Consider the following 55,233-nt stretch of genomic DNA (forward strand, 5'->3'; position numbering starts at 1 on the left):
GGCCCGGTGAGCGAGGTGTTCCGGCGCTTTCACGACGCGGTGGAACGCGACCACAGGGTGACACGGCGGGTGGAGGACTATGCGGGCGCGCTCGGCTACAGCCCGCGCACCCTGTCCCGCGCGACGCTGGCCGTCACCGGTGTGAGCGCCAAGAAGTTCATCGACGAACGAGTGCTTCTGGAGGCCAAACGCCTCCTGCAGCACAGCGGCCTCCCGGCGAAGGAGATCGCCGGGAGGCTGGGTTTCACGGACGCGAGCGACTTCACGAAGTTCTTCCGCCTGCGGACGGGTACGACCCCTGCCGCGTTCCGCTCCCAGGCATGGGGGCAGGTGTCGGTCGGCTCCGCCTGACGGACAAAGCGGTCCGGGGGCTTCGACGGCTAGCGCGGTGGGGTCGAGGGGGTCGGGCAGGGGGACGAGGTCTGTGGCAGCCCCGCCCCCCGCTGAGGCGTCACACCAGGTCGGCGAGCCGGTCCACCTGGTGCGGGTCGAGGCCGTAGCAGTAGAGCGTGACCTCATCGGCGCCCAGATCGGCGAAGCGGGCGATCGCGTCGCGGATCTCGGCCGGGGTGGTGATCAGTCCGGCGACCATGCGGCCGGGCATGCCGGTGAAGGCGTAGTACGCGTGCATGTTCGTCCGGGCGTCCTGGACCACCTCGTCCGGGCCGAGCGCGACGTTGACCTGCGCGACGTTGCGCGGTTCGCCGTCGCGGCCGTACTCCTTCCAGCATGTGCGGGCGGTGCCGAACAGACCACCTGCCCAGGCAGGCGGCGCGGCGGCGAGGAAGCCGTCGCCCCAGCGTCCGACGCGTTCGATCGCGGCGGGCTCGAAGCCGCCGAAGAGCACCTCGGGACCGCCCGGCCTGGCGGGCGCGGGGCCGATCGGACCGATGTCGTCGCCGTACGGTTCGCCGGACCACAGGCGGCGCATGACCGCCATCTGCTCGTCGAGGCGCCGGCCTCGGATGCGCATGTCGATGCCGGTGACCTGATGGTCGTCGTCACGGCCGCCGACGCCAAGGCCGAGTACCAGCCGGCCGCCGGACATCTGGTCCAGGGTGGCGGCCTGCTTGGCGAGGAGAGCGGTGTCGCGCAGGGGCGCGAGCAGCACCTCGGGGTTGTCGTAGACGAGCCGGTCGAGCAGGGCGGTTTGCGTTCGCATGGCCGTCCACAAGGCGACTCGCCGTCAGCGGTGGATGTCCGCGCCGGGGCCCAGGGGCAGGCCGAGTCCGTAGAAGAGGCCGAGGACCGCGAGCCAGGCGATCAGGAACGGGACCACGAACACCGAAAGCCGGGAAAGGACCGTGCCGAGCTGTGCCTCGGGTTCGTAGCGGCGCAGGATGGTCAGCATCAGGAAGACGTACGGATTGAGCGGCGTGATCATCTGGGTCGCGGAGTCACCGATGCGGAACGCCGCCTGGGTGACGGCCGGTTCCATGCCGATGAGCATGAACGCCGGGACGAAGACCGGTGCCACCAGGGACCACAGGGCGGAGCCCGAGGTGACGAACAGGTTCAGGACGCAGACCAGGAGGACGAACAGGACCAGGCCGGTGAAGCCGGTCAGGCCCGCGGACTCCAGGAGGTTCGCGCCGTTCACCGCGAGCAGAGTGCCTACATTGGACCAGTCGAAGACGCCGATGACCTGGGAGATCACCAGGATCAGCACGATGTAGCCGGACATTCCGGTGATCGACTCGGCCATCATGCGGGGTGCGTCGTCGGCGCGCTTGAGCGTGCCGACGGTGCGGCCGTAGACGACACCGGCCAGGACGAACGCGACGAACAGCAGCGGCACGATGCCGTTGAGGACCGGCGACGGGACCAGCGCGCCGCCCTCGCCGCGCAGCGGGGAGCCCGGCAACAGCCAGCAGGTGACCACGACCGCCGCGTAGAGCAGGACGGCGAGGCCGGAGCGCAACAGGCCCGTGCGCTGCCGGGCGGTGACGGTGACCGTGACGGCGGGGTGTGCGGTGCTCCCCTCCGCCGTCTCCTCGCCCTCGCCGTGTGGCCCGCCCTCAGCCGCCGGGTCCGGCTGGGGCAGCCGGGGTTCGAGGACACGCGAGATCAGGAAGCCGCCGATCAGGGCGAGGATGCAGCTGGCCGCGGAGGTGTAGAAGTAGTTGATGAGGATGTGCGTGGGGGCACTCTCGCCGCCAGGGACGACCGCGGCGGCCTGTTGCGTGATGCCGGTGTAGAGCGCGTCGAGCGCGCCGATGGAGAAGCCGGCCGCGTAGCCCGCGCAGACGCAGGCGAATCCGCCGATGAGGCCCGCGATCGGGTTGCGGCCCGCGTTCTTGAAGGCGAGTGCGGCCAGCGGCGGGATCACCAGGATCGCGACGTCGCTCATCAGGTGCGCCTGGCAGGACACGAAGGCGACCAGGTAGGGCAGGAGCCGCCTGGGTGCCCTCGCGATGGAGGCGCGTACGGCCGTCTCGAGCAGGCCCGTCTTCTCGGCCACGCCGACCGCGGCCATCATCAGCAGGACGGTGCCCAGCGAGGGGAAGCCGGTGAAGTTCGGGATGAAGTTCTCCAGCAGCCAGCGCACGCCCTCGCCGCTGAACAGACCTTTGACCGCGAGGGTCTTGTCCTCACCGGGCACCGTGACGGTGGTGTCGGTGGCGGCGAGGACCGTCGAGACCGTACCGATGATCAGGAACAGGCCGAGGAAGAGCAGCACCGGGTGGGGCAGCTTGTTGCCCGCGCGCTCGATGCCGTTCAGGACCTTGTCGAGAACGGATCGCTGCGGCGGCCGGCCGGTCGGCGTCTTCGTGGGGGTGGTCGATGTGCTCATCCGGCGGCTCCTTGCGATGGTGCGCCACCGGCCGCGGGGACGGCCTGCGCCAGGCCGAGGGTGTCCTTGCGTACGGCGCCGCGCTGGGCGACGAGCACGATGCGGGCGGGGTCGGCGAGCACCGAGACGTCCGCGAGCGGATCCGCGTCGCACATCACCAGGTCGCCGTGTTTGCCCGGTTCGAGTGTGCCGATCTCCGCGGAGAGGCCCAGGAGTTCGGCGGCGCTGCGGGTGCCCGCCTCGATGGCCTGTTCCGGGCTCATGCCCAGCGACACGAGATGGGAGAGCTCACGCAGGTTGCGGCCGTGCGGCACCATCGCGGCGTCGGTGCCCATCGCGATCCGTACGCCGTCGGAGATGGCCGCCGCGATGTTCTCCCGGGTGATGCCGGACCAGCGGACCTTCTTCTCGTAGTGGAAGGGCTCCATGGTCGAACGGTCGATGCCGTCGAACACCGTCGACAGGGTCGGCACGACGAACGTGCCGTGCTCGCCCGCCAGTTCGCGCGCCTGCGCTGTGAGGCCGTAGCCGTGCTCGACGCTGCTCACGCCGCCGCGGATCGCGTTCACGATGCCCGCGGTGCCCTGGGCGTGGGCCGCCACGGGCCGGCCGCCGTGCCGGGCCACCTCGTCGACGACCGTACGGATCTCCTCGACGGTCAGGCCCTCGTCGTCGGGCTGGTCGTAGGGGCTGCTCATGCCGCCGGTCGCACAGACCTTGATCACGTCGGCGCCGGAGCGGAGCAGGCGGCGCACCGCGACCCGTACCTCGTCCGGGGTGTCGGCGATCTCGCCCACCCCGGCGCTGGGGTCGAATCCGCACTCCGAGCGGAAGTCGGCGTGGCCGCCGGTGTGGCTGAGGATGCGGACCGCCGTGTGCAGCCGGGGCCCTGTGGTCAGGCCCGCGGCCACCGCGTCCCGGTAGCCGGCAGGCAGACCTCCCAGGTCGCGGGCGGTGGTGATGCCCGCCTGAAGGGTGATGCGCAGCCGCTCCGCCGTCCGGAAGGTCTCCACGGTCTGATCGCTCTCGTGGCGGCGGACCATCTGCCGGGGCGATTCGATGGCGAGGTGGACGTGGGTGTCGATGAAGCCGGGCAGGACCGTGCGTCCTGCCGCGTCCACGGTGCGGGCCCGGGCGGGCGCCTCCGGTGCCGTGGCGGCAGGTCCGGCGTGCACGATCGTGCCGTCCTCGTCGATGTCGATGACGGCGTCCGCGACGGGCGCCGTGCCGGTGCCGTCCACGAGGCGGGCTCGGATGATGCGCAGGGAGGAGAACAGTGCGTGGCTCATGGCCGATGATCCTCGGTATCGGGGATCACGGCTGTGTAAAATCGCCGGAATCCTTCATCAGGACGCCTTCGACGCAGGATTCGGCACACCGCATGGATGCGCAGCAAACGCACACCCTGGACGAACTGGACCTGGCCATCGTGCATGCCCTCCAGATCCAGCCCCGGATCCCCTGGGTGCGGATGGGCGAGGTCCTGGAGGTCGACGCGGTGACGGTGGCGCGCCGCTGGGAGCGCATGGTGCGCGCGGGCGTGGCCTGGGTCGACGGCTACCTGTCGCCCGGCCACGACGAGGGCGTCTACGCCCAGATCGAGATCGACATGGACGGGCGGCTGAGCGAGGACACCGTCGGCCAACTCGCCCGCGACCCGCATGTACTGAGCCTCAAGCAGACGTCGGGCGGGCGTGACCTGCTCGCGATCGTCGGTGCCGCCGACCTCGACGGCCTCGCCCGGCTCTCCGGCGACCGGGTGTCGCAACTGCCGGGCGTGCGTGCCGTACGCAGCCATGTCATCACCGCGGCGCCCTTCGAGGGAGCCTCCTGGCGGCTGCGCAGCCTGACCCGGCAGCAGCAAAGTGCTCTGACCGTGGTGCGGCCCACGGTCCCCGACGAGCCGCTGCGGTCCCTCGACCGCCGGATCGCCCTGGCGCTCGGCACCGACGGCCGCATGCCTCTGACGGATCTCGCCGAAACCGTCGGTGCCTCGGCCGCGACGGTCCGGCGCCGACTACGGGTACTGACCGGGACCGGGCGCCTGTCGCTGCGCTGCGCGCTGGCCAGGCCGTTGACCGGCTTTCCGGTCTCGGTCGTCTACTTCGGGTCGGTGCCCGCCCAGCATCTCGACGAGACGGTGAGCGCCCTGCGGACCCTGCCCGGCCTGCGCATGTGCAGCATCACGGCGGGCGCGCACAACCTGGTGCTCGACATATGGCTGCCGGCCCTGTCCGAGGTCCACACCACCGAGGCGCTGCTCAACAGCCGCCTGGCCCACCTGGATCTGCGCATCACGGAGCGTGCCGTGGTGTTGCGTACGGTCAAGCACGTGGGGCGGGTCCTTGACCGCAGAGGCCACAGCGTGGGGTCGGCGCCGCTCAACTACTGGGATGCGTAGGGGTGTTCGCTTCGGGCGTCGTCACCGGTCACCACGCGCTGATGATCGGCGCGTCGGGCGCGTGTTGCCGCCAGGCCTCGTTGAGGCGTGCCAGTCGGCCCGCGGCGGCGAGCCCGTACAGGGACGCGACCTTGCCGTCGCTGACTTCGAACGCCACGGCGCCCACGACCCGGCCCTCGATCACCGCGACGACAGCCGGGGAGCCGTTGACCAGTGCGACATGCAGCGCGGGGGAACCGCCGGCCATCCGCCGCTTCGCCGCCGTGGGTTTGAAGCCCGCCCGCACGAAAGAGGCGACGCGCTCGCGCGTCGTGTACCGCAGTAGCCGCCTGGCAAGTCCGGCGCCGTCCGAGACCGCCGTCACGTCGGCGGTGAGCAGCGCCACCAGCCGTTCGGTGTGCCCCGACGCCGCGGCGACGAGGAACTCCTCGACGATCCGGCGCGCGGACGCGGTGTCCACCTCGCCGCCGCCGCGGCGCTGCGCGGCGACCCGGCGCCGGGCCCGGTGGACGTGCTGCTGGCTCGCGGACTCGGTGATGTCGAGAATCCCGGCGATCTCGGCGTGGGCGTACGAGAAGGCCTCACGCAGGACGTAAGCGGCCCGCTCGACCGGCGAAAGGCGCTCCATGAGGGTCAGTACGGCCAGGGTCACCGATTCGCGCTGCTCGAAGGTGTCCGCCGGGCCGAGCATCGGGTCGCCCTCCAGGAGCGGCTCCGGCAGCCAGGCACCGGCCGCCCGCTCGTGGCGCGCACGAGCCGAGCGGAGCCGGTCGAGACAGAGGTTGGTGACGACCTTGGTCAGCCAGGCTTCCGGCACCCCGATGCGTTCGCGGTCCGCGGCCTGCCAGCGCAGGAACGTGTCCTGCACGGCGTCCTCGGCGTCGGCGGCCGAACCGAGCAGACGGTACGCGAGCGAGGCCAGCCGGCCCCGGCTGGCCTCGAACTGATCGAGGGCTGTGCTGTCCATGCGGAACAACCTAGACGGTGGCCCTCACACCGGCTGCCCGGTCAGGCGCGGTGGACAGCCTGCGCTTGCGCTTCGGCATGCCGAAGGTCGGGTGGGCGATGCCAAGACCGGCCCCCTTGAGCACGCCCGACTTGAGCCGCGCCGCGGCCTTGCCGCCCAGGTACCAGGACTTCGACCGGGCGTCCCCGTCCACCATCTGGAAGATCGCGTCCCGCCGTCCGAGGCTGATGTGGTTGCCGTAATACTTCAGCCCGGTGGCCGGGACTTCCTTGCCCGTCAGGCGCGCGATGATCGCGCCTGTCGCCTGCATGTTGGTGAAGCCGGCCGAGGCGCAGGACATCGGCAGCGGCCGGCCGTTCTCGCCTATCGCGTACGCGCAGTCACCGGCGGCGTAGACGTCCGGGTGTGAGACCGACCGCATGGTGCGGTCGACGACGATCTGACCGGTGTCGGCGACCTCCAGGCCGCTGGCGGCCGCGATCGGGTGGACGGCGAACCCGGCAGTCCACACGGTCACTTCGGCCGGGATGGACGTACCGTCGGCGGCGATCGCCCGTGTCGGCTCGACGGCTTCGATCCCGGTGTGCTCGTGGACGGTGACGCCGAGCCGGTCGAAGGCCTGGCGCAGGTGGCCACGGGCCTTCGGCGAGAGCCAGGCGCCCAGCTCGCCGCGGGCGGCCAGGGCGACGGACAGGTCGGGCCGCGACTCGGCGAACTCGGTGGCCGTCTCGATGCCGGTCAGCCCCTCACCGACGACAAGGACGGTGCCGCCCGCGCTCAGGCCCGCCATGCGCTCACGCAGTCGCAGCGCCGAGGACCGGCCGGCCACGTCGAAGGCGTACTCGGCCACGCCGGGGACGCCATGGTGGGCGACGGAGCTGCCGAGCGCGTAGAGAAGCGTGTCGTAGGGGAGTTCGCCGTCTCCGTCGTCGCCGGTCACAGCGACCGTCCTGCGCTCGGGGTCGACGCCGGTGACACGCGCCAGGCGCAGCCGTACCCCGGTGCCCGCGAAGACGTCGGCGAGCTTGCGGACCGCGAGATCCTGACCGATCGCGAGCTGGTGCAGCCGCATCCGCTCGACGAAGACGGGCTCGGCGTTGACGACGGTGATCTCGATGTCGGCGGGTGAAAGCCGGCGGGCCAGGTTCCCGGCGGCGAAGGCTCCGGCGTAGCCGGCGCCGAGGACGACGATGCGGTGCTTCATGGCGTTGCTCCTGTCTCGTTCGCACGTGCCCCTTGAACGGGATGGCGCCACGATTGCTGACAGGAAGCGAGTGTGATGCGGGTCACCTGACTGAGGTGAGGGCTCTCGGCTTGCTTCATGACTGACGAGGCCACGCTGACCGGGATCTCCCGCTCAGGGATTGACGCAGACGAGCATGATGGCGGGGGCGAATGTGCCGAGGAGGCTGAGTGCCCAGTACTGGGGTGGCGGGAGGTGCGTCCTGCGCGCGAAGGGGCGGTTGACGGCCCACCAGAGGAAGCCGCAGCAGGCGATGGGGATTCCGAAGCCGACGAGAACGATGCCGAGGCCGTCGTTCTCCTCTGGCGCCGGGTGCGCCCAGGTCGCGCCGATGTAGTAGAGCATCCAGAGCGGGATGACGGCAGGGACGCCGAGCAGCAGGTTGACGCCGAATGCGGTGTACCACCGTCCGATCATGGCTTCCTCATCCCCGTGATCATTCACCGGGGACAGTAGCCGATGACAGCCGTGCTCGGTTCCGTGGCGCCTGACACGCGGTTCTCGCCGGTGGCCGGTCAGCTGCCGGTGAGGCCGCGGCGGCTCGCGTTGACGCCGGCCTGGAAGCGCGAGTCTGCTTCCAGTGCCGTCATCAACTCGGCGACCCGTCTGCGATAGGTCCGTACGGACATGCCGACGCGGCGCGCGCCCACGGCGTCGGTGAGGCCGGCCGCGAGTGCCTGCAGCACGGCGAGCGAGTCGGCGTCCAGGCCCTCGATCTCGCGTCGCAGATAGGCGTCGAGAGGGGTGCCGGCGTCCCACGTGGCGCTCATCAGCGCGTGTACGCCCCCGACGAGAGCCGGTGCGGTGGTGATCGTGAACTCACGGCCGCGGGCGCCACCGCGCCCGGCCAGGATCATCACCCTGCGGTCGATGATGATCGTCTCGTGCGGCAGCGTCGCGGCGCGGACCCGCACCTGCCCGCCGGCGGCCGCAACGGCGAAGAGGTGCAACCGCTGCTCCTCGTCGGCCAGCACGGCGGGGGTGTAGAGCTTGCGCACGACCATGCCGTCAGCGGTCCGCGGGCCAAGACGGCGCGCGATCGCCGCTCTGGCCTCGGGCCGGGACCAGGTGTGCAGGTCGTTGGCCGCGCAGAAGAACTCCCGCGTCGTCTCGCCGAACAACTGGGCGGTCCGCGCGACCAATTCCTCCTCGCCGTGCAGCGTCAGCGTCGTTTGGTCGGTCACCCTCCCAGTCTTCCTCACGATCGTGGCAACAGGTTGCCATCCGGACCGTCGGTGGCCGTCGCGGGTCGAGGCTGGGGACATGACCACACAGATCACGGCCGCTGCGAGCGGCCAGTTCATGCTCGGTGGCGACCTCCGCGTCAACCGGCTCGGCTTCGGCGCGATGCGGCTGGCGGCAGGCACTTTCGCCGGGCCGGCACGCGATACGCGGACCGGTGTCGCGGTACTGCGGCAGGCAGTCGAGGCGGGAGTCGACCACATCGACACGGCGGGCTTCTACGCTCGGGGCGACGTAAGCGCCAACGACCTGATCCGCAAGGCGCTCGCCCCCTACCCCGCAGCGCTGCTGATAGCCACCAAGGTGGGCCCGCTGCGCGGAGCGGACGGCATGCCCACCGGCCAGGCCGGCCCCGAGCAGCTGCGGGAGCTGGTGGCCGATGACCTGCGCGCCCTCGGGCTCGACCGGTTCGACCTCGTCTACCTGCGCGTCGGAGGCATGAGTGAGCCCGGCGGCGAGAGCGTGGCCGAGCGGTTCGCGGCGCTGGCGGAGCTGCGCGAGGAAGGGCTGATCCGCCACCTGGGAGTCAGCAACGTCGACGTGACGCAACTCGACGAGGCGCGGAGCGTCGCGCCCGTCGTCGCGGTGCAGAACCAGTACCACGTGCACCGCCCGGATGACGTCGCCGTACTCGCGCGCTGCGAGGAACACGGCATCGCCTACGTACCGTTCTTCCCGCTCGGCGGCGGCTTCGACCCGATCGAGCACGGCCGTCTCGCAGACATCGCCGAACGGCACGAGGCGACGACCACGCAGGTCGCACTCGCCTGGTTGCTCGCGAGTTCACCGAACATGCTGGCCATCCCCGGCACCGGCTCCCCCACGCACCTCACCGAGAACCTCGCCGCGGCAGGCCTACGCCTCGACGCGGCCGACCTCGCGCAGCTGAGGGGCTGAACGGCTTGATCGACGCTCACCCCGTAGCCGATTGCCGCCTTCTCAGTGCCTCGCCGAGCGCCGCGCGGACCGGGCCCGGCAGCGGCTCGCCCTCTGTTGTCGCGATCAACTCCTCCGCCACCGCGCGCAGTTTGGTGTTGGAGTGTTGCGACACCTCGACCAGGATCTCCCACGCCTCGTCCGGGGTACACGGCCCCAGCGTCATCAGCATCCCCCGCGCCTGGTCTATGGACGGGTGGGACTCCAAGGCGCGATGCAGGTGATTGACCTCTGTGCGTAGCGCCTTGATCTCGGCGATCTCCTCCGCACACCCATCGTCGGGGGCTTGCTGCCCGGGATCGCAACGAGGGTTCGGTTCAGATGTGTTGAGAGGGTCCGGTGAGGAAGCCACCCGCTCCGCCTATCGTCTCCTCGGGCCGCCTCTGTCGGGCCGGCAGAACCGTTGATGAGCCGAGCATCGCAGATTCTCGACACCTATGGCCATGGTTTGCGGTTCTGTGCATGCGGCAGCGCCGGTGGCTGTATGTCTCAACCAACCGGCGCCTACGTCGCACAGCGCTGTGCTTACGCAGCGATCGGGTAGCCACCCGCATTGATCCCAAACAGTGCGATGCCCGTCGGCGCGATGAGCGCGGAGAGCGGGTGACGGGGCTCGCCCCTGGGACATGGGGCCGATGTCGCCTTCGAGGCGGGTCTTGATGATCTGGGGGCGGCCCCAGAGGGCCAGGATTTCGTTCGCGACGGCCACGATGGGCAGCGGGTCCGGGTCGCCGTGCACCGCCCCTGACAACGGGCCCGCGGTGAGTTCAGCGCTGACGTACGGGCCGTACGACGATCTCGTTGACGTCGATGTCCGCCGGTTGCGCCAAGGCGTAGGAGACCGCGCCCGCGATGGCGTCGGGCGCGATCGCGTTGGCCCGGTAGGCGCGCATGGCCTCGGCGGCGCCGGCTTCGGTGATGGTGTGGGCCAGCTCGGAGTCGACCACGCCGGGCGAGACGGTCGTGACCCGGATCGAGGGGTCCGCCTCCTGACGCAGCCCCTCGGTGATCGCCCAGGCCGCGTACTTGGTGCCGCAGTAGACGGCAGCGGTCGGAACCACCTCGTGGGCACCGATGCTCGCGACCGTGACGAAGTGCCCCCCGCCCTGCGCGGTGAACACGGGCAGAGCCGCGGCGATCCCGTACAGCAGGCCGCGGACGTTCACGTCGATCATCCGGTCCCACTCGTCGACGAGGAGGGAGTCGAGTCGCGAGAGGGGCATGACGCCTGCGTTGCCGATGAGGACGTCGACGCGGCCGTGGCGGTCACGAGCGGCCTCGACGAAGGCCGCGACATCCGCGCGGTCCGTCACGTCCAGCAGCACAGGCTCCAGCGCGCCGCCGGAGCGGGATGCCGCTTCGGCCGTGCTCTTCTCCAGTTCCCGCAAGCGGTCGGTGCGGCGCGCGCCGGCCACCACTGTGTGTCCCTCGGTCACCAGTCGTGCGGCGATGGCCGCGCCGATGCCGCTGCTCGCGCCGGTGACGAGGACGACCTTGCGGTCGGTGGGTGCGGCGTATTCCGTTTGTCGTGTGGTCATGTCGTCGAGGCTGGCCCGGCGGGAGCTTCGGCGGGAGAGGTGCCGTTCTCCTGGGTGCGGCGCACCCAGGAAGCGCGGCGGGCCCCGGCCTAGCATGGGCGCATGGCACGCTCCGAGCTCAGCGCATATCTCACCACCCGGCGCGCCCTCGTCACCCCTGCCGAGGTGAATCTCCCCGTCACGGGGCACCGCAGGGTGGCGGGGTTGCGGCGCGAGGAGGTGGCCCTGCTCGCCGGGGTCAGCGCCGACTATTACGTACGCCTGGAGCAGGGGCGGGAGCGCTCGCCCTCCGCGCAGGTGCTCGATGCCCTGGCCGCCGCACTGCGGCTGGACGAGGACGGCCGGCTGCACCTGTTCCGGGTCGCCGGGATCGGCCCACGCGTCAGGACCGCCGCGGTGACAGACCGCGTCGAGCCCGGTCTGCTGGCCCTCATGGACGCCTGGCCGCACAATCCGGCCGTCGTCTACAACCGCGCGTATGACGTCCTCGCCTCCAACACGATCGCCGACGCGCTCTTCCACGGCTGGACGCACTCGCACAACCTCATGCATGTCGTGTTCACCGATCCCGCGGCCCGCGCCTTCTATCGCGACTGGCACGAGGTCGCACGCAACTCCGTGGCCGGTTTCCGGCTCGGCCACGGAGTCGCTCCAGATGATCCGCGGGTACGGCAAGTGCTGGGCGAACTGCTGGAGCGGAGCCCTGAGTTCGCCGAGCTCTGGGCCCGACACGACGCCCGGGGCAAGGCATTGGAACGCAAGCGCTTCCAGCATCGCGAGGTCGGGCCGCTGACGCTGACCATGCAGACCTTCGACGTCCGCTCGGCCCCCGGCCAGGAACTCGTCGTCTACCACGCGGAGCCTGCCTCTCCCAGCAGCGAGGCGCTCGCCCTGCTCGGCTCACTGGCTGCGACCTCGCGCCGAGAGCCCTGAGTCCGTACCCGAGCCGACGCACTGGCGTTCACGGCCAGAACAGCGGCTCTTCAGCGGCTCTTCAGCGGCTCTTTTAGGAGGAGACCAACTCAACACCACCCCTTGAGGCACAGATGCGCGCTAGCGTCGCGGCAACGCACTGTTCGGCGGGAGGGGCAGGGATGCGGCGCTCGGCTGGGCATTTCGCGCTGCTGCAACGGGTGGCCGACATGCAGCGCACCACCGATGGATGGGCCACGGCAGGGCCCGGACTCGATGAACGTACCGCGGGCCCGCTGGTGAGACTCGGGCTGGCGCGGGTGGCATCCGGCGAGGAGCAAGTAGAGCTCTCCGCGAAGGCGGGCCGACCGGTTCTGTGGGCGCTGCGGCTGACCGCCGACGGGTGGGACGCGCTCCTCTACGCACAGGTACGCGCCACTCCCCCGGCCGTCGAGGATCCCGTGCCGGGACTGCAACAGGTGGGCCTGCGCCGCGCGGAGTTGGACGCCCTGAGGCGGTTTGTCGAGTTGCGCGGACGCCTGCACCACGGGCCCGCGTCGGGTCTGCGGTCAGCGGTGGAGGCGGCCCGCTACAACGCCGCGTCCAACAGGTGGGTCGTGTATGTGACCGGAGAGCAGATGCGGTCGATGGCACGCGCGTTCTTCCTCGAACGGCTCGGCGGATCAGCCGCACCCGCCAACCGGTTCGCCCGTGTGTACGGGGTGAGCTATCCGCCCCCTGCGCTCCTCCCCGTCCCTGAGCTCAAAGGGGAGCGAGAAGCATGAGGATCTCGTCACGATCGTCACCTTCGGCGAGCCGCAAGGAAGCCGGCCACCGGCCGACCTCCTGCCAGCCCAGGCGTCCGTAGAAGTCTTCGAGACCGACCCCGCCCCGGGCCGCGAGGCGAAGCTGCTCCAGACCCATCTCGTCCCTGGCCACCCTTCGTACTTCACGCATCAGGGCAAGTCCGATGCCGCGCCCGCGTACGGCGGTGCGGGTCTGGACGTGATGCAGGGTGCCCCAGTGTGCGATCAGCTCGAACCGATCGCGGCGGACATGGAGCCAGCCCACGAGTTCGCCGTCCGTCGTTGCCGTGAGGAGGCGGCTGGTGTCCGGGGAAAGTGCGTCGATGATGCGATCGAGGGCCGGAGCCACTGTGGCGACGTCGACCGGCGGGAACGGAAAGCCGGCCGCGCCACCCGCGTTGGTGACCTCGGCCCAGCACTCGGCGAGGGCGCGACGGAGCCGAGGAGCGACGTCGCCCGGAGTGGTGAACTGCTGCAAGGTGAGGGAATCGGCGGCCATCCCAAGATCATGGCACCCGCCTCTGACACTCCGGTGCGCCCCGCAACCGCATGGCATGAGCACGTAGGCTGGCGCCCGGCCGGACGACGGAAGAAGGAGGCGGCGCCGTATGGGCGGGGATGTTCTGCGCTGGAGCGAGTACCGCAGCATGCCGTGGAAGAACGGCGGCGGTGTGACCCGGGAAGTCGCGTCGGGCGCCGTACGGGCGCCCTTGGCCTCACCGGAGCTCTCGGACGGCTTCGACTGGCGGGTGAGTATCGCGGATGTGGACGCGGGCGGACCCTTCTCTCCCTTTCCCGGGATCGACCGCGTGATCACCCTGGTCGAGGGCGAAGGGATGGTGTTGACCGTGGACGGTGCCCCTCAACTGGTGGAGCCGTTGCGTCCTTTCGCCTTCTCCGGTGACGCGACGACGGACTGCCTGCTGAAGGCCGGAGCGGTGCGCGACATGAATGTGATGACGCGCAGGGGCCGCGCGACGGCGCAGGTGCGCATCATCACCGTGGCTGCCGACCGGCTAGCGGAGGTGGCGTGCGCGGCGGGCGAGACCCTGCTCGCCATGGCCGCCACCGAGGGGATCACCGTCGGCGGACCCGATGGGCGGGAGACCGCGCTCGGCCGCCTCGACTGCGTACGTCACGAAGGAGCCGGGGCGCTGAGCCTCGCAGGCGAAGGCGTCGTGGCCGGGATCAGGATCAGCGCGACGCGCTGACGGCGGGATCCGCTCGCTCCGGGGCGGCTGCGCGACCGTCGCGCCGCGCGCCCGGGGTCCTCGGTCGGGTCAGGTGCCCGCCGTCACCGGAGAGTCGCTCCGGTCACCCACCGAGTCCCGCGTCGCGGACTTCGGGATGGGCCGGTCGTGGCGCAGGGCGTCCCACACCCGGTGTGAGGCCTTCTTCAGCGGCAGGACGCGCCCCGAGTCCTGGGAGTCGTAGGTGACGGGCATCGTGACCATGTTGGTGTGGTCGGGGCTGATGCCCTTCAGCTCCTTGGCGAGACCGAGGAGCTTGTCCGCGGACGCCAGCTCGGAGTCCGCGCTGATGGTCTTGGTGGCGGTGTCCGCCAGGTCGTAGGACTTGGCGGGGCTGCCCAGCGGGTCGACGGTGTCGGCACGGTGGATCAGCGCCTTGATGAACGCCTGCTGGAGCTGGATGCGGCCCAGGTCGCTCCCGTCACCCACGCCGTGCCGGGTGCGAACGAGCTCCAGTGCCTCCTTGCCCTTGAGCGTGTGCTTGCCGGCGCTCAGGGCGAGCCCGCTGTTGGGGTCGTGTATCGCCTTGCGGGTGGAGATGTCCACGCCGCCGAGTTCGTCGATGAGCTTCTGGAATCCCTTGAAGTCGACTTCCAGGTAGTGGTTCATCCGAACGCCCGACATCTTCTCGACCGTCTTCACGGTGCAGGCAGGGCCGCCCACCTGGTACGACGAGTTGAACATGGCCTGCTGCGCGCCGGCCGCCCTGCCGCCGTGCGGCTTGGCGCACTGGGGCCGCTCGACCATCGTGTCGCGCGGAATGCTGACGACCGAGGCCTTCTTGTGGGTCTTGTCGACGTGCAGGACCATCGCCGTGTCGGCGCGGGCTCCACTGATGCCGCTGCCGTAGCGGCCGTGCGTTCCCGCCCGGGAGTCGGACCCGAGCAGAAGGATGTTCATCGAGCCGTCCTTCTGCTCGCTGGGCCGGTCTTTCCCGAGGGCGGCGTTCACGTCCGTGCCCTGGATGTTGCCGTTGAGGTGCTGCCAGGCATAGGCGGCACCTCCTCCGCCGATCAGGACCAGTCCCAGTGCGCTCCACGTGGCGTACCGCAGGGTCTTCTTCTTCGGCTTGCGCCGGGAGCGCCGCGCCCGCGGGGGCCCGTAGTCGGGCACTGCGGGGCCGTCGGCCATGCGCGCCTGCTGCTCGTTGCTGCTCTCGTGCGGCATGCGCTGCCCCTTCTCTTCGACCGGTGGCCCGGTGGGTTCCTCGACCGGTGGCTCAGTAGGCGGAGTCGACGTTGTCGATCGAGCCGTACTTGTCGGCGGCGTAGTTCGCGGCGGCGGTGATGTTGGCGACCGGGTCGGTCAGGTCATTCGGCGTGCCCTTGACGTGGTAGGCGTCGAAGGTGGGCTGAATGACCTGGAGCAGGCCCTTGGAGGGGGTGCCGTTCTGGGCATTCACGTCCCAGCCGTTCTGGGCGTTCGGGTCACCGGCGGACTCACGCATGATGTTGCGGTGCAGACCCTCGTAGGAGCCGGGGATGCCCTTGGACTTCATGATGTCCAGGGACTCCTTGATCCAGCCGTCGAGGTTGTCAGCGTAGTTCTTGTCGGCCGCGGCGGCCTGGGAGACCTGCTTGCTCACGGCGGCCGGCTCGGCGGCGTGGGCCTGCGAGGGAACCAGCGTGAGGGCGGCGGCCGCGGCACCTGCGGTGGCGATACCGGCGACGGAGATCTTGCGCAGTCGGGTGATGCGGCCGGGCTTGGTCTGCGTCTGAGCAATGGCCATGCGGGGGTAACTCTCCCATGCGAAGTGGTTGGGGAGGCGCGGTCGAGGCGGGCGATTTCGCCCGATCGATCCCGGCTCTCCGGAACTTCAGCAAGGGTTAGCGGTGGTCCGAGCTGGACGCAATGATGTGACGTACTACCCGGGTACGCAGGTCGCCCTGGTCGGACACCGCGCAGGCGACTCCGGGCCCGCCGCGCGCACGCCAGGGGGCTACTACCGTCCTTAGCATGTGACGTGGCTCCTATGGGTGGGCTCACAGCTCGAGCGGTATTTGGCAGGAACCCGGGGCGTGGAAATGGCGTCGCGGGGGCAGACGAACGCGACTCGACACCGTGACGACACGACTCGACACCGCCGCCGGGCGCATTGTCAGCGAACGTGCAGCTCAGGAGGGTTTTTCTCCGCCGCGCCGGGGGCTTTTGGCGAAGCGGGACGGGGGCGTGCCGAAGGCGCGGGTGAAGGCGGCGGTGAACGCCGCGGGAGAGGCGTAGCCGATGCGGCCGCCGACCTCGCTGACCGATGCGGTGCGCAGGAGCGGGACGGCCGCGAGCAGTCGGGCGCGGCTGCGCCAGACGGCGGGGCTTTCGCCGGTCTCGGAGCGGAACCGCCGGGTGAAGGCGCGTTCGCTCATGGTCACCTGGGCGGCCCATGCGGCGTTGGTGGCGTCGGCGTCCGGGGCGGCGAGGTACGCGCGGCACAGGCGCGCGAGGTCCGGGGAGGCGGGAATCCCGACGTGGAACGGGAGCGGAGCGCGCTCGGCGATCTCGTGCAGGAGGAGTGCGGCGATGCTTCCCTCGCGCCCGGCCAGACTGTAGTCGGACGTGAACTCGACGGCGGCCAGGAGCAGTTCACGCAGCAGCGGTGGAACGTCCACGACCGTGCAGGTGGCGGGCCACCACGGGACGGCATGCGGCTCGATGTACAGGCTCCGGGTGCTGACCCCCTCCATGCGGACCCGGTGCCGCGTCACGGGCGGGATCAGCACGGCGCGCTCGGGCGGCACGGTCCAGGTCCCCTCGGCGGTGTCGACGACCATGACGCCGGTGGCGCCGTAGAGAAACTGGGCCCGCCGGTGTTCGTGCCAGTCGAGTACGTGGCCGGGAGGGTAGTCGGTGCCGATCGGCAGGACGGCCCGGTCGACGTGGTCGACATCGGCCAGCGGGACGTTCTTCACCCGCCCACCCTAATGGCCGACTCGCGATGAAACTGTGCCGACCATCGCATGCGGGCAATTCGTCACGGCTGGTGGGGTGGACTCATGGACTTCGTGACGTTGATCGGGGTGGGGCTCCTCACCGGGGTGACGACCGTGCTGTTCGGCTTCGGCGGAGGATTCGTCGCCGTACCGGTCGTGGTGTGGGCCGACGCCGCTCTCGGCACGGACGCGATGCGGGTGGCGACGGCCACCTCGGCCCTGGTGATGGTGGTGAACGCGGCGTTCGCGACGGCAGTCACGCCGCGACGGGTGCTCCTGGCGCTTCGCGGCAGCGGGGGGCTGCTGCTCCTGCTGGCGGCCGGAGCCGCGGCAGGCGCGCTGGCCACACGCCTCGCCCCGGCCGGTCTGGTCCGGTGGGCCTTCATCGCGTACGTCGCTGTCACCATCGCGGACCTGCTGCTGCGCCCCGGATTCCTGCGCCCGCGCTCCGGGGGCGGGACGGCATCCGATGCCACACGTCCGCTGCCGATGCTTCTGGGCGCGCCGATCGGTGCGGTCGCCGCCTTCCTCGGCGTGGGTGGCAGCGTCATGACCGTTCCCGCGATGCGGCGGGCCGGGCACACCATGCGGATGGCCACCTCGCTGGCCAACCCCCTCACCCTGGCCATCGCGCTCCCGGCCACCGTGATGTCCCTGGGGGTGGCGGCGGTGCCCTCAGCGGCGGGCGCACCAGTGCACCTGGTGGGCCTCCTGGACGTCCGTGCCGCCTCGGCGCTGCTCCTGGGCGCTCTGCCGGTCATCGCGGTGCTGCGGCGCAGCCCGCCGCGGATACCCGACCGTCTCCACGCCTGGACCTATGTCGGGCTGCTCGGCGTGGTGACGGTGGCGATGGGGCTCACGGCGTGAGCGGTGAGCGGTGTAGGTGCCGATGATGCAGGTGCCGATGATGCAGGTGCCGATGCCGGAGACGGCCGTGTTCAGCCGAAGCACGGTCCCGGAAGAACGGCTGTCCCCCCGGCGCGGCGCCGTGCTCGCGCTCACCGGCCTCGCCGGGAAACGCGAGCACCTTCCGTCCACGCCTACAGACGCGGGGTGGCGTTCCGGTTGGCCGCGGACCTGACGCCGGAGACCGTGAGCGCGACCACCAGCAGTGCGGCCAACGTAGCGGCCACCGCCGTCAGCGCCGGAATCGGCGCTGTCACCCCGTCGGGCCGCAACACATAGGAGAGCGTCGTGGAGTTGACCCGATCGTCCACGAGGTGGCCGACGGTCACCGCGCCGGCGACCAACGTGCTCACCACGGCGACGATCGGCGACCCGCTCAGACACAGCGCCACACCCGAGAGCGCACAGACGACGGAGACCCCGAGCGCGGCGAAGAGACCGACGGTGGACGCGTCCGACCAGTTGACCGGGAAATGGGCCGCGGCACAGAGGAGAAGTAGCACGCCCGCCACGCGCCGCAGCCACAACAAGGGCGTGGTGACCTGTGCTGCCATGGCCTGCATGGCCTGCGCGGCCGGGGCCGCGGGGTAGCCCGCATCGGCGCCGGTGGGCGGCGCGAGCGGCGCGTCCGGGATCTTGACCTCGGGGTTGTCGGCGTCCTTTTGTTCCTTGAGGCTGCCGATCAGCTGCATCAGATCCTCGACCGATCTGGTCGTGCCGGCGGCGTGCACCGCCTCGGCGCTGCTGCGCGCATCGTGCGGAGGGCGGGACAGCAGGTGAACGAGACGGCTCACCTCCGGAACGGGTCGTTCCTCGGCGGCGTGCCGAATGGCCTCGTCCATGTGGTCGGCGGGGTGCTCGGGCGGGCCCAGCAGTTCTACCAGCCGGGTGACGTCGTCGACGGAGCGGGCCACGGCGGCCAGGCGGAGCACCGATGCGGCGGTTGTCACACCCTCAGGCGACTGCTCCAGGAGAGTGACGAGGTCGACGACGTCGTCAAGCGGCCTGGACACCACAGCGACACGTATGAGTTCTTCCACCGTGTCCTCGTGAGGGCCCGGTCCCGCCTGCTCCGAGGGTGCGTCGTCCGTGTCGGGCGCCTCTCGCGGGGGCCCGTCGTCGTCGGCGTACGCGGCCTGCTCCTGCGGCACGTGCTCGGTGTCCTGTTCGAGTGCCTGCGGCCACGCGGCGGGCTGGTGGGAGGGTGGAGCGCCGAGCTGCGCGGTGCCCCAGTGAACCGTCGTCGACACCAGAGGCTCACCGGTCCCGGAAGTGTCCCCTGCGGCAGAGAATGACTCAGCGGCCATTTTCGCTTCTCCATTTCAGCGGGACGTCCGTGCCCCGCACGTGATCGTGTCCTCCGTTCTATGCATGCTTCTCTCGCCCCGCCACCGGAAAGAGCCGCCCGGCGGAGCCGGATCGTCTCCTTCGGGGGACTTCCGCGGACCCAGGGCTCCAGAAAGAACGGCAACCCACGCGCCGCGTTACGAGCGGTGTGGGGGCGAGAATGCACTCCGGCAGGACAGCGGAACCGGCTGACCGTGGTCGCCGCGAGGGGGCCACAGCCGGAGCGTGCGCCCCGCCCGGGCGAACTCCCCTCACTCCCCAGCGGGACGCACTCCCTCGACAGGCACCCAGGGGTGCGGGACTCCCCCTGTTCGGGACGGCGCCCGGAGGGGCCTTTGAGCCCTCTCGTGCGGCGTTCCCAGCTTTGGCGGGCCGAATCGCCCGGCGAGTAGCTCGTCGGCGCGTCAGGACGGATCGAGGACGCCTTCACCCCGCGCCGCGGGCATGCGATGGGTCATGAAAGGCCTCCCTGCGATGAACCCCCTGAACTTCAGCGCGGCTTCGGACAGGTAGGCGTCGCGGCTCCACACCAGAGTGAGCACCCGCTCGCAATCGGGCGCGTCCAGACGGACCCAGGCGACCGGGACCACGGCATCCGTCCCGGCGCGGCGGGACATCGCCGGGATGAGGCCGATGCCGAGCCCCGCACTGATCATGTCCTGACTGGCGCCCGGTTCATCGCCCTCGCAGGACAGCAACGGGGTGAGCCCCTCGGCCGCGAACAATCGGTCGAGCAGGGTGCGCTGCCAGTGTCCCGGGCGCGTGGTGACAAAGGGCTCGTCGGCGATCTCGGGGATCGTCACGCTCTCCCGGCCGTCGAGCCAGTGCCCGGGCGGTACCGCAAGCAGCACCTCCTCGCGGGCGAGTTCGACCGACTCGAGATTCGTGCCGGTCAGCGGCTGGGAGGCCACGCAGAAGTCGACCTCTCTAGTGCGCAGCCGGCGGTCCATCTCCTGCGCGGTCGACTGGAAGAGCCGTACGTCCGCACGGGGATGATCGGCCCGGAAGCTGCCCAGCAGGTGAGTGACCGTCAGCAGAGTCTCAGAGGCCACGCTCACCCGCCCGAGCCCGGTGTCACGGGCCTCTCGCACGGCTCTGCGGCCGTCGTCGAGTTCGCTCAGGGCGCGCTCCACATGCCGCAGGAACATCGCGCCGTACGGATTGAGCCGGATGCGGCGCCCCTGCCGGTCGAAGAGCGGGGAGCCGAGCTCGGACTCCAGGCGCGCGATGGTGCGGCTCAACGAGGGCTGGGCGACGCGCAGTTCCTGCGCGGCGCGGCTGATGTGCTCGAAACGGGCGACGGCCTGGAAGTAGCGCAACTGCAGAAGATCCATGATCCACCTTCACTTATGCCTTCCGAGCCATCTTCACATGGCAAAACAGGTCTTGGATCGCATAAGCGATTCTCCCTACGGTCTTCCTCAGAGCCACCGTCCCGGCATCCCCGAGAAAGGTCCCACCATGAGCGCTGCGGATCTGGCGCGACTCCAGTTCGCGGCCACGACAGGCATCCACTGGCTGTTCGTGATCCTCACCATGGGGCTCGTCCCCCTGGTGGCGATCATGCACACCCGGGCCGCGTACACCCGCGATCCCGCCAAGAAGGCCGTCCGCGAACGCATGACCCGCTTCTGGGGACAGCTCTACGTCATCAACTACGCGGTCGGCATCGTCACCGGCCTGGTCATGGAGTTCCAGTTCGGGCTCAGCTGGAGCGGCCTGAGCAAGTTCGCGGGCAACGTCTTCGGAGCCCCACTGGCCCTCGAGACCCTCATCGCCTTCTTCGCCGAGTCCACCTTCCTCGGCATGTGGATCTTCGGCTGGGGCCGCCTGCGCAGGGGCGTGCACGTCACGCTCATCTGGCTGGTCGCCCTGACCGCGTACGCCTCCGGGTACTGGATCATGGTCGCCAATGGCTTCATGCAGAACCCGGTCGGCTACGAAGTACGCGACGGCGCAGCCTACTTGACCGACTTCGGCGCCCTGCTGACCAACTCCAGCGCCCTGATCGCTCTCTTCCACATCGCACTTGCCGCGCTGACGACGGGCGGCGTCTTCATCGCCGGGATCAGCGCCTACCACTTCCTCCGGCACACCAAGGAGGTCGCACTCTTCCGCGGTTCCATGCGCCTGGGCCTATGGGTGGCCATGGTCGCCTCGTTCTTCGTCGTCGTCGTCGGCGAGATGCAGCGGCCCGTGATCGAGCGGACCCAGCCCATGAAGGACGCGGTCCTGGAGAACAGCGGCGTCGCAGAGGTGCAGGCGCAGCTCGTCAAGGAGCACGGGCCCGGCGACTACGTTCCCTGGCAGGACACGATGCGGATCTCGATGGACGTGATGACGATCATCGGCAACACCGTGTCCACCCTTACGTTCATCGCCGTCATCCTGCTGTGGAAGAACCGGCTGACGCGCTGGCGTCCCGCCCTGTGGCTGCTGGTCGCGACGGTCCCGTTCCCCTTCATCGCCTCCGTGGGCGGCTGGGTCGTCCGCGAGGTCGGTCGGCAACCATGGCTCGTCTACGGCGAGCTGTCGGTGGACGACGCTCTCTCCCACGTCGGTACGGCCGCGCTGGCCGTCTCCTGCACTGTCTTCATCGCCGTCTTCGTCGCCTTGGCGGTGACGAACTGGACACTGATCACCCGCTTCGCTCTTCGGGGCCCCGGCGCCACCCAGCTCGGCACCACCGAACCGCTCCCCGACGACGTGCCTGAGGGGCAAGGGGGCGGCTCCGACGAGCACAAGCAGCCGGTCCCGGTCCTCTGACACAACCGACCGGCGCCGCCGACACGACCGATATGACCTCCCCGCTGCCCTCCCTCCTCCGCGATGCCTCCCTGCTGTACTCCCCTGCGGTAACGGAAAGTTGATCGAAATGACTCTGGAGACCGCCTGGCTGGCCCTCCTCGGCCTGCTGCTCGCCGGGTACTTCGTGCTCGGCGGCTACGACTACGGCGTACAGATGCTGCACCCCTTCCTCGGCGGCCGAGGTGACCGAGGCGGTCGGGAGGGTGCGCACCAGCCCACCGGCCAGAACGCCGCCCTCGACGCCATCGCGCCCTTCTTCCTGGGCAACGAGGTCTGGCTGGTCGCCTTCGCCGGCGTGCTGTTCGGCGCCTTCCCGCACCTCGAAGGCACTCTCCTGCCCGGCCTGTATCCCCTGATCGTGGCGATCCTCGTCGGCCTGGTCCTCGGCAACGCGGCCGTCCAACTGCGGCGTCGCGCCCGCGGCGTTCGCGGGCGCCGCTGGTGGGACGCCCTGATCGTGTTCGGCGGCACGCTGCCGGCCGTCTGCTGGGGGCTCGTCGTGGGCCTGCTGCTCCACGGCGTGCCCCGACGGGCCGACGGAAGCTTCCACATCGGCTTCGGCGATGTGTTCACACCGTTCACGCTGGCGTGCGGCGCCACCACCGCGCTGCTCTTCGCGGCGCACGGGTCCGCCTTCGTCGCGCTGCGCTCGGGCCCGGAACTCGCCTCCAGGGCGCGGCACTTGGGCGCCTCACTGCTCCGTGGGGCCGCGGCCGTGGGCGCCCTCGCGCTGCTCCTCACGCTCTTCGGCGCGGGTGCCTCGATGACGAACCGCGCCACCTCGGCGGTCATCGCCTCCCTGTTCGGGGCGGCGCTCGCCGGTGCGTGGTGGCACTTCGCCCGCGGGAACGACATCTCGGCGTTCGCGGCCACCTGTTGCGCGACGGCGCTGCCCGTACTGCTCCTGGGGGCAGGCCACTATCCGTACCTCCTGATCTCCTCGGCCGGCGAGGGGCTGACCATCGGGCACGCCGTCACGGACGGCACCACGCTCAAGATCCTGAGCGCGTTCGGGGTCCTCGTGGTCCCGACCATCCTCGCGTACCAGACATGGAGCTGGTGGGCCTTCCGAGGCCGGACCGGCCACCGTCACCCCAGTTACTTCTGATCCTCGGGAAGCGCCAAGAGCGCAGCGCCGAGAAGGAAGCGCCGAGAGCGAAGAGGACCACAGGATGAGGACCAGATGAAGCCCGTCGAACGACGGCTGATGCGTGAACTGCCGTTGTTGCGGCGCCATATGACGCGCTCCTCGGCGCTCGCAGTCCTTGCCGCCGGGCTCATCGTCGCCCAGGCTGTCCTGCTGGCGGCGATCCTCGCGGACGGCTTCGCCGGGCAGCCGTTCCCGGTCGCGCCGCTGGCCGCGCTGGCCGGGGTCATGGCGCTGCGCGCGCTGCTGGCCTGGGCCCGCGGAGTGCTCGCGCAGCGCACCGCGGCCGACGCCAAACGCACACTGCGCGTGAGGATCACCGATCGGCTGCGGCACACCAGCCCGCTGCGGCTCACCGCCGGTCGCCACGGCGAGACAGCCACGCTGCTGACCCGGGGCCTGGACGCTCTGGACGCGTACGTCGTCGGCTACTTGCCCACGATGGCTGCCACCGCTGTGGTGCCCCTAGCGGTCGTCGCGTGGCTGACGTGGACGGACTGGACCTCCGCGCTGATCATCATCGTGACGCTGCCGCTGATCCCGGTGTTCGGTGCGCTGGTCGGCGCCCACACCGCCCGCAGGACCGCCCGGCAATGGCAGTTGCTGTCCCGCCTCGGCGGTCACTTCCTCGACGTGGTGGCGGGGCTGCCGACGCTGCGCGCGTTCGGGCGCGAGCAACACCAGGCGCGTGTGGTGCACGAGATGGCCGATGCCCACCGGAGAGCCACCATGCGCACGCTGCGCGTGGCGTTCCTCTCGTCCTTCGTCCTGGAGACGGTGGCCACTGCCTCCGTGGCGCTGGTGGCCGTCCCGGTCGGGCTACGGCTGCTCGACGGAGAGGTGGACCTGCGTACGGCTCTGGTCGTGCTGTTCCTGGCCCCCGAGGCCTATCTGCCGTTGCGTGCGGCAGGGGCCGCCTTTCACGACAGCGCCGAGGGCATCGCTGTGGCCGAGCGGATCTTCGCCATCCTCGACGATGTCGACACCAACGCCAACGCCGGCACCGATGCCTACGCCGATGCCGAGAGCGGTACCAATACCGACGTCGACGCCCCTTGCGGCCATGCCGGATACGACGACTCCGATGACCATGGCAGGGGCGCGCCCACGGCACCCGCCGTTAACCACCGACCGGTGCCCGACGTCCGCGCGGCGGACTTGTGCCTGGAAGACGTCTCGGTCCATTACCCGGGCCGTGCCACCCCCGCCCTCCGCCACGTCTCCCTCTCCCTGCGGCCCGGCGAACGCATCGCCCTGATCGGACCGAGCGGTGCGGGCAAGTCCACACTCCTCGCGCTGCTCCTCGGCTTCACGCGCCCCACGTCAGGCCGTGTCACCGTCGGCGAAACCGACCTCGCCGCCCTCGACCCCGACCCGTGGCTCTCCCAGGTGGCCTGGGTGCCCCAACGCCCCCACCTGTTCGCCGCTTCCATCGCGGACAACATCCGCCTGGCACGCCCCGACGCGAGCGACGCAGAGGTGCGCCGGGCGGCACGCGCCGCCTACGCCGGGCACTTCATCGAGGAACTGCCCCAGGCCTACGACACGATCCTCGGCGAGCACGGCACCGGGCTTTCGGCGGGGCAGCGCCAGCGGATCGCCCTGGCCCGCGCCTTCCTCAAGAACTCCCCCGTACTGCTCCTGGACGAACCGACCGCCCATCTCGACGCCGACAGCGAGGCCTTTGTCACACGCGCCACGGTGCGCCTCATGCGCGGCAAGACCTCCATCGTGGTCGCTCACCGTACGAGCCTGCTGCCTCACGCCGACCGGATCATCACCGTGGAAGCAGGCGTCCTCACTCCGCCCGCAAGCCCTGTCCACCCCGACTCGCCCGCACGGAAGGCTTGGTGACGCCATGACCCTCCACGCCGCCGCCCGCCCCCCGGCACCCGCTCCGCACCCCACCCTCCGCCTTCTGTGCCACCTCCTGCCGCACTGGCGCCGCCTGCTGCCCGCCACTCTCGCCTCGGCCGGCAGCGAGCTGGCTGCCGCCGCGCTGACGGCCACCGCCGCCTGGCTGATCACCCGAGCCGCCGAACAGCCCCCGCTCGCCTCGGTGAGCCTGGCGATCGTCGCCGTCAGGGCCCTCGCCCTGGGGCGCGGAGCGCTGCGCTACGTCGACCGGCTACTGGGGCACGACGGCGTACTGCGGGCCGTCGCGGGCTTCCGCACCCAGGTGTACGAGGCCCTCGTGCCCCTGGCTCCAGCGGGCACCCCCGCTTTCCGCAGCGGCGATCTGCTCACCCGCCTGGTCGACGACGTCGACGCCGCGCAGAACCTCCTGCTACGCGTCTTGATCCCTGCCGCAGCCGCCTGCACGGTCGCCGCCACCGCCACCTCCCTGGCCACGGTGTTGCTGCCGCAGGCGGGTGCGCTCCTTGGGCTGCTGCTGGCCGTGGCGGGGCTCATCGTTCCCGCCTTGGTTCTCGCCCTGTCCCGCAGGACGAGCCGCTCGGAAAAGGCGGCACGCTCCGAACTCGCCTCACTCAGCCTGGACTTGACCCGGGGCGCGGCAGACCTCGCCGCGTACGGAGCCCTGGGCCGCGCCCACGAGCGGAACCGCCGCGCATGTGACCGGATCGCCGCGCTGGAGCGCCGGGCGGCCTGGGCCACGTCGATCGCCTCCACCACGGTCCTGCTCCTCCAGGCCACGGCGACGATCGGCGTGACCTGGCTCGCGCTGCACGCCCACACGGCGGGGAACCTGTCCGCCGTGCACCTCACCGTCCTCGCGGTGCTCGCGCTGGTCTCCTTCGAGGCTCTGACGCCGTTGCCCACCGCCGCACGCCACCTCGCCGAAGTGCGGGCCGGCGCACGCAGGTTGGCCGATCTCCTCGACACTCCGCCGCCTGTCACGGACCCAGCTACGGCCGCCCCCCTCCTCACCACCCGCGCACCGGTCGGCGTGGACATCACCGACCTGCGCGTACGTCACCTTCCCGACGGTCCCGCGGCCCTGGACGGAGTGAGTCTGCGCCTGCCGCCGGGCTGCCTGACGGTGCTCCTGGGCGCCAGCGGCTCCGGCAAGTCGACGCTGGTCGCCGCACTCATGCGATTCGTGCCCTACGAGGCCGGGAGCATCCGTGTCGGCGGACGCGAACTCCGTGAGTGCGCGGGAACCGACGCCCGCCGCGCGATCACCGGCATGACCCAGGACGCCCACGTCTTCCACACCACCATCCGCGCCAACCTCCTCCTGGCCCGCCCCGACGCCACCGACGCCGAGCTGCGCGAAGCCGCCCGCAGAGCCCACCTTCTGACCTGGATCGAATCGCTCCCGGACGGCTGGGACACCCTCCTCGGTGAGAACGGCTCCGCCATGTCCGGCGGCCAACGCCGACGCCTGCTCCTGACCCGGGCCCTGCTCGCCGATCCGCCCGTCCTCGTCCTGGACGAACCCACCGAAGGACTGGACGACGACACAGCCGAGGCCGTACTCGCCGACATCCTGCACGCCACCCACGGCCGCACGACGCTCCTGATCACCCACAACGCCTCGAACCTCACCACCGCCGACCAGACCCTCACCCTGGCCCACGGCCGCATCACATCCCCCTCGGTCCGCTTCTCATCACATTGACAGGTCTCTGTCGACATGTTGCTATGAGGCGCCGCTCAGCCGGAGTTGCGCAGGTGGTTTGCCGCTCGGACCCCGGCCGCATCGGCAGCCACTTGACCGGGGGCGACGCCCCCGAACCCGGAGCGAGGACGAACCATGCCGCAGCGCGCCGCGACCATCGTCGGGGGCGGGATCGGCGGCCTCGCGGCTGCCATCGCCCTGCACCGCCGCGGCTGGCACGTCGAAGTGCTCGAGCGGGCCCCGCGGTTCACCGAGATCGGCGCCGGCATCTCCCTGTGGCCGAACGCGCTGCGCGCGCTCGACGCACTCGGCCTGGCCGACACCGTCCGGGCACTCGGCGCCGTCGAGGCCGCCGGCGGCGTACGCGATCTGCGGGGCCGCTGGCTTTCCCGTACGGACAACGCGGAGCTGGCCCGGCGTTTCGGCCAACCCCTGTTGGTCCTGCACCGCGCGGACTTGCTGCGGGCGCTGACCGAGGCGTTGCCCGCCGACAGCCTGCGGCCGGGCAGCGAGGTGTCCTTGGTCCGCGACGACGATCATGGCCTGGTCGTCGAGCATCCCGGCGGGCAGACCCGGCCCGACCTCGTGATCGGCGCCGACGGGCTGCGCAGCGCGGTCCGCGGCGCGCTCTGGCCCGCTGCGGCCGGCCCGCGGTATGCCGGGTATACCGCCTGGCGCATGGTCACCGAGCCCTTGGCCGAGGTGCCCGCCGAGGGCGCCGCGACCTGGGGCCGTGGAGAGAGGTTCGGCTACACGGCGTTGCCGGGCGGGCGGATGTACTGCTTCGCGACCGCTTCGCTGCCCGCGGGAACGACCGCCGCCACGTCGGAGTACGACGAGCTGCTGCGCCGGTTCGGGGCCTGGCCGGACCCCGTCCCCTCCCTCCTGGCCGCCGTCCCGGCGGGCGGCGTGCTCCGGCACGACCTGTACGACCTGCCGCCGCTGCCCTCCTTCGTCCGCGGCCGGGTCGCGCTCCTCGGCGACGCGGCCCACGCCATGACCCCGAACCTGGGGCAAGGCGCGTGCCAGGCCCTGGAGGACGCGGTCACGCTGGCCCACTGCCTCGACGGCTCCCACGACGTGGCAGGCGCGCTCCACTCGTACGACCGGCTGCGCCGCCCGCGGGCCCAGGCCATCGCGCGCCGCTCCGCCCGGCTCGGCACCCTGGGTCAGCTGTCGTGGCCGCCCGCCGTGCTGCTGCGGGACACGGCCGCCCGGCTGATGCCGACGCGGGTGACGCTGCGTTCCATGGCGCCGGTCCTCGGCTGGACCGCGCCCGGTGAGCAGGCGATCGCGACGGAAAACGAGAGCCGCTGATGCCCGACTGGACCTATCAGCCGCTGCGTGGCGCGGCAGCCGCCGTACTCGGCCTGCGCCGTTCGCAGCGAACCGCCCTGCGCATACTGGCCTCCATCGGCTCCCGCCCCGCCGGCGCGCGGCTGATCGCCCGGGGGTTCGGCCACCGCCATCCGCCGCGACGGCTCGCGGGCGAGATCGCCGGTGTGCCCGTGGCCGTCCGCCTCGGCATCACCGTCCCGCCCTCGCTCGCCCTCGAAACGGTTCGCGCCATGCCCCCGCTGGGGGCCGGCGTCGTCGAGGTGGCTCCCGTCTCGGCGGCCGACGTGCAGACCGTGCGTGAGGCCGCCGCGGGCCGCACGATCCCGGTGGTCGTCCGCGCCTGCGACCCGCGGGTCGAGGCCGCCCTGACGCCTCACGTCGACGGATTCACCGGCGGCGACACCCCCGACGTCATCCATGTGTGCGACCCGTCGGTCTCGGCGGCGGCGACCGCGCTCGACGACCCGGGCACCGTCGTACTCGCCCGCCCGGCAGTCCTCGTGGCCGCCGGACCCGGCTGGTTCGCGCGGGTCACCGAAGCCGCCACGCCCACGGCGCCCGCGCCGGTGCTGCGCGACGTCGGCCGCGATCCGCGCCGCTGGCCCACCTGGTGGTGGGCGCTGCTCGTCGGGCTAGGCATGACGGGCGCCGGGCTGGGCGCCGCGGCGATCACGCTCGGGCCGGTGCTGCTCTGGTACGACCGCGACTACCTCGGCATGACGCTGCACGAACTGCACGCGGCCAATCACCACCTCGTGCACTTCCTCCAGCACGACCGGATCACCATGGCCGGAACGATGGTGGCCATCGGCTCGCTCTACACCGGCCTCGCCCTGGGCGGGGTCCGGCGCGGTTGGCCCTGGGCCCGCGAGGTGTTCCTGCTGTCGGGGGCGATCGGCTTCCCCACGCTGTTCTACTTCCTGGCCACCGGCTTCGTGGAACCGCTGCACACGGCCACCGCCCTCGTGCTGTTCCCGATGTTCGTCGCCGCGGCGCGCCACACCCCGCACGCGCCGCGGTGGCGCCTGGCGCCCGAGGGCCCGGAGCCGGAACGCCGGCGGGCACTGGTCGGCCAGTTGCTGATGATTCTGACGGGCGCGGGTCTGTTCGTCGGCGGGGTGGTGATCTCGGTGGTCGGTCTGACCGATGTCTTCGTCCCGACCGACCTGACGTTCCTGGGCACCGACACGCACACGCTGGAAGCCGTGAATCCCCGGCTCGTGCCGTTCCTGGCCCACGACCGCGCGGGGTTCGGCGGGGCGTTGATGTCCGCCGCGGTGGCCATCGTGCTGCTCAGTGCGTGGGGTTGGCGACGGGGCGAGGCCTGGGTGTTCTGGACCCTTGCCGCGGCGGCGGCCGCAGGCTTCCTGCCCGCTGTCGTGGTGCACGGCACGATCCACTACACCGACCTCATCCACCTCGCGCCGGTCTACTTCGGCATCATCCTGACCGGCACGGCGCTGCTCCTCGCGCGCCCGTACCTGTGCGCCAGGACATCGGAGGCAAGCCCACGGAGCTGACGGATCGTCTCGGTCAGGCCGCCGGGCCGCCGCCGAATCCGATTTCGTTGCCGTCCGGATCGCGGTAGGTGGCCTTGCGGACGCCGTTCGCGTACGTCTCGCGCGTGTCCGGTTTCAGGCCCCGCTCGGCGATTTCGCCCACGCGGCCGTCGAAGTCCTCGACGAACACGGTGTGCAGGGCGTGCCCGGCGTGCTCGGGCCGCACCTCGATGAACACGTAGCGGTGCTCGGCGAGTTCCCACACCGCCTCGGTGTCATTGGGCAGGAAGGACGGCGGCCCACCGAGCAGTCGCTCGTACCAGGCCACCGCCGTGGTGTAGTCGCGGACGGGGATGCCCGCGAACAGATCTACGGTCATGAGGCCATGCTATGCACGCCGACGCCCGCGGGGGTCCCCCGTCGCGTACGTGGCGGGTCCGCTCCGCGGGGCTCCGCGGCGGGTCCGTTCTGCGGGCTGCGCGGCAGTCCGGACGTCGGCACCAAGTATTCGATTCGTGCTTGTTCCGAAGATCGTTTCGTTGGAGGCTACGGGCATGCAAAATCAGCCGACATTCATATTTGTCCATGGCGCCTTCGCCAACTCGTTCTCGTTCGCGCCGCTGCAGGCCGAGCTCGGCCTGCTCGGGCACCGTTCGGTCGCGGTCGACCTTCCGGGCCACGGATTCGAGGCGACGTACGCCGCGGCCTACCAGGCGCCGCAGGATCTCGACGTGCTCGCCGGGGAACCCGGAAGCATCAAGGGCGTCACTCTCGCCGACAACGCCGCCCGCGTGATCGAGGTCCTTGAGCGAGCGAAGCAGAACGGGCCGACCATCCTCGTCGGCCACAGCAGGGGCGGCATCACGCTCACCGCGGTCGGCAACGCCCGGCCCGATCTGATCGACCGGATCGTCTATGTCTCCGCCTGGTGCCCCGTCGACCTGGACGTCAACGACTATTACGCCCAGCCGGAGATGGCCGGCGCAGACCCGGCGGCCTTGGCTCCGGCGCTCGTCGGGAACCCGGCCGAGCTCGGCCTGCTCCGGGTCAACTTCCGCACGGCCGCCCCGGAGACGCTCGCCGCACTCAAGGGTGCCATCGCCGCCGATCTCACCGATGAGGAGTTCCTGACGTTCCTGAACACCTTCCAGCCCGATGAGAATCTCGACGTGGGCACGTCCGCCGACCGGGCGCAGGCCGCGACGTGGGGCCGCGTCCCCAAGACCTACGTGCGCCTGAGCGACGATGCCAGCATTCCGCTCGCCATGCAGGACCGTCTGATCCGCGAGGCCGACACGCTCACCCCCGACAACCCCTTCGACGTCGGGACCCTTGAGGGGAGCCACCTGCGCTGGCTCGTCCACCCGAAGCCGGCCGCTCAGCTGCTCGCAGGTCTCGCGGCGCGCTGACGGTCTGTCTGCTGCCGAGACAGCGGTACGTGACACGGCCCGGCACGCGTCGAGCGCGCGCCGGGCCGCAACGTCGGCTGACTGCTGCTGGGGACAGCGTCAGGACCTCAGTCGTTCACGGGTGCTGACCGGGCCCCTCACCACTTTCGGCGAGGCGGCTCGGTGAAAGGTCCGTCGGGTCCTCGTCCGCTTCCAGCAGCGTGTCGGCGGGTCCGATGATGAGCGAATCCGCCTCCCCCACCGCGTCTTTGTCCATCGACGCGTAGTCGACGCGCAGCAGCAGATGCCGGATGGCCTCGAGGCGCCCGCGGCGCTTGTCGTTGAACTTGATCACCGACCACGGCGCGTGAACGGTGTCCGTGGAGCGGAACATCTCCACCTTGGCGCGCGTGTAGGCGTCCCAGAGATCGAGCGAGGCCAGATCCGTGGGCGAGAGCTTCCACTGACGTACGGGATCGACCTGGCGGATCGCGAAGCGTGTACGTTGCTCCGCGCGGGAGACGGAGAACCAGAACTTGACCAGCACGATGCCGTCATCGGTGATCATTTTCTCGAACAGCGGCGCCTGCTGGAGAAATTCCTCGTGCTGGCGTGGGGTGCAGAAGCCCATGACGGGTTCGACACCGGCTCGGTTGTACCAGGAGCGGTCGAAGAAGACGATCTCCCCGGCGGACGGCAGTTGCGCGACGTAACGCTGGAAGTACCACTGGCCCGCCTCGCGTTCGGTGGGCTTGTCCAGCGCCACGATGCGGGCACCGCGGGGATTGAGGCGCTCGGTGAAGCGTTTGATCGTGCCGCCCTTGCCCGCCGCGTCACGCCCCTCGCACACGACCACGATGCGCTGGCCCTGTTCGCGTACCGACCTCTGCAACTTCAGCAGCTCGATCTGCAGGATCCGCTTCTGGCGCTCGTACTCCTTGCGCCTCAGCTTCACGGAGTAGGGGTAATTCTCCTGCCACGTCCGCAGCGGCTCTCCCTCCGCGTCGAGCAGCACCGGGCGCTCCGGCCGGGCCTCGTCCACCGACAGCCCGTCCAGCAGACGCTCCCCGTCCTTGTCACCCGCGTCCGATGCCACACCGTCTCCTCTCATCGACATGTGTCACCTTTCTACCCGCATCGATCGCCACTCCGCTGAAATCGCCATATACCCAGGAGCACCCGGCCCGCACATCACAGCAGGTCTTTCAGCTGCCGAAGGCTCTCGCTCCCCCTGTCGGCGCATGCTCGCCGAGGTACGCCTCCAGCTCGGCGGCGCCGGTCAGCATGGCCCGGCCTCGGGCCGACAGCCTGCCGCGCCAGTCGCTCAGCGCGGCTTCCAGGGGCTCCAGGCCGCCGGCCGCCCGTACTTGGGCGATCAGCGGGGCGATGTGTACCAGCAGGTACCCGCCCCGTCTGAGTTGGTGCACCAGCCGGGCATCCCGTACGTCCGCCTCGTCGTACACGCGGTAACCGGTCCGCGTGTCCCGGCGTGGGCGCACCAGCCCGGCCAGCTCCCATTTGCGCAGCGTCGCCGGCCGGATTCCGAGCTTTGCGGCCAGCGGGCCGATGAACATGCCCTCGGGCCCGGCCCCGGTCACCGGCGTGGGCTCCAGGTCGCGCAGCGCCCTCTCCACGGCCTGAAGGGTCCGCCGGTCCTCGAGGAGCTGAACGTGGCTCTCGTCGATGAGGCGGAGCGCCTCATCGACCGCCCCCTGGTTCACGGCCCGCATGATCGACGTCGCCGTCCGGTGGCCGTGGCCCGGCACCAGGGCGAGGAACGCACGCAGGGCTCGCGCGTGCAGCGAGGTGTAAGTGCGGTAGCCGTGCGGTGTGCGGTCAGCGGCCGGGAGGATGCCGGCCTCCTCGTAGTTCCTGACCGCCTGCGTGGACAGACCGTGTCCGCGCGCCAGATCAACCGGCCTGAGCCGTTCCCGGCTTTTAAGGTTTTTCCCCATGCACCCGCCCGTACAGCAGAAAGTTTCAACCGAGAGTTCAACGATAGCGTTTAAGGCATGGCTACTGACATCAAGACCACGGCACATGCCGTCGAGGCCACCAGCATCATGAAGCTCCTCCGGACCCGGCCACAGCTGCTCGCCCTGGGCGAACCCACCCATGGCGAGGAGACTCTGCTCGACGTGCGCAACGACCTCTTCCGGCAGCTCGTCGAAGAGGAGGGCTACCGGACGATCGCGATCGAGAGTGACTGCATGGCGGGGCTGGTCGTGGACGACTACGTCACCTCGGGCACGGGCGCCCTCGACGACGTCATGGAGCACGGCTTCAGCCACCCGGACCTGGGCTTGGGAGCCTCCGCGGCCAACCGCGAACTCGTGCGCTGGGCAGGGGAGTTCAACGACGGCAGGCCCGCCTCCGAGCAGATCCGCTTCGCCGGTTTCGACGGCCCACTGGAGATCACCCATGCCGCCGGCCCCCGCCAGGCCCTCACCTCGCTCCACGGCTATCTCTCGGCCCGGGTCGCGGATGCGGACCTGCTGCCCTGCACCGCGGAAACCCTTGACCATCTGCTCGGCGACGACGACCGGTGGGCCGACCCCGCCGCGATGATGGACCCGGCCCAGTCCGTGGGCCAGTCGGCCGAGGCGCAGCAGCTGCGGGTGCTCGCCGACGACCTCGTGGCCCTGCTCGACGCGCAGAGCCCGCACTTGATCGCGGCGACCTCACGGGACGACTGGGACCGAGCCCGCCTCTACGGGCGCACTGCCACCGGCCTGTTGCGCTACCACCACTGGATGGCCGACGCCTCACCGAGCCGAATGGCCCGCCTGGTGGGCCTGCGGGACCAGATGATGGCCCACAATCTTCTCGCCCTCGCCGAACGGGGTCCGACCCTCGTCCACGCCCACAACACTCACCTCCAGCGGGACAAGAGCACGATGCGCATGTGGGACCAGCCGCTGCTCGAGTGGTGGAGCGCGGGCGCACTCGTCAACTCCTGCCTGGGCGAAGGCGAGGGGTACGCCTTCGTGGCCACGGCCCTCGGCACGCTCAGGCACCAGGGAGTGGACACTCCGCCGCCGGACACCGTGGAAGGACTCCTCCACGCACTCCCGGAGGACCGCTACGTCATCGACGCCCCGCGGCTGGCCGCCGCCCTCGGCGACACGCCCCCCGCGCCCCGCGTATCCCCCTGGTTCGGCTACGCCCCGCTCGACCCGGCCCACCTGGCCCGGATCGACGGGCTCGTGTTCCTCAAGAACGTACCGGGGAGCTAGCTGCGGGCCATGGGTCGGCAGATGGCGCGTCGAGGAGAAGGTGCTTGCCTGCCGCCAAAAGGGTCCTGATTCACTGCCGACGGCACTCGGGGGGGCCGGCACAGGGCGACGAGCCGGATCGATTCGTCCGCCAGGACCTGGCCCATGTCACGCGTCTGAAGACCGGCTGCCCTGGCCACCGCGGCGGCTTCCCGATCGTCCTCGACCACAGCCACGGGACACGCGCCGACCGTGCCGCCCAGGGCCTGCAGATGCTGCCGCCCCGCGTCGCCGAAACCGACGAGCGCCACTTTGACGTCCGCCATCTCGTACGGATCCGCTTGCTACGGGCTCGGTCGGGCATCAGCACAGGAAGGGGTGAAAGATGGACAACGAGGCGGCCCTGAGATCCATCGGCGCATTCTTGCCGGGGGCTGCCCGGGCCTTGGCTAATCTGCTCGGGTGACCATCGAACTGACCCTGTTGCCGCGTGTCGCGCATCGCGGGCAGGAGGTCACCGCGCCCCGGCTTCGCGCCCTGCTCGCGCTGCTCGCCGCCGACCTGCGCACGGGCAGCGGCACCGAGCGGCTGGTGGCGGGGCTGTGGCCGGACGCGCTGCCGGAGCGGCCGGGCAAGGCGCTGCAGGTCCTCGTGTCCCGGGCACGAGCGCGGTTGGGCGCCGACGTCATCGCGAGCACGCCCACGGGATACCGGCTCGCCCTCACCGAGGAACAGGTCGACAGCTCGGTGCTGCTGCTGCACGCCGCCGCGAGCTCGACACGGGCCAGGGCCGGTGACCACGCGGGAGTGCTGGCCGCGGCCGAAGCCGGGCTCGCCCTGTGGGAAGGCGCCCCTGGCGAAGCCGCCGCCGGCACCGACCCCGTCGACGCCTTGCGCGCCGAGCGTGCCCCCGCCCGCGCCGCTCTCGTACGCGCGCGGGCGCTCGCACTCGCCCGCCTGGGACGGCATGCGGAGGCGGCCGGTCCGCTAGCCATGGTCGCCGCGCAGCATCCGCGCGACGAGGAAGTGCTCGCCGAGCTGCTGCGCGCGCAGGCAGCGGCGGCGGGCCCCGCCGCCGCCCTCACGCGCTACGAGGCGTACCGCCGTGAACTGCGTGAGGCGCTCGGCACCGGCCCCGGCGCCGGACTCCAGGCCGTGCAGCGGGAGTTGTTGCGCGGCGAGGCCCCGGTGGCTCGGCATGGTGTGCCGCACGAGCCGAACCCGCTCCTTGGCCGGGAGGCGGACATCGCGGCGGTGCGGGGGCTGTTGGGCACCTTCCGTGTCGTCACCGTCGCCGGACCCGGCGGCCTCGGCAAGACCCGGCTCGCGCATGCCGTCAGCCGCCGCGCCGAACAGGGCGTGGTGCACTTCGTGCCGCTCGCCTCAGTCACCACGGACGCGGACGTGGCGACTGAGGTGGCCTCCGCGCTGGGTGCGGGCGAGGGGCGGCACGGCGTGGTGAGCGGCCACGCCGCGGCCGACCCGGTGTCCGGCATTCTCGGCGTGCTCGGCTCCGGGCCCGCCCTGCTGGTGCTCGACAATTGCGAGCAGATCGTCCAGGGCGCCGCGGGCCTCGTACAGGACCTGGTCGCGTCCTCGAAGGAGCTGCGGGTGCTCGCCACCAGCCGTGCCCCGCTGGACCTCACGTCGGAGGCGGTGTACGCGCTGCCGGAGCTCGATCTGGACACGTCGGTCGAACTGTTCACGCAGCGCGCCCGGGCCGCCAGGACCGGTGTGGAGCTGCCGGCGGACGCGGTGGCCGAGCTCTGCCGTCACCTCGACGGGCTGCCGCTCGCCGTGGAGTTGGCGGCGGCGCGGGTGAAGGTGCTGTCGGTGCTGGAGATCGCCCGTCGGCTCGGCGACCGGTTCGCGTTGCTGCGGGGCGGGGCCCGGGACACTCCGGAGCGCCACCGCACCCTGCACGCGGTCGTGGAGTGGAGCTGGAACCTCCTCACGCCGGACGCGAGGGCGGCGCTGCGCATACTGTCCGTCTTTCCCGGCGGCTTCTCCGGGGAAGCGGCGGAGCACGTGCTCGGCGAGGACGCGCTGTCGCTCCTGGGGCAGCTGGCCGATCAGTCTTTGCTTACGGTCGTCGACACTCCGGCCGGCGTGCGTTTCCGGATGCTGGAGGCCGTACGGGAGTTCAGGGCGGCCCGCCGTGCGGACGCCGACGAGGAGGACGAGGCCGTGGGCCGGTTCCTCGCCTGGGCGCGGGACTTCGGGGTGCGGCACCACGACTGGCTCTTCGCTCCGGAACCTTCCCCCGGCTCTCGGCTCCACCCGGCCGGCGTCGGCTCCATCGCTGCCCGGGAGCGGATCAGGGCCGAACAGGACAACCTCGTGCCGGCCCTGCGGCACGCCCTGGCGCGCACGGAGAACCCGACGATCGCCGCCCTGACCGCCGTACTCGCCGCTCTGTGGTCCACCGACTCCAACTACCCCCGCCTGGCCACCCTCGCCGCGGACACCGGCCCACCGCTGTCGCGCTACCGCGCCCAGCCCGCCTACGTCGAAGTCGCCCGCACGGCGGCGGTGTTGTGCGCGGCGGGCCTGTTCATGAACCACGGACCCCATGGCGTACGCCAGCTCGTCACCCTGCGCCGCCTGCCCGTGGCTCCGCCGGACACCCTGCCGCGCGCCACAGCGGCGGTCCTGAGCGCACTCCCGGAGATGCGTCCACCCGACTACGCCGTGCTGCACACGCTCTGCGCCAGTAAGCAGCCCCTGATCGCCGGTATCGCCGAGTGCGTGGCGACCTACGTATGGGAGTACGAGCACGACATCGACCGCGCGCTCTCCTCGGCGCACCGGATGCTCGCCGCGCTGGCTCCGGTGGACCAGCCGCCCCTGCAGCTCATGGGGCACTCCCGGCTGAGTGAGCTGTCCCTGCGGGCAGGGCAGGGCCAGATCGCCTACGAGCACCTCAGGGCGGCGCTGAAGGCGCTGCCGCGGCTCGGTGACGAGCTCGACTACATCGGCATCCGTTCGGCCCTCGTCCTCGCCTGTCTGCAGCGCGGCGACCCGGACGAGGCCGAGTACTGGCTGCGGCAGACCGAGGGGGACAACGCCTCGCAGGAGGACGCCTTCTACAACCCTGACCTCGGCGGCCGTGCCGAGATCGCTCTCGCCCGCGGGTTCACGGAGGTGGGGCTCGGCCTGTGGCGCAGGGCGGTGGAGCGGTTGCCCGAGGCACGCTCATTGAGCGGCGGCGACCCGTGGCTCGACCCGTGGGCACTTCAGATCCAGTCGGCGGCGGTGACGGCGCACGCGCACGCCGGACGGCTCGATCTGGTCGCGGAGCCGGTCGAGAGGCTGTGGCAACGGCTGCCGCTCCTGCTCGGTGGCCCGCCCCGCTCGTCCCTGGAGCTGCCTGTGTTCGGGACGGTGCTGCACGCGCTCGGCATGGCCGGACTCGCGTCCGGCGACGTCTGTGCCGTACGGATGATCGCGCTGGCCGAACGGCTGCGGGTGCTGCGCGAGTTCCAGCCGACGATGTCGGCGGCCCGCGCTCGCCGGGCGGCCGAGACCGCCGACCGGGCGGCGTACGCCGACGCGGTGTCGCGGTACGCCGCCCTGAAACGGGACCAGCTGTGGGAGGCGGCCCGTGCGCTTACTTCGGGTCGCGGTTGAACAGCGCCGTCGACCAGCGGTAACCGAGCGCGGCCAGGCCCAGGCACCAGGCGATCGTGATCCACCCGTTGTCGCCGATCTCGCTGCCGAGCAGCAGGCCGCGCAGGGTCTCGATGGCCGGGGTGAACGGCTGGTGCTCGGCGATCGGCTGGAACCAGCCGGGCATCGAGTCGACCGGCACAAAGGCGCTCGAGATGAGCGGAAGGATCACCAGCGGCAGCGCGTTGTTGCCGGCCGCCTCGGCGTTCGGGCTCGCCATCCCCATCCCGACCGCGATCCAGGTGAACGCGAGCGCGACGAGCGCGAGCAGTCCGAACGCCGCCAGCCATTCCAGGACCGTGGCGTCGACGGACCTGAAACCGATGGCCACGGCGACGGCGCCGACGAGCAGCACGCTGAGGATGGCCTGCAGCACACTGCCCGCGACATGTCCGACGAGCACCGAGCCGCGGTGGATCGCCATCGTACGGAAGCGGGCGATGATGCCCTCGGTCATGTCCATCGAGACGGACACCGCGGTCCCGGCCGGGGTGGCGCCGATGGTCATCAGCAAGATGCCCGGGACGAGATAGGCGACGTAGTCCGAGCGGTCGGCGCCGCCGCCACCGATGCCCGCGCTCATCGTGTCGCCGAAGACGTAGACGAAGAGCAGCAGCAGGACGATCGGTGTCAGCAGGACGTTCAGGGTGAGGGAGGGGTAGCGCCGGGCGTGCAGGAGATTGCGGCGCAGCATCGTGGCCGAGTCGTGCACGGCGAGGGAGAGCGAGCTCATCGGGCGGACTCCATGGGCTGGTGGGGAGCGTCGGTGGCGCCGGTGGTGAGGGCGAAGAACACATCGTCCAGGTCGGGGGTGTGCACGGTCAGCTCGTCCGCCTCGATACCGACCGAGTCCAGCCGGTCGAGGGTGGAGCGCAACTCGCGCTGGCTGCCGTCGCTGGGGAGTCGCAAGGTGAGGGCACGGTCGTCGCGTGTGGCCTCGCGCAGGGCGAGAGCGGCACGACGGTAGGCGGTCGGATCGGTGAACCGCAGCCGCACGTGCCCGCCGGGGACGAGCCTCTTGAGCTCGTCGGGACTACCCTCGGCGGCGATCCTCCCGTCGCTCAACACGGCGATGCGGTCGGCGAGTTCGTCGGCCTCCTCCAGATACTGGGTGGTGAGAAAGACCGTCACCCCACCGGAGACGAGCTCGCGGATGATGTCCCACGTGTTGTGGCGGGAGCGGGGGTCGAGCCCGGTGGTCGGCTCGTCGAGGAAGATGATCCGAGGGCTGCCCACCAACGTCATGGCGATGTCCAGGCGCCGCCTCATGCCGCCGGAATAGGTCGCGGCGGGCTTCCTCGCCGCTTCGGCGAGGTCGAGGCGTTCCAGGAGTTCGGCGGTGATTCGCCGCCCCTCCTGTCTGGGCAGGCGGTGCAGGTCGGCCATGAGGAGCATGTTCTCCTCGCCGGTGATCAGGCCGTCCACCGCGGAGAACTGACCCGTGACACCGATCGCGGCACGCACTGCCTGTGGGTCGGCGGCCAGACCGTGGCCGCCGACCCACAGGTCACCGGCGTCGGCGGTGACGAGGGTCGAGAGGATCTTCACGGCGGTGGTCTTCCCTGCGCCGTTCGGCCCCAGCAGGGAGAAGACGGTGCCGACCGGCACCGTCAGATCGATGCCGTCCAGTACGGTCTTGCCCCCGTAGGCCTTGCGCATCCCCGTGGCCGCGATGGCGAGTGAGGACGTTGTCGTCGTTTTCGTCGTTGTCGTCATGCCGCAGAGGTTGCGGCATGACGCATTCAGCGCGGTTTCACGAGGGTTTCAGCGCGGGCCCTCAGCCGGCCGGTATCTCCTCGATCCGTTGGCGGTCGAGCAGATACGTGGGCAGGTACGGCTGCGGCATGGCGACGGGGAAGCCGTAGTCGTACGCGAGGCTCGCCATCGCAAGGACTCCCAACGCCACCCGGGCGCGCGGTGCCGCCGAGTCGCCCCAGTAGTTGCCGTGGTGCGCGACAGCTTCGGCCAGGGCCTTGGCGAAGGCGTCGTGGTCGCGGGCGATCAGGCGGTGGAAGAGCGCGACGGGCTGGTAGTCGATGAGGTCCGCGAAGTCCTTCGGCGTGTGGGTCAGCGACTGCGGATGAGACGTTTCCATGGTCGCGAGCAGCTTTGCCACGACATCGTCCATGGGGCGCTCGGACCAGTAGGTCTGCAGGGTGTCGACCCAGTTCAGTACGTACGCGTCGACGGAGTCGTCCTGCCGCAGCACCTCCAGTGGCACCTGGCACAGCCGGTCGGCCCTGTCCTTCTGACGGCACACGACCGCGACGTAGAAGGCGTCGAGCCAGGCGCGGGCGTCGGCGGGCGGTGCGGCCAAAATCGCGGGCAGCTGCCGCACGATGTCCTCGCCCAGTCGGCACTCCTGGGCCTGGGCACCGGTGAACAGCGCCGAGCCGAGCTGTACGGCGGTGGCCCAGGCGTCCCAGGTGTCGGCGTACGACGCTTTGGGGTCGGCGGCGCAGTGGGCGTGGGCGAGCGTGAGAGCCGAGGCGAAGGCGTCGCCCAGTCCGGCCGGGTTCTCGGCGAGGCCGGCCGTGGCGTCGGCCGTGGCGCGGGTGAGCGCGGCCACGTCGGATGTCCTGGCCGCGGTGGCGGTGTCGAGCCGTCCGGCACGGTCGAGGCGGACCAGGCCCTTCATGCGGCCGAGCAGTTCCGGCGGCGGCTGCAGGGAGAAGGACCGGGTGTCGTGGTCGATGACCGTGATCGACGTCAGGCGGCCCCGATGCCACCAGTAGACCCTTGGGGACAGTGAGCCCGGGCCGTCCTCATGAGCGCCGAGGCCGTAGGCGGCAAGGCCGTTGATGGCGTCGGCCACCGAACCGTCGGCGATCGGGTGGTAGGCCAGCAGGTGCCGGGTGGGCACGACGAAGAGAGCTCCGGCGTCCGGGAGTGACTCACCGGTGATCTGCCGGACCGTTTCCGACAGGTACAGCGCCTTGCTCGCGACGAACGGGGATTCGCCGTACAGGGAGTGCAGAACCGCGCCTCCCTCTATGGGCACTTCGTCGTGCTCGACGGGCACACGCATCAAGTTCGCGTACGCCGCCTGCCCCAACTCCTCGATCCCGGCGCGCTCCACGTCGGAGTCGGTGAGCATCCGCACGCTGGTGGGCGTGTCGAGGGCGTAGGCGAAGACGAGCCCTTCGGCCACCACGCGCGCGTACCTCATGGCACCGGCGATCTCCGGCGTGAGCGAATCCGTGGGCAGCAACCGCGCATGAACCCCGCGCAGAAGCTCAGCGGCGCTCTCGTCGCCCTTGCTTCCTTCCGCCAGGCGGGCGAAGTGGGCCGCGACCATCTCGGGCCAGTGCTCTTCCGGTGCCTGACGGCACCTCTGTGCCAGGTTGTGCAAGAAGTAGGAGTGGCCTTCTCGCGCGTACGGGTCGGCGAGTGCCCGCAGGCGGGTGGCCTGGGCGATGGTCAGCATCGGCAGATCAGGGTCGGGAGCGTCCTGCATGCCAAAGGTGTTGTTCTCGTTCACCGTTGCGACTTTACGAGCTGTGTGCCAGGAGTTGTCAGGGAGTGTCGCCGGACCAGTCCCAGCGGCGGCGGTCGCCGGGGCGTGGGTCGTACATCGCTCGGCCGCCGGCACCGAAATGCCCGAGTTCCGTGGGCAGGGCGACACCGGTCTCCGTCTCGCCCTTGGTCCAGCCGGTTATGTCGAGCAACAGACCGTCCAGGGGGCCGCCGACCAGCTCGCCGTAGTCCCGTCCCGGCTGCGGGCCCCGGCGGGGGTCGTCGTGGTCCTGGCCGTAGACCCGGCCGCGCAGCAACTCCTCATCCCTGTCCATGTCTCCCACCCTCCCAGGCGCCACTGACAATCCGGCCCTTGCGCGCCTCGGCAGGGCCCCCGGCCTCACTCCCCGCCCGGCAGCGGCAGCTCCGGATGGTGGCGCAGGGCCTCCAGCACCGCGCGCACCGCCGCGCGAGGTGGTGAGCCGCGGCGGATCGCCGCCGTGATGGTGCGCGTCACGGGAGTGGCGAGTTCCCTGGTGGCGACGGCGTATCGGCGGTCGACCGCCAGGCCGGGCAGCAGCGCGATCGAGAGTCCGGCCTCGACGTGCTGCAGGGTCATCATGTAGTTGCTGAAGCGGCAGACCACGCGCGGCTCGAAGCCTGATTGGCGGCACAGGCGCACCGCGAGATTGGCCATGTACGACTGCGGGATGTCGAACGCCCACGCCTCATCCGCGTACGCCGCGAGGTCCACGGCACCGCGGCCGGTCGCCGGATGCCCGGGCGGGACCACCAGCAGGACCGGGTCCGTGGCCAGCGGCACGATGTCGAGGTCCGGGCCGAGCGGCAGCTCGTCGAAGCCGGTGGTCGTGATGATGATGTCAGCGTCGCCGCCCCGCAGCGCGGGCATACTCGCGTGCGGCTCCAGTTCGAAAAGTTCGACGTCGAGGCGCGGATGCTCGCGCGCCAGTCGGCTCACCGCGGGCACGGCCATGGTGTGGATGGCGCTCTGGAAGGCCCCGAGCCGCACCAGTCCCGCCGGTTCCTCGCCGAATCCGCGCAGCTCGGTCTCCACGCTGCTCATGTGGTCGAGGATCGCCCGCGCACGGCGGGCGAGAATCAGTCCGGCGGGGGTCAGCCGCACCCGGCGTCCCGTCCGTTCGAGCAGCTGGGTGCGCGTCTCGCTCTCGAGCACGGCGAGCTGCTGGGACACGCTCGACGGGCTCAGGTTGGCGGCCTGGGCGACCGCCCGGACGGTGCCCAGGGTGTCGAGCTGGCTGAGCAGCCGCAGCCGCCAGGGGTTCATCACGTTGGCATTGTTGTACGGCTTTACCGAACAGGAAAGCCGGAATCGTGAGGTGGACGTGTCGCTCGGCCGCCGCCTACCGTCGGCCATATGACCGCTTCGAGCGCAGCCCTGCCGTCCACCGACACCTTCTGGGCGGACGCCGAGAGGCATCTCGTGCGCTACGGCGGCGAGTTCACCCACGAGATCATCGAACGTGCCGCCGGGAGCTTCGTGTTCACCGCGGACGGCCGGAAGGTCCTTGACTTCACCTCCGGTCAGATGAGCGCGATCCTGGGCCACTCGCACCCGCAGATCGTCGCGGCCGTCCAGCGGCAGGTCGCCTCCTTGGACCATCTCTTCAGCGGCATGCTCAGCCGCCCTGTGGTCGACCTCGCCCGGCGTCTCGCGGACACGCTGCCCGCGCCGCTGGAGAAGGCGCTGCTCCTGACGACCGGCGCCGAATCCAACGAAGCCGCCATCCGGATGGCCAAGCTCGTGACCGGCAGGCACGAGATCGTCTCGTTCGCGCGCTCCTGGCACGGCATGACGCAGGCCGCCGCGTCCGCCACGTACAGCGCGGGACGCAAGGGCTACGGCCCCGGCGCGCCCGGCAACTTCGCCATCCCCGTCCCGAACACCTACCGGCCCGACTTCACCACGGACGACGGCTCCCTGGACTGGCGGCGGCAGTTGGACTTCGCCTTCGACCTGATCGACGCCCAGTCGACCGGCAGCCTCGCCGCCTGTCTCGTCGAACCGATCCTCAGCTCCGGCGGCATCATCGAACCGCCCGCCGGATACTTCACTGCCCTGCGGGCCAAATGCCGGGAACGCGGCATGCTGTTGATCCTCGACGAGGCCCAGACGGGCCTGTGCCGCACCGGGACCTGGTATGCGTTCGAGCGTGACGGCGTCGTGCCCGACATCCTCACGCTGTCCAAGACGCTGGGCGCGGGACTGCCCCTGGCGGCCGTGGTGACCAGCGCCGAGATCGAACAGGAGGCGTACGAGCGCGGGTTCCTGTTCTTCACCACGCACGTCGCCGACCCGCTGGTGGCCGCGGTCGGCAACACCGTTCTCGACGTCCTGATCGGCGACAAGCTCGACGAGCGCGCACGGTCGCTGGGCGCGTTCCTCCACCAAGGCCTGAGGGACATCGCCGCGCGGCACGCGGTCGTCGGCGACGTCCGCGGCCGGGGACTGCTGGCCGGACTCGAACTTGTCGCCGACCGCGAGACCAAGCAGCACTCGAACGAGCTGGGTGCGCGGGTCACCCGACGCTGCCTAGAACTCGGCCTGCACTTGAACATCGTCCAACTCACCGGCATGGGCGGGGTCTTGAGGATGGCGCCGCCGCTGACCGCCACCGAGGACGAGCTGTCGCTGGGCCTGACGACGCTGGACCAGGCGATCGGCGAGGCCTGCGCCGCGCTCTGAGTCACTGTCTCAACGACCCAGACCGCCCGCCTTGGCCACGCGTTGCGCGAAGACGTCCTCACGGCGTTCTTCCATCTGCCGCAAGGCGTCCTTGCGGTCCCGCTTCGAGAGCCGGTCGAGATACGTGTGGCCGACGAGGTGGTCGACCTCGTGCTGCAGGCACCGGGCGAAGTAGCCCGTGCCCTCGATGACGAGAGGGGTGCCGTCCTTGTCGACGCCGCGGACGACGGCGCGATCGGTGCGGGGAACCGCCACGGTCGCACCGGGCACGGACAGGCAGCCCTCGAAGTCGTCGACGAGCCGGCGACTGCCCGGGGCCGGCAGCTCAAGAACGGGGTTGATGATGTGGCCGACATGCCGGACCCCTTCGTCGTCCGGGCAGTCGTAGACGAACAGCCGCAGGTCGACGTCGACTTGGTTGGCGGCGAGGCCGGCGCCGTCGGCCACGTACATCGTCAAGAACATGTCGTCGATCAGCGCCGACAGCTCCGGGGTGCCGAACTCGGTCACCTCCTGGCACCGACGGCTCAGGATCTTCTCCCCCACCACCGTGATCCGGCGCACCGAACCCCGTTCCGCCTCTGGCGGCAGTGCGGGACGAGTGTCGACGGCCCGGCCTCCGTGACGAACAGGCATCGCTGTCTCCCAAGAACGATGTGAATCGCAGAACGACGTGAATCGCTTGCCAAGAGCTTTGCAAAGTAGCAGACTTTGCAAAGTGACTGAAGATGACCTCAACGCCTCCCCCGACGACGCGCTCGGCCACTCGCCCGGTCACGCGCCCAGCCGGACGGGGGACGCCGGCGACTCCTTGCGTCAGCACGAGGTCCGTACGGCCCTGATGGAGCTGCTCGCCGAAGTCGGCACCGTCACAGCGACCGAAGCCGCCACCCGGCTGGGCTACAGCTCGGGGCTCTGCTCCTTCCACTTGCGGCAGCTCGCGCGGCACGGGCACATCGAGGAAGCCCCTCACCACGGAGGCCGCGCACGCCCCTGGCGACTGAAGCAGAGCGACCCGACCGCCGGTGGACCCACGGAGGACGAGTTCGGCGACTTGGCCCGAGGCCTGGAGGACGAGAGCTGGCAGCGCTGGCTGGCCCAGCGCGACCAGGCCCCGGCCGAATGGCGCCGCGACGAGGCATTCAGCGCCATCGCCTACCTGACGCCCGAGGAGATGACCCAGGTGGCGCACACCGTCCGCCGGGCACTCGCCCCCTACCAGGACCGCGAGCAACGCCCGCTGGCCCGACCCGAAGAAGCCCGCCCGGTGGCCCTCATCACCCGGCTGTTCCCCTTGCTGTCACAGCCTGATTCCGATGCGGTCGGGGGAGGCACTCCCCCGGCAGGTACCTAGTTGGTACCTTGGAGACATGCCGTCTCTGAACGTGACCTTCACCGACGAGGAGCTCAAGGGTGTCCGCGCGGCCGCAGCGGCCGAGGGCAAGAGCCTCAAGCAGTACCTCCACGACCTCGGAGTCCGTGAAATGGAGCGCCAGAAGTTCGTCGCGGGCGCCTCCACCTGGGCTGACCGGCTGCGGGCCGAGTTCGACGCGGCCAATCCCGAGGAGATTCCGCCCTCCGCACGTCACGAGGGGTCCGCGGCCGCCTGATGGTTCTGTACGTAGACGTTTCCTGGCTGCTGGACGTCCAGGAGTTCGCGGTCGCTCCCGAGGACATGACGGTGTCGGACTACTCCGCACTGGTCGCCGCGGTCGCACGCCACAAGACGAAGCTGCCGACCTTGGAGTCCGCCGACCCGGACGCCGCTTGGCGCGCCGCCGCCCTGCTGCACACCATCGTGCGCCTGGAACCCCTGCCCTACCGCAACAGCCTGTACGCGGCGCTCGTCGCCGCCCAGTACATGGACCAGTCGGGCGAGGGCATCGATCCGCCCTACGGCGCGCTGTCCGACCTCATCCGGAAGATTCGCGACAGCCGGATCAGTGTCTACGCCGTCGCCGACCAGATCAGGTCCTGGAAAGTCTGACGGTCATCGGCGGCGACATCCGTGCGGTCAGTCCTTACCTCCCTGACCAGCGAAAGCGCTGCTCTTGAGCGAGGACAGCAGGTGGGCGGTGTCGTCGTACACCTCTGCCGCTCCGGCCCGGACGAGGTCGTCTCGGGGGATGCCGCCACTGAGCACCGCCACCGGCGTGACGCCCGCGCGCCGCGCGGACTTCATGTCCCAGACCGAGTCGCCGACGAACACACTGTCCCGCGCCTTCGCAGCGGCCAGGTCGAGCGCGTGGGCGACGGGCTCCGCGGCGGGTTTGCCCTCGTCGACGTCGTCGGCGCTGGCCGTCGCGGTGATGACGTCGTCCGCGTCGACTGCGGCGCGCAGCGCGTCGAGTTCGGCGCCGCCCGCGGAAGTGGCGAGGACGATGGTCCACCCCTCCCCCGCGAGGGCCCGCAGGAGTTGTCCGGCCTCCTCGAAGGCTTTGAGCCGGTCGAAATGGGTGCCGTAGAGGGTCTTGTGCGCGGCGCTGATGGCGTCGTCCTGGTCCGGATCGCGGTCATCGCCGAGAACGTGTTCGATCAGGTCGGTACCGCCCAGGCCGATCGCGTGGTGCACGGCGCGCATCGGCACCTGGTGACCTGCCTGCCGGAACGCCTCCCACCAGGCAGTGACATGCAGGTAGTTGGTGTCGACGAGCGTTCCGTCGACGTCGAACAGCGCGGCACGCGTCACGAGGGCTCCCTTCACGGTCTTTCGTGGGCTTTCACCGTAATAGCCCTACCGGCGGCACGCATGGCCGCCGCCTCCGCGCGCGCAAGCGGGTGAGCCTGCGAACCTGGGCCTGGCCGCCGGACGACACAGTGGCGCAAATGCGGCGGACTGCCATTCCGCTTCGCGGGTACCCGGCGCCTCGCCCGCCCGCACGTACCACCTGATCCCGCCCGTTTTCCCGCCCTGGTGCCGAGGAGACCCGGATGACGTTCCCCTTCCATGAGCAGCGACGCGTTCCGCTGGACCGGCACAGGGGCGCGGACCGGTGAGGCAGCGCTCCCTGCTCTCCGGGGCGTTGGTGGGCGTCGGATTCGCGGCGTTCATCGACGAGATGGTGTTCCACCAGTTGCTGCACTGGCACCACTTCTACGACAAGGCGTCGAGCGAGGCCGGCCTCGTCTCCGACGGGATCTTCCATGCCTTCGGCTGGCTTGCGATGGTGGCGGGCCTGTTCCTCTACGCGGACCTGTGGCGCCGGGACGCCCGGCACCTCACCGCCTGGTGGGCGGGCCTGTGCCTGGGTCTCGGCGGCTTCCAGCTGTACGACGGCACGTTCCAGCACAAGGCGCTGGAGCTGCATCAGATCCGCTACGGCGTGGAGCTGGCCCCGTACGACTGGACCTGGAACGTGATCGCCGTCCTCTTCCTGCTCTCCGGCGTGCTGCTGCTGGTCCGGGCCCGCCGATGACGGCTGTGGCGCTGCTCGTGGCCGTGTGCTGTCTCGGCTGTGTGGCGGCGGCCCGGCAGCTGCGCCGCCGCGGCGACCGCTGGCCGCACCGGCGTGACGCGGCGGTCTGCGCGGGCGGCGCGGTGTTCGTCACCTCGGTCGTCGCTCCGTGGGAGGGATGGCCGCCGTTCACCGGGCACATGGTCACCCATCTGGGCATCGGGATGATCGCGCCCCTGCTGTTCGTGCTCGGCCGGCCCGTGACGCTGGCGCTGCGGGCGTTGCCTGTGGTGCCACGGCGACGCCTTCTGTCCTGCGTCCATTCCCGGCCCGCGGCCCTGCTCGTGTGGCCGCCGCTGGCCGCGCTCATGCACTCCGCCGGGCTGTGGGTGGTGTACCGCACGCCGGTCATGGGTGCCGCGCACCACCAGGAGTGGCTGCACACGCTCGTAAGTGTGCATCTCCTGGTCTCCGGCGTGCTGTTCTCCTTCGCCGTCCTCGCCCTGGACCCGCTGCGTCACCGCGCCGGATTCGCGCTGCGCGGCGCGGCCCTGCTGGCCGCTTCGGCCGCGCACGGAATCCTGTCCAAGTCGCTCTATGTCACGGGCCCGCCCGGCACCACTTTCGCCGCGGCAGACCTGCACCTGGCGTCGTACGTCATGTATTACGGCGGGGACGTGGTCGGCATCGTCCTGGCCGTGCTGCTCGGGCGCCAGTGGTACACGGCCGAGGGACGGGCCCTTGTCCGGGCCCGGCGTGCCGTCGATGCGGGGAGATACCGGTCGCGTCCGGCCGCCTCGTAAGCCGGTCGCGTCCCGGCCTCCTCGTAAGTACGTACGCCCCGTCCCGCTGCCGCGTAGCGCAGGACCCGGGGGGTACCCGGCGTTCACCCGTACCCGGAATCCGGAGGTCACATGTTGTCCGAGACTGTCACCGTGCCCAGCGGCGAGGGGGCACTCGTCGGTGAACTGACCGTGCCGGACACGGTGTTCGGCATCGCGGTCCTCGCCCGCGGCAGCGGCGGTTCCCTGCACAACCCCCGCAGTCGGGCCGTGGCCGGCACGCTGCACGATTCCGCTTGCGGGACGCTGCTCATCGACCTGCTCACCGCCGAAGAAGTGGCAGCCGACAGGGCAACCGGCCGACAGCACCACGACGTCGAACTGCTGACGCACCGGCTGACCGCGTCCGTCGACTGGCTCGCACCCCGCGTCTCCGACCTGCCGGTCGGCCTGTTCGGCGCGAGCACGGGAGCGGCGGCCGCGCTCGGGGCCGCCGCCGCCAGGCCCGGCCTGGTGGACACGGTGGTCTGCCCCGACGGCCGCCCCGATCTGGCCGGAGACGAGGTGCTCGGCCATGTGCACGCCCCGGTCCTGCTCCTCGTCGGGGGGCGTGACACCGAGATACTGCGGCTCAACCGGGAAGCGGCCAACCGGATGCGTGTCCTCAGCCGGTTGCGCGTGATCCCCGACGCCATGCATCTCTTCGAGGAGCCGACGGCGTTGAACGAGGTCGCTTCCGTCGCGGCCCGGTGGTTCGCCGGTATGGGGCAGGCGGAGATCTGAGCTCCCGGCCGGCCACCGTCGTATCCGGCGGACCGCGCCCCTCTTCCCACACCTCATCCCATCACTGTGACCGGCATCACAGTGCGCCACGCCACATCCTCAGGTCATCATATGACCCGACCGCCGCACGGATTCAGAGCTTTCGCGCACCCCCGAGGGTGCGGCACGGCACAGCGAGACGAGGATGGGCATGAACGACCAGGACAGGTCGGCAGGGCCGCGCATAGGCGTGGTGGGGCTCGGGGCCATGGGGCTCGGCATGGCGCGCAGTCTGCGGGACGCGGGCTTCGATGTGGGCGTCCATGATCTGCGCCCCGACGTGGCCGCGGGCTTCGCCGAGGGCGGCGGCACCGCCTTCGCCTCCGCCGGTGAACTGGCGGCCCGCGTCGACGTCCTGGTCGGCGTCGTGGTCAACGCGGCGCAGGTCGAGTCGGTCCTGTTCGGTGACGGTGGCGCGGCCGAGCGGCTGCACCCGGGCTCCGTCTACGTCATGTGCTCCACGGTCGACCCCACTTGGTCCGCCGATCTGGAGCGGCGCTTGGCCGAGCGCGGCGTGCTCTACCTGGACGCGCCCATCTCCGGCGGCGCCGCGCGGGCAGCCAACGGGCAGCTCACCATGATGACTTCGGGTGCTCCCACCGCGTACGCGATCGCTGACCCGGTGCTGGAGGCCATGAGCAGCACGGTCTACCGCCTGGGCGGCGAAGCCGGGATCGGGTCCAAGGTCAAGGTCGTCCATCAGCTGCTCGCCGGCGTACACATCGCCGCGGCGGCGGAGGCCATGGCCCTTGGCATCAAGGCGGGCGTACCGGCCGAGGCGCTCTACGAAGTCATCACACACAGCGCGGGCAACTCGTGGATGTTCGAGAACCGCATGGCACATGTGCTCGCCGGGGACTACACGCCACTGTCCGCGGTGGACATCTTCGTCAAGGACCTGGGCCTTGTGCTCGACGCGGCGCGACCGGAGAAGTTCCCCCTCCCCCTGGCGGCCACCGCCCACCAGATGTTCCTACAGGCGTCGGCCTCCGGCCTGGGCGGCGAGGACGACAGTGCGGTGATCAAAATCTTCCCGGGGATCGAGCTGCCGGTACAGGTCGTGAAGAACGAGTTGCCCGGACAGACCGACCAGGCTGCACAGGTGGAGGGCTGACATGGCGATCCGACTCGGTTGCATCGCCGATGACTTCACCGGTGCCACGGATTTGGCCAACAACCTGGTGCGCGCGGGCATGCGCGTGGTCCAGCTGATCGACGTACCGCAAGCCGCCACCGAGGGTCCCCCCGGCGCGGACGCCGTCGTCATCGCGCTCAAGTCGCGGACCAACCCGGCATCCGAAGCCGTCGCGGCGTCGCTGCGGGCGCTGGAGTGGCTGCGCTCCGCGGGGGCGGAGCAGATCTACTTCAAGTACTGCTCGACCTTCGACTCGACGCGGGCCGGCAACATCGGCCCCGTCACCGAGGCCCTGATGGACGCCCTCGGCACCGACTTCACGGTCGCCACCCCGGCGTTCCCCGACAACGGGCGCACCGTCTTCAAGGGACATCTCTTCGTCGGCGACGTCCTGCTCGGCGAGAGCGGCATGCGGCATCATCCGCTGACGCCGATGACGGACTCCAACCTCGTGTCCGTTCTCGGCGCGCAGACCGCCCGGCCGGTCGGCCTCATCGATCACACCGTGGTCGCCGCCGGTGCCGATGCGATCCAAAAGCGCATGGGCGCCCTGCGCGAGGAGGGTGTCGGGGCCGCGATCGTGGACGCCGTGTCGAACGACGACCTCCTGCGGCTCGGCGCGGCGGTCAAGGAACTGCCGCTGGTGACCGCCGGGTCGGGTCTGGCGATCGGTCTGCCCGCGAACTGGGGGTTCACGCCGTCCCCCGCCGCCGCCCAACTGCCCCCGCCCGGCGGCTACCAGGCCATCGTCTCCGGATCGGTGTCCACTGCCACCAACGGTCAGGTCCAAGACTTCCTGCGCCGCGGACGGCCCGCGTTCAACGTGGATCCGCTGCGGATCGCGGCCGGCGACGACGTGGCGGGGCAGGCCCTGGCTTTCGCCGCCGCACATCTGGCCGAGGGGCCGGTCCTCGTCCACTCCACCGAGGCTCCCGACGCGGTCAAGGACGTCCAGGGCCGCCTCGGCGTCGCGGAGGCCGGTGCGCTCGTCGAGCAGACCCTGGCCCGCGTCGCCGAGGGCCTCGTGGAGCTGGGTGTCCGTCAACTCGTCGTCGCCGGTGGCGAGACCTCGGGCGCGGTCGTCCAGAAGCTGGGCGTCACGGGTCTGCGCGTCGGACCGCAGATCGACCCCGGCGTGCCGTGGTGCGCGGCGGCCCTCCCCGAGGGGGGCACGCTCCACATCACGCTGAAGTCCGGCAACTTCGGCGGCCCCGACTTCTTCACCGCGGCCTTCGCCCACCTCGACCGGGAGACCGCGTGACCCACTCCCCAAGGCTCACGGTGGACGAGGCGCGCGCCGAGATCGTCCGGGTGGGCACCAGCCTGTTCGCCAGGGGTTACGTCCACGCCAGCGCCGGCAACATCAGCGCGCGGGTGGGCGACTCCCACCTGATCACGCCCACCGACGCCGCCCTGGGCTTCCTGGAACCCGATCGCCTGGCCCTGGTCGACGCCGGGGACGAGCAGATCGCGGGCGACCGCGCCAGCAAGACCCTCACCCTGCACCGGCGCGTCTGTGCCGCCGACCCCACGGCACGGTTCGTCATCCACACCCACTCCACGCATCTCGTCGCGCTCACCCTGGCCGGCGTATGGAGTCAGGACGACGTGCTGCCGCCCCTCACGCCGTACTACGTCATGAAGGTCGGGCACGTCCCGCTCATCCCCTACCACCGGCCGGGCGACCCCCGCGTGGCCGACCTGGTGGCCGGCCATATCGCTGATCGTGCGGCGAAACGCACGCCGATCAGGGCCGTACTGCTCGACCGTCTCGGCCCGGTGGTCTGGGGCCCGGACGCCGCATCCGCCCTCGCCGTCCTCGAAGAACTCGAGGAAACGGCGCGCCTCTGGCTCCTGACCGACCGTCGCCCCGAGCCGCTCGCCCGCCCCGCTCTCGACGAACTGCGGTCCGTGTTCGACGCCTCTTGGTGACCGCACACCGCGCCACGCGCCGCCCGTCGGAGAATCCCCTGAGCCGCAGTAAGGATTCCGCATGCCCACGTCCACCGCGACGGCCGAGACCCCCGAACTCGCCCGTGAGAACGCCGTGTTCCGCAAGGTCGTTCTCCGCATCGTCCCCTTCCTGATCCTCTGTTACGTCTTCTCCTACCTGGACCGCGTCAACGTCGGCTTCGCGAAGCTGCAGATGTCCGACGACCTGGGCCTGAGCGAGGCGGCGTACGGCCTCGGCGCCGGACTGTTCTTCATCGGCTACTTCCTCTTCGAGGTCCCCTCGAACCTCATGCTCCAGCGCGTCGGCGCACGCACCTGGATCGCCCGCATCATGATCACGTGGGGTCTGGTCTCGGGCGCGTTCTCGTTCGTCACGAACGAGACGACGTTCTACGTGCTCCGCTTCCTGCTCGGAGCCGCGGAGGCCGGGTTCTACCCGGGTGTGATCCTCTACTGCACCTACTGGTTCCCCTCCCACCGCCGGGCCCGCGTGATCGCGATGTTCATGTCGGCGATCCCCGTGGCCGGCATCTTCGGCAACCCGCTCTCCGGCTGGATCATGGACACCTTCGACGGGGTCGGCGGGTGGCAGGGCTGGCAGTGGATGTTCCTGCTCGAAGCGGTTCCGGCGCTCCTCATCGGCGTCGCCACGATGTTCTACCTCGACAATGGTGTGCGCAGCGCCAAGTGGCTCTCCGACGAGGAGAAGGACATCGTCGAGGCGGCCATCGCCAAGGACACCGCGCACCAGAAGCACGGCCGGGTCTGGGACGGCTTCCGTGACCCCAAGGTGTGGCTGATGTGCCTCATCTACTTCTGCTTCGTCATGGGCCAGTACGCCCTGACCTTCTGGATGCCCACCTTCGTCAAGTCGACCGGCATCGACGACAACTTCACGATCGGTGTGCTCAGCGCCGTGCCGTTCCTGGCCGCGCTGATCGCGATGAACCTGTTCGGCCGCTCGGCGGACAAGCGCCGCGAGCGCCGCTGGCACCTGGTCATACCCAGCCTCATGGGCGCCGTCGGCTTCTCCCTGGCCGCCGGATGGAGCGGATCGACCGTGCTGTCCCTGGTCGCCCTGTCCTTCGCCGCGGCAGGAGTGCTCACCTGCGCCCCGCTGTTCTGGTCGCTGCCCACCGCGTTCCTCGGCGGCACCGCCGCGGCGGCCGGGCTCGCCCTGATCAACTCGGTGGGCAACCTGGCCGGCTTCGTCAGCCCGTACATGATCGGCGGCCTCAAGGACGCCACCGGATCGACCTCCATCCCGATGTACGTCCTTGCCCTGAGCCTGGTGATCGGTGCGGCCGCCGTGCTGACCACCAAGAAGGACGTCGTCAACCGCTGACCGGGCCCCGGCCCGGCCCCACCGCAGGAGCACGCATGCCGAGGTTCGCCGCGAACCTGTCCATGATGTACACCGAGTACGACTTCCCCGACCGCTTCGCCGCGGCTTCGGCGGACGGCTTCGAGGCCGTCGAGTACCTCTTCCCGTACGCCTACGAAGCCGCCGAGCTGCGCCGCAGGCTCGAAGACCATGGCCTTCGGCAGGTGCTGTTCAACGCGCCGCCCGGCGCCTGGGAGTCCGGGGAGCGGGGCATCGCGTCGCTCCCCGGCCGCGAGGGCGAGCTCCGCTCCGGCATCGAGCGTGCGCTGGAGTACGCGGCGGCGCTCGGCTGCGGCCAGGTGCACGTGATGGCCGGCCTCCTGCCGCCGCAGGTGACGCCCGCCCAGCGGGCCGCGCACCGCGCCACCTACCTGGCCAACCTGGCCTGGGCCGCCGAGCGGGCCGCCGCCGTGGACGTCGACCTCCTGATCGAGCCGATCAACGGCCGTGACATGCCGGGCTACTTCCTGCACCGGCAGGCCGAGGCGCACGCTCTCGTACAGGAGGTGGGCGCCCCCAACCTCAAGGTGCAACTGGACCTGTATCACTGCCAGATCGTCGAGGGAGACCTGACCACGACACTGCGCCGCGACCTTCCCACCGGCCGCGTCGCCCACCTGCAGATCGCCGGTGTGCCCGACCGTCACGAACCCGACCGGGGCGAACTCGATGTCCGCCACCTGTTCGACGTCGTCGACGGTCTCGGCTTCGACGGGTGGATCGGCTGCGAGTACATCCCCCGCGCCGGTACGAGCGAGGGGCTCGGCTGGCTCAAGAACTACCGAGGAGAAAACGCATGAGGATCGTCATCACCGGTGGCTTCGGCTTCCTCGGCCGGCAGGTCGCCGACTCCTTGCTGAAGCGGCGGATCCTGTGCGGGGCGCCGATCGGCCAACTGGTGCTCGCCGACCGGTTCGTGCCGGCCGAGGCGACGGTGTCGGCCGACCCGCTGGTGGACGTCGTCCACGGCGACCTGAGCGAGCGCCTCGACGCGATCTTCGCGCAGCCGGTGGACGTCGTGATCCACCTGGCGTCGGCGGTCTCGGCCGAGTGCGAGGCCGACTTCGACGTGGGCATGAGCGCCAATCTGGACACCACCCGCGCACTGCTCGACGCGGCCCGCGCACAGTCGGCCGCGGGCGGACCGACCCCCCGGCTGGTGTTCTCCAGCAGCGTCGCGGTCTACGGCTCCGACGCCGCGCTGCCGCTCCCGCCCGTGGTCAGCGAGTCGACGCTGCCCACACCGCGGTCCAGTTACGGTACGCAGAAGCGCGTCTGCGAACAGCTGGTCGCCGAGTACACCCGGCGGGGCTTCATCGACGGACGCGTGGCGCGTCTGATGACCGTCTCGGTACGGCCGGGCAAGCCGAACGCGGCCGCCTCCGGCTTCCTGTCCGGCATCATCCGCGAGCCCCTCGCCGGTCTGCCGGCCACCTGCCCGGTCAGCCCCGGCCTCCGAGTCGCCCTGGCCTCGCCGCGGCGCACCGTCGAAGGCATCCTCCGCATCGCCGAGGCCGGGCGGGGCAGCGGGCCCGGCGAGCTGGCGGGCGGGCTTCCGGTCAACCTTCCGGCGCTGACGGTCACGGTCGCCGAGATGCTGGACACGCTGCGCCGGGTGGCCGGTGACGCCGTCGCCGACCGGGTGACGATCACGCCCGATCCCGCCGT

At 70.8% G+C, this 55,233-nt stretch carries 55 protein-coding genes (2 of these 55 cut by a window edge); 29 read left to right on the forward strand and 26 right to left on the reverse strand.

The features are described from left to right. Positions 1–351: the end of a helix-turn-helix domain-containing protein gene (locus AB0I94_RS36680; RefSeq protein WP_363314117.1), read on the forward strand. 501 nt of this gene lie to the left of the window's left edge; only the last 351 of its 852 coding nucleotides appear in the window; the start codon falls outside the window, past its left edge; its stop codon occupies positions 349–351. Positions 352–451: 100 nt separating this feature from the next. Here AB0I94_RS36680 and AB0I94_RS36685 read toward each other — a convergent pair whose 3' ends face one another. The 3 genes from AB0I94_RS36685 to AB0I94_RS36695 are packed head-to-tail and all read right to left on the reverse strand — an operon-like array spanning position 452 to position 4,083. Continuing rightward, complete coding sequence (locus tag AB0I94_RS36685) at positions 452–1,162, reverse strand: LLM class flavin-dependent oxidoreductase (protein ID WP_363314118.1); 711 nt, start codon at positions 1,160–1,162, stop codon at positions 452–454. Positions 1,163–1,186: 24 nt separating this feature from the next. After that, a complete protein-coding gene (locus tag AB0I94_RS36690) occupies positions 1,187–2,794 on the reverse strand; it encodes an AbgT family transporter (RefSeq protein ID WP_363314119.1) in 1,608 nt (535 codons plus the stop codon). Further along, on the reverse strand, positions 2,791–4,083 hold the full coding sequence (locus tag AB0I94_RS36695; RefSeq protein ID WP_363314120.1) for an amidohydrolase family protein: 1,293 nt from the start codon (positions 4,081–4,083) through the stop codon (positions 2,791–2,793). The genes AB0I94_RS36690 and AB0I94_RS36695 overlap by 4 nt, the downstream gene beginning before the upstream one ends. Before the next feature lie 92 nt (positions 4,084–4,175). On the opposite strand from AB0I94_RS36695, the gene AB0I94_RS36700 reads away from it, so the two are divergent. Further along, a complete protein-coding gene (locus AB0I94_RS36700) occupies positions 4,176–5,195 on the forward strand; it encodes an AsnC family transcriptional regulator (protein ID WP_363314121.1) in 1,020 nt (339 codons plus the stop codon). Between the two features lie 28 nt (positions 5,196–5,223). Here AB0I94_RS36700 and AB0I94_RS36705 read toward each other — a convergent pair whose 3' ends face one another. From AB0I94_RS36705 to AB0I94_RS36720, 4 genes are all read right to left on the reverse strand, one after another. Beyond that, complete coding sequence (locus AB0I94_RS36705) at positions 5,224–6,162, reverse strand: sigma-70 family RNA polymerase sigma factor (protein WP_363314122.1); 939 nt, start codon at positions 6,160–6,162, stop codon at positions 5,224–5,226. Between the two features lie 10 nt (positions 6,163–6,172). Beyond that, entirely contained in the window at positions 6,173–7,366 is a 1,194-nt protein-coding gene (locus AB0I94_RS36710) for an FAD-dependent oxidoreductase (RefSeq protein ID WP_363314123.1), read from the reverse strand. Between the two features lie 153 nt (positions 7,367–7,519). Beyond that, positions 7,520–7,822, reverse strand: a complete 303-nt coding sequence (locus AB0I94_RS36715; RefSeq protein WP_363314124.1) for a hypothetical protein — start codon at positions 7,820–7,822, stop codon at positions 7,520–7,522. Between the two features lie 98 nt (positions 7,823–7,920). Continuing rightward, entirely contained in the window at positions 7,921–8,589 is a 669-nt protein-coding gene (locus tag AB0I94_RS36720) for a DNA-binding response regulator (protein ID WP_363314125.1), read from the reverse strand. A gap of 79 nt (positions 8,590–8,668) precedes the next feature. Here AB0I94_RS36720 and AB0I94_RS36725 point away from each other — a divergent pair, with 79 nt between their 5' ends. Further along, positions 8,669–9,544 (forward strand): oxidoreductase, encoded by an 876-nt coding sequence (locus AB0I94_RS36725; RefSeq protein WP_363314126.1) that lies wholly within the window; start codon positions 8,669–8,671, stop codon positions 9,542–9,544. A 16-nt stretch (positions 9,545–9,560) separates the two neighbouring features. Here the strand turns inward: AB0I94_RS36725 and AB0I94_RS36730 are convergent, their stop codons facing one another. Together AB0I94_RS36730 and AB0I94_RS36735 are read right to left on the reverse strand one after the other, a co-directional pair. Next, complete coding sequence (locus AB0I94_RS36730; protein ID WP_363314127.1) at positions 9,561–9,935, reverse strand: ANTAR domain-containing protein; 375 nt, start codon at positions 9,933–9,935, stop codon at positions 9,561–9,563. A gap of 415 nt (positions 9,936–10,350) precedes the next feature. After that, positions 10,351–11,121 carry an SDR family oxidoreductase gene (locus AB0I94_RS36735; RefSeq protein WP_363314128.1) on the reverse strand — a complete coding sequence of 257 codons (771 nt, stop codon included), beginning with the start codon at positions 11,119–11,121 and terminating at the stop codon, positions 10,351–10,353. Between the two features lie 102 nt (positions 11,122–11,223). Here AB0I94_RS36735 and AB0I94_RS36740 point away from each other — a divergent pair, with 102 nt between their 5' ends. Beyond that, a complete protein-coding gene (locus tag AB0I94_RS36740; RefSeq protein WP_363314129.1) occupies positions 11,224–12,054 on the forward strand; it encodes a helix-turn-helix transcriptional regulator in 831 nt (276 codons plus the stop codon). 161 nt (positions 12,055–12,215) lie between these two features. Then, positions 12,216–12,818 carry a DUF6417 family protein gene (locus tag AB0I94_RS36745; RefSeq protein WP_363314130.1) on the forward strand — a complete coding sequence of 201 codons (603 nt, stop codon included), beginning with the start codon at positions 12,216–12,218 and terminating at the stop codon, positions 12,816–12,818. On the opposite strand, the gene AB0I94_RS36750 is transcribed toward AB0I94_RS36745, so the two are convergent. After that, positions 12,796–13,338 carry a GNAT family N-acetyltransferase gene (locus AB0I94_RS36750; protein WP_363314131.1) on the reverse strand — a complete coding sequence of 181 codons (543 nt, stop codon included), beginning with the start codon at positions 13,336–13,338 and terminating at the stop codon, positions 12,796–12,798. The two genes, AB0I94_RS36745 and AB0I94_RS36750, sit on opposite strands and share 23 nt — an antisense overlap. 109 nt (positions 13,339–13,447) lie before the next feature. Between AB0I94_RS36750 and AB0I94_RS36755 the strand changes: the two genes are divergently transcribed. Further along, positions 13,448–14,050 carry a HutD family protein gene (locus AB0I94_RS36755; protein WP_363314132.1) on the forward strand — a complete coding sequence of 201 codons (603 nt, stop codon included), beginning with the start codon at positions 13,448–13,450 and terminating at the stop codon, positions 14,048–14,050. A 69-nt stretch (positions 14,051–14,119) separates the two neighbouring features. On the opposite strand, the gene AB0I94_RS36760 is transcribed toward AB0I94_RS36755, so the two are convergent. The 3 genes from AB0I94_RS36760 to AB0I94_RS36770 all read right to left on the reverse strand — a co-directional run bounded on the left by AB0I94_RS36760 (position 14,120) and on the right by AB0I94_RS36770 (position 16,992). Next, the gene (locus tag AB0I94_RS36760) at positions 14,120–15,256 is read right to left on the reverse strand and encodes an LCP family protein (protein ID WP_363314133.1); all 1,137 of its coding nucleotides are present in this window, start codon (positions 15,254–15,256) and stop codon (positions 14,120–14,122) included. A gap of 52 nt (positions 15,257–15,308) precedes the next feature. Beyond that, positions 15,309–15,818, reverse strand: a complete 510-nt coding sequence (locus AB0I94_RS36765) for a transglycosylase SLT domain-containing protein (RefSeq protein ID WP_363314134.1) — start codon at positions 15,816–15,818, stop codon at positions 15,309–15,311. Positions 15,819–16,203: 385 nt separating this feature from the next. Beyond that, positions 16,204–16,992, reverse strand: a complete 789-nt coding sequence (locus tag AB0I94_RS36770) for a helix-turn-helix transcriptional regulator (RefSeq protein WP_363314135.1) — start codon at positions 16,990–16,992, stop codon at positions 16,204–16,206. An 84-nt stretch (positions 16,993–17,076) separates the two neighbouring features. On the opposite strand from AB0I94_RS36770, the gene AB0I94_RS36775 reads away from it, so the two are divergent. Continuing rightward, positions 17,077–17,880 (forward strand): sulfite exporter TauE/SafE family protein, encoded by an 804-nt coding sequence (locus AB0I94_RS36775; RefSeq protein ID WP_363314136.1) that lies wholly within the window; start codon positions 17,077–17,079, stop codon positions 17,878–17,880. Positions 17,881–18,053: 173 nt separating this feature from the next. Here AB0I94_RS36775 and AB0I94_RS36780 read toward each other — a convergent pair whose 3' ends face one another. After that, the gene (locus tag AB0I94_RS36780) at positions 18,054–19,169 is read right to left on the reverse strand and encodes a hypothetical protein (RefSeq protein ID WP_363314137.1); all 1,116 of its coding nucleotides are present in this window, start codon (positions 19,167–19,169) and stop codon (positions 18,054–18,056) included. Between the two features lie 501 nt (positions 19,170–19,670). Continuing rightward, a complete protein-coding gene (locus AB0I94_RS36785; protein ID WP_363314138.1) occupies positions 19,671–20,600 on the reverse strand; it encodes a LysR substrate-binding domain-containing protein in 930 nt (309 codons plus the stop codon). A 127-nt stretch (positions 20,601–20,727) separates the two neighbouring features. Here AB0I94_RS36785 and AB0I94_RS36790 point away from each other — a divergent pair, with 127 nt between their 5' ends. The 6 genes from AB0I94_RS36790 to AB0I94_RS36815 all read left to right on the forward strand — a co-directional run bounded on the left by AB0I94_RS36790 (position 20,728) and on the right by AB0I94_RS36815 (position 29,662). Then, positions 20,728–22,032, forward strand: coding sequence for a cytochrome ubiquinol oxidase subunit I (locus AB0I94_RS36790; RefSeq protein WP_363314139.1), 1,305 nt, complete (start codon positions 20,728–20,730; stop codon positions 22,030–22,032). A 109-nt stretch (positions 22,033–22,141) separates the two neighbouring features. Continuing rightward, positions 22,142–23,182, forward strand: a complete 1,041-nt coding sequence (locus tag AB0I94_RS36795; protein ID WP_363314140.1) for a cytochrome d ubiquinol oxidase subunit II — start codon at positions 22,142–22,144, stop codon at positions 23,180–23,182. Positions 23,183–23,257: 75 nt separating this feature from the next. After that, positions 23,258–25,075 carry a thiol reductant ABC exporter subunit CydD gene (gene cydD / locus AB0I94_RS36800; protein ID WP_363314141.1) on the forward strand — a complete coding sequence of 606 codons (1,818 nt, stop codon included), beginning with the start codon at positions 23,258–23,260 and terminating at the stop codon, positions 25,073–25,075. A gap of 4 nt (positions 25,076–25,079) precedes the next feature. Further along, entirely contained in the window at positions 25,080–26,804 is a 1,725-nt protein-coding gene (cydC, locus tag AB0I94_RS36805) for a thiol reductant ABC exporter subunit CydC (protein WP_363314142.1), read from the forward strand. A 135-nt stretch (positions 26,805–26,939) separates the two neighbouring features. Then, positions 26,940–28,121, forward strand: a complete 1,182-nt coding sequence (locus AB0I94_RS36810; RefSeq protein WP_363314143.1) for an FAD-dependent monooxygenase — start codon at positions 26,940–26,942, stop codon at positions 28,119–28,121. Then, positions 28,121–29,662: a hypothetical protein gene (locus AB0I94_RS36815; RefSeq protein WP_363314144.1), complete on the forward strand. Its 1,542-nt coding sequence runs from the start codon at positions 28,121–28,123 to the stop codon at positions 29,660–29,662. The genes AB0I94_RS36810 and AB0I94_RS36815 overlap by 1 nt, the downstream gene beginning before the upstream one ends. A gap of 13 nt (positions 29,663–29,675) precedes the next feature. On the opposite strand, the gene AB0I94_RS36820 is transcribed toward AB0I94_RS36815, so the two are convergent. Beyond that, the gene (locus AB0I94_RS36820) at positions 29,676–30,020 is read right to left on the reverse strand and encodes a VOC family protein (RefSeq protein ID WP_363314145.1); all 345 of its coding nucleotides are present in this window, start codon (positions 30,018–30,020) and stop codon (positions 29,676–29,678) included. 175 nt (positions 30,021–30,195) lie between these two features. Here AB0I94_RS36820 and AB0I94_RS36825 point away from each other — a divergent pair, with 175 nt between their 5' ends. After that, a complete protein-coding gene (locus tag AB0I94_RS36825) occupies positions 30,196–31,050 on the forward strand; it encodes an alpha/beta fold hydrolase (protein WP_363314146.1) in 855 nt (284 codons plus the stop codon). 115 nt (positions 31,051–31,165) lie between these two features. On the opposite strand, the gene ppk2 is transcribed toward AB0I94_RS36825, so the two are convergent. Continuing rightward, entirely contained in the window at positions 31,166–32,125 is a 960-nt protein-coding gene (ppk2, locus tag AB0I94_RS36830) for a polyphosphate kinase 2 (RefSeq protein WP_363314147.1), read from the reverse strand. A gap of 109 nt (positions 32,126–32,234) precedes the next feature. Further along, positions 32,235–32,984 carry a TioE family transcriptional regulator gene (locus tag AB0I94_RS36835; protein ID WP_363314148.1) on the reverse strand — a complete coding sequence of 250 codons (750 nt, stop codon included), beginning with the start codon at positions 32,982–32,984 and terminating at the stop codon, positions 32,235–32,237. A gap of 57 nt (positions 32,985–33,041) precedes the next feature. On the opposite strand from AB0I94_RS36835, the gene AB0I94_RS36840 reads away from it, so the two are divergent. Continuing rightward, positions 33,042–34,265 carry an erythromycin esterase family protein gene (locus tag AB0I94_RS36840; protein WP_363314149.1) on the forward strand — a complete coding sequence of 408 codons (1,224 nt, stop codon included), beginning with the start codon at positions 33,042–33,044 and terminating at the stop codon, positions 34,263–34,265. Here the strand turns inward: AB0I94_RS36840 and AB0I94_RS36845 are convergent. After that, positions 34,262–34,570: a hypothetical protein gene (locus AB0I94_RS36845; protein ID WP_363314150.1), complete on the reverse strand. Its 309-nt coding sequence runs from the start codon at positions 34,568–34,570 to the stop codon at positions 34,262–34,264. The two genes, AB0I94_RS36840 and AB0I94_RS36845, sit on opposite strands and share 4 nt — an antisense overlap. A 136-nt stretch (positions 34,571–34,706) precedes the next feature. Between AB0I94_RS36845 and AB0I94_RS36850 the strand changes: the two genes are divergently transcribed. Further along, the gene (locus AB0I94_RS36850) at positions 34,707–37,874 is read left to right on the forward strand and encodes a BTAD domain-containing putative transcriptional regulator (protein WP_363314151.1); all 3,168 of its coding nucleotides are present in this window, start codon (positions 34,707–34,709) and stop codon (positions 37,872–37,874) included. Here the strand turns inward: AB0I94_RS36850 and AB0I94_RS36855 are convergent. The 5 genes from AB0I94_RS36855 to AB0I94_RS36875 all read right to left on the reverse strand — a co-directional run bounded on the left by AB0I94_RS36855 (position 37,855) and on the right by AB0I94_RS36875 (position 42,675). Further along, positions 37,855–38,646: an ABC transporter permease gene (locus AB0I94_RS36855; protein ID WP_363314152.1), complete on the reverse strand. Its 792-nt coding sequence runs from the start codon at positions 38,644–38,646 to the stop codon at positions 37,855–37,857. The two genes, AB0I94_RS36850 and AB0I94_RS36855, sit on opposite strands and share 20 nt — an antisense overlap. Beyond that, on the reverse strand, positions 38,643–39,629 hold the full coding sequence (locus AB0I94_RS36860) for an ATP-binding cassette domain-containing protein (protein WP_363314153.1): 987 nt from the start codon (positions 39,627–39,629) through the stop codon (positions 38,643–38,645). Before AB0I94_RS36860 ends, AB0I94_RS36855 begins: the two co-directional genes overlap by 4 nt. Positions 39,630–39,690: 61 nt before the next feature. Beyond that, complete coding sequence (locus tag AB0I94_RS36865; RefSeq protein ID WP_363314154.1) at positions 39,691–41,394, reverse strand: immunity 49 family protein; 1,704 nt, start codon at positions 41,392–41,394, stop codon at positions 39,691–39,693. A 34-nt stretch (positions 41,395–41,428) separates the two neighbouring features. Then, positions 41,429–41,704 (reverse strand): hypothetical protein, encoded by a 276-nt coding sequence (locus AB0I94_RS36870; RefSeq protein WP_363314155.1) that lies wholly within the window; start codon positions 41,702–41,704, stop codon positions 41,429–41,431. Between the two features lie 65 nt (positions 41,705–41,769). Next, positions 41,770–42,675, reverse strand: coding sequence for a LysR family transcriptional regulator (locus AB0I94_RS36875; RefSeq protein WP_363314177.1), 906 nt, complete (start codon positions 42,673–42,675; stop codon positions 41,770–41,772). Positions 42,676–42,765: 90 nt separating this feature from the next. Here AB0I94_RS36875 and AB0I94_RS36880 point away from each other — a divergent pair, with 90 nt between their 5' ends. After that, a complete protein-coding gene (locus tag AB0I94_RS36880; protein WP_363314156.1) occupies positions 42,766–44,094 on the forward strand; it encodes an aspartate aminotransferase family protein in 1,329 nt (442 codons plus the stop codon). Positions 44,095–44,103: 9 nt separating this feature from the next. Here AB0I94_RS36880 and def read toward each other — a convergent pair whose 3' ends face one another. Then, positions 44,104–44,730, reverse strand: coding sequence for a peptide deformylase (def, locus tag AB0I94_RS36885; protein ID WP_363314157.1), 627 nt, complete (start codon positions 44,728–44,730; stop codon positions 44,104–44,106). A gap of 175 nt (positions 44,731–44,905) precedes the next feature. Between def and AB0I94_RS36890 the strand changes: the two genes are divergently transcribed. From AB0I94_RS36890 to AB0I94_RS36900, 3 genes are read left to right on the forward strand one after another with little or no spacing between them, the layout of a single operon-like run. Further along, positions 44,906–45,448, forward strand: a complete 543-nt coding sequence (locus AB0I94_RS36890; RefSeq protein ID WP_363314178.1) for a winged helix-turn-helix domain-containing protein — start codon at positions 44,906–44,908, stop codon at positions 45,446–45,448. 16 nt (positions 45,449–45,464) lie between these two features. Beyond that, the gene (locus tag AB0I94_RS36895; protein WP_344521400.1) at positions 45,465–45,704 is read left to right on the forward strand and encodes a hypothetical protein; all 240 of its coding nucleotides are present in this window, start codon (positions 45,465–45,467) and stop codon (positions 45,702–45,704) included. Continuing rightward, complete coding sequence (locus tag AB0I94_RS36900; protein WP_363314158.1) at positions 45,704–46,081, forward strand: toxin Doc; 378 nt, start codon at positions 45,704–45,706, stop codon at positions 46,079–46,081. The genes AB0I94_RS36895 and AB0I94_RS36900 overlap by 1 nt, the downstream gene beginning before the upstream one ends. A gap of 27 nt (positions 46,082–46,108) precedes the next feature. Here the strand turns inward: AB0I94_RS36900 and AB0I94_RS36905 are convergent, their stop codons facing one another. Continuing rightward, positions 46,109–46,783: an HAD family hydrolase gene (locus AB0I94_RS36905; protein ID WP_363314159.1), complete on the reverse strand. Its 675-nt coding sequence runs from the start codon at positions 46,781–46,783 to the stop codon at positions 46,109–46,111. Between the two features lie 304 nt (positions 46,784–47,087). On the opposite strand from AB0I94_RS36905, the gene AB0I94_RS36910 reads away from it, so the two are divergent. From AB0I94_RS36910 to denD, 9 genes are all read left to right on the forward strand, one after another. Then, positions 47,088–47,510, forward strand: a complete 423-nt coding sequence (locus AB0I94_RS36910) for a DUF2243 domain-containing protein (protein ID WP_363314160.1) — start codon at positions 47,088–47,090, stop codon at positions 47,508–47,510. After that, the gene (locus AB0I94_RS36915) at positions 47,507–48,292 is read left to right on the forward strand and encodes a cytochrome c oxidase assembly protein (protein WP_363314161.1); all 786 of its coding nucleotides are present in this window, start codon (positions 47,507–47,509) and stop codon (positions 48,290–48,292) included. Before AB0I94_RS36910 ends, AB0I94_RS36915 begins: the two co-directional genes overlap by 4 nt. A gap of 111 nt (positions 48,293–48,403) precedes the next feature. Beyond that, positions 48,404–49,054 (forward strand): hydrolase, encoded by a 651-nt coding sequence (locus AB0I94_RS36920; RefSeq protein WP_363314162.1) that lies wholly within the window; start codon positions 48,404–48,406, stop codon positions 49,052–49,054. 190 nt (positions 49,055–49,244) lie between these two features. After that, on the forward strand, positions 49,245–50,207 hold the full coding sequence (gene ltnD, locus AB0I94_RS36925; RefSeq protein ID WP_363314163.1) for an L-threonate dehydrogenase: 963 nt from the start codon (positions 49,245–49,247) through the stop codon (positions 50,205–50,207). A gap of 1 nt (position 50,208) precedes the next feature. Beyond that, positions 50,209–51,489: a 3-oxo-tetronate kinase gene (gene otnK, locus AB0I94_RS36930; RefSeq protein ID WP_363314164.1), complete on the forward strand. Its 1,281-nt coding sequence runs from the start codon at positions 50,209–50,211 to the stop codon at positions 51,487–51,489. Next, positions 51,486–52,160, forward strand: coding sequence for an aldolase (locus AB0I94_RS36935; protein ID WP_363314165.1), 675 nt, complete (start codon positions 51,486–51,488; stop codon positions 52,158–52,160). The genes otnK and AB0I94_RS36935 overlap by 4 nt, the downstream gene beginning before the upstream one ends. A 61-nt stretch (positions 52,161–52,221) precedes the next feature. Next, the gene (locus AB0I94_RS36940; RefSeq protein ID WP_363314166.1) at positions 52,222–53,526 is read left to right on the forward strand and encodes an MFS transporter; all 1,305 of its coding nucleotides are present in this window, start codon (positions 52,222–52,224) and stop codon (positions 53,524–53,526) included. A gap of 35 nt (positions 53,527–53,561) precedes the next feature. Beyond that, positions 53,562–54,365 (forward strand): 2-oxo-tetronate isomerase, encoded by an 804-nt coding sequence (gene otnI / locus AB0I94_RS36945; RefSeq protein WP_363314167.1) that lies wholly within the window; start codon positions 53,562–53,564, stop codon positions 54,363–54,365. Beyond that, positions 54,362–55,233: the 5' portion of a D-erythronate dehydrogenase gene (gene denD, locus AB0I94_RS36950; RefSeq protein ID WP_363314168.1), read on the forward strand. 169 nt of this gene lie beyond the right edge of the window; 872 of the gene's 1,041 nt are visible here — the first part of the coding sequence; the start codon lies at positions 54,362–54,364; its stop codon lies beyond the right edge, outside the window. Before otnI ends, denD begins: the two co-directional genes overlap by 4 nt.

This window comes from Streptomyces sp. NPDC050147 (assembly GCF_040660195.1).
Lineage (GTDB): Bacteria > Actinomycetota > Actinomycetes > Streptomycetales > Streptomycetaceae > Streptomyces.

Coding starts and splice junctions, on each gene's coding strand:
- AB0I94_RS36690 (WP_363314119.1), bottom strand. CDS start 2,794: ATGAGCACATCGACCACCCCCACGAAGACGCCGACCGGCCGGCCGCCG.
- AB0I94_RS36860 (WP_363314153.1), bottom strand. CDS start 39,629: ATGACGACAACGACGAAAACGACGACAACGTCCTCACTCGCCATCGCG.
- AB0I94_RS36765 (WP_363314134.1), bottom strand. CDS start 15,818: ATGGCCATTGCTCAGACGCAGACCAAGCCCGGCCGCATCACCCGACTG.
- AB0I94_RS36915 (WP_363314161.1), top strand. CDS start 47,507: ATGACGGCTGTGGCGCTGCTCGTGGCCGTGTGCTGTCTCGGCTGTGTG.
- AB0I94_RS36940 (WP_363314166.1), top strand. CDS start 52,222: ATGCCCACGTCCACCGCGACGGCCGAGACCCCCGAACTCGCCCGTGAG.
- AB0I94_RS36740 (WP_363314129.1), top strand. CDS start 11,224: ATGGCACGCTCCGAGCTCAGCGCATATCTCACCACCCGGCGCGCCCTC.
- AB0I94_RS36785 (WP_363314138.1), bottom strand. CDS start 20,600: ATGGATCTTCTGCAGTTGCGCTACTTCCAGGCCGTCGCCCGTTTCGAG.
- cydC (WP_363314142.1), top strand. CDS start 25,080: ATGACCCTCCACGCCGCCGCCCGCCCCCCGGCACCCGCTCCGCACCCC.
- def (WP_363314157.1), bottom strand. CDS start 44,730: ATGCCTGTTCGTCACGGAGGCCGGGCCGTCGACACTCGTCCCGCACTG.
- AB0I94_RS36745 (WP_363314130.1), top strand. CDS start 12,216: ATGCGGCGCTCGGCTGGGCATTTCGCGCTGCTGCAACGGGTGGCCGAC.
- AB0I94_RS36880 (WP_363314156.1), top strand. CDS start 42,766: ATGACCGCTTCGAGCGCAGCCCTGCCGTCCACCGACACCTTCTGGGCG.
- AB0I94_RS36725 (WP_363314126.1), top strand. CDS start 8,669: ATGACCACACAGATCACGGCCGCTGCGAGCGGCCAGTTCATGCTCGGT.
- AB0I94_RS36790 (WP_363314139.1), top strand. CDS start 20,728: ATGAGCGCTGCGGATCTGGCGCGACTCCAGTTCGCGGCCACGACAGGC.
- AB0I94_RS36750 (WP_363314131.1), bottom strand. CDS start 13,338: ATGGCCGCCGATTCCCTCACCTTGCAGCAGTTCACCACTCCGGGCGAC.
- AB0I94_RS36705 (WP_363314122.1), bottom strand. CDS start 6,162: ATGGACAGCACAGCCCTCGATCAGTTCGAGGCCAGCCGGGGCCGGCTG.
- AB0I94_RS36875 (WP_363314177.1), bottom strand. CDS start 42,675: ATGAACCCCTGGCGGCTGCGGCTGCTCAGCCAGCTCGACACCCTGGGC.
- AB0I94_RS36840 (WP_363314149.1), top strand. CDS start 33,042: ATGGCTACTGACATCAAGACCACGGCACATGCCGTCGAGGCCACCAGC.
- AB0I94_RS36820 (WP_363314145.1), bottom strand. CDS start 30,020: ATGACCGTAGATCTGTTCGCGGGCATCCCCGTCCGCGACTACACCACG.
- AB0I94_RS36695 (WP_363314120.1), bottom strand. CDS start 4,083: ATGAGCCACGCACTGTTCTCCTCCCTGCGCATCATCCGAGCCCGCCTC.
- ltnD (WP_363314163.1), top strand. CDS start 49,245: ATGAACGACCAGGACAGGTCGGCAGGGCCGCGCATAGGCGTGGTGGGG.
- AB0I94_RS36715 (WP_363314124.1), bottom strand. CDS start 7,822: ATGATCGGACGGTGGTACACCGCATTCGGCGTCAACCTGCTGCTCGGC.
- AB0I94_RS36700 (WP_363314121.1), top strand. CDS start 4,176: ATGGATGCGCAGCAAACGCACACCCTGGACGAACTGGACCTGGCCATC.
- cydD (WP_363314141.1), top strand. CDS start 23,258: ATGAAGCCCGTCGAACGACGGCTGATGCGTGAACTGCCGTTGTTGCGG.
- AB0I94_RS36710 (WP_363314123.1), bottom strand. CDS start 7,366: ATGAAGCACCGCATCGTCGTCCTCGGCGCCGGCTACGCCGGAGCCTTC.
- AB0I94_RS36845 (WP_363314150.1), bottom strand. CDS start 34,570: ATGGCGGACGTCAAAGTGGCGCTCGTCGGTTTCGGCGACGCGGGGCGG.
- AB0I94_RS36685 (WP_363314118.1), bottom strand. CDS start 1,162: ATGCGAACGCAAACCGCCCTGCTCGACCGGCTCGTCTACGACAACCCC.
- AB0I94_RS36815 (WP_363314144.1), top strand. CDS start 28,121: ATGCCCGACTGGACCTATCAGCCGCTGCGTGGCGCGGCAGCCGCCGTA.
- AB0I94_RS36900 (WP_363314158.1), top strand. CDS start 45,704: ATGGTTCTGTACGTAGACGTTTCCTGGCTGCTGGACGTCCAGGAGTTC.
- otnK (WP_363314164.1), top strand. CDS start 50,209: ATGGCGATCCGACTCGGTTGCATCGCCGATGACTTCACCGGTGCCACG.
- AB0I94_RS36870 (WP_363314155.1), bottom strand. CDS start 41,704: ATGGACAGGGATGAGGAGTTGCTGCGCGGCCGGGTCTACGGCCAGGAC.
- AB0I94_RS36795 (WP_363314140.1), top strand. CDS start 22,142: ATGACTCTGGAGACCGCCTGGCTGGCCCTCCTCGGCCTGCTGCTCGCC.
- AB0I94_RS36755 (WP_363314132.1), top strand. CDS start 13,448: ATGGGCGGGGATGTTCTGCGCTGGAGCGAGTACCGCAGCATGCCGTGG.
- otnI (WP_363314167.1), top strand. CDS start 53,562: ATGCCGAGGTTCGCCGCGAACCTGTCCATGATGTACACCGAGTACGAC.
- AB0I94_RS36855 (WP_363314152.1), bottom strand. CDS start 38,646: ATGAGCTCGCTCTCCCTCGCCGTGCACGACTCGGCCACGATGCTGCGC.
- AB0I94_RS36920 (WP_363314162.1), top strand. CDS start 48,404: ATGTTGTCCGAGACTGTCACCGTGCCCAGCGGCGAGGGGGCACTCGTC.
- AB0I94_RS36735 (WP_363314128.1), bottom strand. CDS start 11,121: ATGACCACACGACAAACGGAATACGCCGCACCCACCGACCGCAAGGTC.
- AB0I94_RS36810 (WP_363314143.1), top strand. CDS start 26,940: ATGCCGCAGCGCGCCGCGACCATCGTCGGGGGCGGGATCGGCGGCCTC.
- AB0I94_RS36775 (WP_363314136.1), top strand. CDS start 17,077: ATGGACTTCGTGACGTTGATCGGGGTGGGGCTCCTCACCGGGGTGACG.
- AB0I94_RS36835 (WP_363314148.1), bottom strand. CDS start 32,984: ATGGGGAAAAACCTTAAAAGCCGGGAACGGCTCAGGCCGGTTGATCTG.
- AB0I94_RS36825 (WP_363314146.1), top strand. CDS start 30,196: ATGCAAAATCAGCCGACATTCATATTTGTCCATGGCGCCTTCGCCAAC.
- AB0I94_RS36760 (WP_363314133.1), bottom strand. CDS start 15,256: ATGCCGCACGAGAGCAGCAACGAGCAGCAGGCGCGCATGGCCGACGGC.
- AB0I94_RS36895 (WP_344521400.1), top strand. CDS start 45,465: ATGCCGTCTCTGAACGTGACCTTCACCGACGAGGAGCTCAAGGGTGTC.